The 45,750-nt window shown below is 66.5% G+C and carries 41 protein-coding genes; 28 read left to right on the top strand and 13 right to left on the bottom strand.

Annotation, left to right across the window (positions count from 1 at the left end; genetic code table 11):
• Positions 1-107: 107 nt before the first annotated feature.
• Positions 108-836 carry a FadR/GntR family transcriptional regulator gene (locus ACFWAY_RS39490; protein WP_378514383.1) on the bottom strand — a complete coding sequence of 243 codons (729 nt, stop codon included), beginning with the start codon at positions 834-836 and terminating at the stop codon, positions 108-110.
• 228 nt (positions 837-1,064) lie between these two features.
• On the opposite strand from ACFWAY_RS39490, the gene ACFWAY_RS39485 reads away from it, so the two are divergent.
• The 7 genes from ACFWAY_RS39485 (at position 1,065) to ACFWAY_RS39455 (ending at position 8,156) form a co-directional block, all read left to right on the top strand.
• Positions 1,065-2,519 (top strand): class I adenylate-forming enzyme family protein, encoded by a 1,455-nt coding sequence (locus tag ACFWAY_RS39485; RefSeq protein ID WP_378514382.1) that lies wholly within the window; start codon positions 1,065-1,067, stop codon positions 2,517-2,519.
• Positions 2,520-2,557: 38 nt separating this feature from the next.
• Positions 2,558-3,613: an isocitrate/isopropylmalate family dehydrogenase gene (locus tag ACFWAY_RS39480; protein ID WP_378514381.1), complete on the top strand. Its 1,056-nt coding sequence runs from the start codon at positions 2,558-2,560 to the stop codon at positions 3,611-3,613.
• 103 nt (positions 3,614-3,716) lie between these two features.
• Entirely contained in the window at positions 3,717-4,853 is a 1,137-nt protein-coding gene (locus ACFWAY_RS39475; RefSeq protein ID WP_378514380.1) for an acyl-CoA dehydrogenase family protein, read from the top strand.
• Positions 4,854-4,882: 29 nt separating this feature from the next.
• The gene (locus tag ACFWAY_RS39470; RefSeq protein WP_378514379.1) at positions 4,883-5,809 is read left to right on the top strand and encodes an amidohydrolase family protein; all 927 of its coding nucleotides are present in this window, start codon (positions 4,883-4,885) and stop codon (positions 5,807-5,809) included.
• Between the two features lie 97 nt (positions 5,810-5,906).
• Complete coding sequence (locus tag ACFWAY_RS39465) at positions 5,907-6,710, top strand: NAD(P)H-dependent oxidoreductase (RefSeq protein WP_378514378.1); 804 nt, start codon at positions 5,907-5,909, stop codon at positions 6,708-6,710.
• An 8-nt stretch (positions 6,711-6,718) separates the two neighbouring features.
• Positions 6,719-7,165 (top strand): VOC family protein, encoded by a 447-nt coding sequence (locus ACFWAY_RS39460; protein ID WP_378514377.1) that lies wholly within the window; start codon positions 6,719-6,721, stop codon positions 7,163-7,165.
• A complete protein-coding gene (locus ACFWAY_RS39455; protein WP_378514376.1) occupies positions 7,152-8,156 on the top strand; it encodes a DMT family transporter in 1,005 nt (334 codons plus the stop codon). Before ACFWAY_RS39460 ends, ACFWAY_RS39455 begins: the two co-directional genes overlap by 14 nt.
• 16 nt (positions 8,157-8,172) lie before the next feature.
• Here ACFWAY_RS39455 and proC read toward each other — a convergent pair whose 3' ends face one another.
• The 3 genes from proC to ACFWAY_RS39440 all read right to left on the bottom strand — a co-directional run bounded on the left by proC (position 8,173) and on the right by ACFWAY_RS39440 (position 10,702).
• On the bottom strand, positions 8,173-9,012 hold the full coding sequence (gene proC / locus ACFWAY_RS39450) for a pyrroline-5-carboxylate reductase (RefSeq protein ID WP_378514375.1): 840 nt from the start codon (positions 9,010-9,012) through the stop codon (positions 8,173-8,175).
• A 68-nt stretch (positions 9,013-9,080) separates the two neighbouring features.
• Entirely contained in the window at positions 9,081-9,983 is a 903-nt protein-coding gene (locus tag ACFWAY_RS39445) for an NAD(P)-binding domain-containing protein (RefSeq protein WP_378514374.1), read from the bottom strand.
• 266 nt (positions 9,984-10,249) lie between these two features.
• Positions 10,250-10,702 carry an Lrp/AsnC family transcriptional regulator gene (locus ACFWAY_RS39440; protein WP_378514373.1) on the bottom strand — a complete coding sequence of 151 codons (453 nt, stop codon included), beginning with the start codon at positions 10,700-10,702 and terminating at the stop codon, positions 10,250-10,252.
• 135 nt (positions 10,703-10,837) lie between these two features.
• Between ACFWAY_RS39440 and ACFWAY_RS39435 the strand changes: the two genes are divergently transcribed.
• The gene (locus ACFWAY_RS39435; protein WP_378514372.1) at positions 10,838-11,458 is read left to right on the top strand and encodes a LysE family translocator; all 621 of its coding nucleotides are present in this window, start codon (positions 10,838-10,840) and stop codon (positions 11,456-11,458) included.
• 21 nt (positions 11,459-11,479) lie between these two features.
• On the opposite strand, the gene ACFWAY_RS39430 is transcribed toward ACFWAY_RS39435, so the two are convergent.
• The 3 genes from ACFWAY_RS39430 to ACFWAY_RS39420 are packed head-to-tail and all read right to left on the bottom strand — an operon-like array spanning position 11,480 to position 14,932.
• The gene (locus ACFWAY_RS39430; protein ID WP_378514371.1) at positions 11,480-12,472 is read right to left on the bottom strand and encodes an MBL fold metallo-hydrolase; all 993 of its coding nucleotides are present in this window, start codon (positions 12,470-12,472) and stop codon (positions 11,480-11,482) included.
• 5 nt (positions 12,473-12,477) lie between these two features.
• The gene (locus tag ACFWAY_RS39425; protein ID WP_378514370.1) at positions 12,478-13,260 is read right to left on the bottom strand and encodes an enoyl-CoA hydratase/isomerase family protein; all 783 of its coding nucleotides are present in this window, start codon (positions 13,258-13,260) and stop codon (positions 12,478-12,480) included.
• Between the two features lie 55 nt (positions 13,261-13,315).
• The gene (locus tag ACFWAY_RS39420; RefSeq protein ID WP_378514369.1) at positions 13,316-14,932 is read right to left on the bottom strand and encodes an AMP-binding protein; all 1,617 of its coding nucleotides are present in this window, start codon (positions 14,930-14,932) and stop codon (positions 13,316-13,318) included.
• 169 nt (positions 14,933-15,101) lie between these two features.
• On the opposite strand from ACFWAY_RS39420, the gene ACFWAY_RS39415 reads away from it, so the two are divergent.
• The 11 genes from ACFWAY_RS39415 to ACFWAY_RS39365 all read left to right on the top strand — a co-directional run bounded on the left by ACFWAY_RS39415 (position 15,102) and on the right by ACFWAY_RS39365 (position 28,424).
• The gene (locus tag ACFWAY_RS39415) at positions 15,102-15,956 is read left to right on the top strand and encodes a response regulator transcription factor (protein ID WP_378514385.1); all 855 of its coding nucleotides are present in this window, start codon (positions 15,102-15,104) and stop codon (positions 15,954-15,956) included.
• 247 nt (positions 15,957-16,203) lie between these two features.
• Positions 16,204-17,562: an MFS transporter gene (locus tag ACFWAY_RS39410; RefSeq protein ID WP_378514384.1), complete on the top strand. Its 1,359-nt coding sequence runs from the start codon at positions 16,204-16,206 to the stop codon at positions 17,560-17,562.
• 101 nt (positions 17,563-17,663) lie between these two features.
• Entirely contained in the window at positions 17,664-18,485 is an 822-nt protein-coding gene (locus ACFWAY_RS39405) for an amidohydrolase family protein (protein WP_378514368.1), read from the top strand.
• 22 nt (positions 18,486-18,507) lie between these two features.
• The gene (locus ACFWAY_RS39400; protein WP_378514367.1) at positions 18,508-19,488 is read left to right on the top strand and encodes an NAD(P)H-dependent flavin oxidoreductase; all 981 of its coding nucleotides are present in this window, start codon (positions 18,508-18,510) and stop codon (positions 19,486-19,488) included.
• Between the two features lie 194 nt (positions 19,489-19,682).
• Complete coding sequence (locus ACFWAY_RS39395) at positions 19,683-20,537, top strand: LuxR C-terminal-related transcriptional regulator (protein ID WP_378456039.1); 855 nt, start codon at positions 19,683-19,685, stop codon at positions 20,535-20,537.
• Positions 20,538-20,869: 332 nt separating this feature from the next.
• A complete protein-coding gene (locus ACFWAY_RS39390) occupies positions 20,870-22,495 on the top strand; it encodes an AMP-binding protein (RefSeq protein WP_378456040.1) in 1,626 nt (541 codons plus the stop codon).
• A 76-nt stretch (positions 22,496-22,571) separates the two neighbouring features.
• Positions 22,572-23,348, top strand: a complete 777-nt coding sequence (locus tag ACFWAY_RS39385; protein ID WP_378456041.1) for an enoyl-CoA hydratase/isomerase family protein — start codon at positions 22,572-22,574, stop codon at positions 23,346-23,348.
• A 33-nt stretch (positions 23,349-23,381) separates the two neighbouring features.
• Positions 23,382-24,152 carry an enoyl-CoA hydratase-related protein gene (locus tag ACFWAY_RS39380; protein ID WP_378514366.1) on the top strand — a complete coding sequence of 257 codons (771 nt, stop codon included), beginning with the start codon at positions 23,382-23,384 and terminating at the stop codon, positions 24,150-24,152.
• 97 nt (positions 24,153-24,249) lie between these two features.
• On the top strand, positions 24,250-25,665 hold the full coding sequence (locus ACFWAY_RS39375; RefSeq protein WP_378514365.1) for an aldehyde dehydrogenase family protein: 1,416 nt from the start codon (positions 24,250-24,252) through the stop codon (positions 25,663-25,665).
• A 54-nt stretch (positions 25,666-25,719) separates the two neighbouring features.
• Positions 25,720-26,778, top strand: coding sequence for an enoyl-CoA hydratase/isomerase family protein (locus ACFWAY_RS39370; protein WP_378514364.1), 1,059 nt, complete (start codon positions 25,720-25,722; stop codon positions 26,776-26,778).
• 287 nt (positions 26,779-27,065) lie between these two features.
• A complete protein-coding gene (locus tag ACFWAY_RS39365) occupies positions 27,066-28,424 on the top strand; it encodes an MFS transporter (protein WP_378456114.1) in 1,359 nt (452 codons plus the stop codon).
• A 19-nt stretch (positions 28,425-28,443) separates the two neighbouring features.
• On the opposite strand, the gene ACFWAY_RS39360 is transcribed toward ACFWAY_RS39365, so the two are convergent.
• The 4 genes from ACFWAY_RS39360 to ACFWAY_RS39345 form a co-directional block, all read right to left on the bottom strand.
• On the bottom strand, positions 28,444-29,148 hold the full coding sequence (locus ACFWAY_RS39360; RefSeq protein ID WP_378456045.1) for an RraA family protein: 705 nt from the start codon (positions 29,146-29,148) through the stop codon (positions 28,444-28,446).
• Positions 29,149-29,449: 301 nt separating this feature from the next.
• Positions 29,450-30,211, bottom strand: coding sequence for an SDR family NAD(P)-dependent oxidoreductase (locus ACFWAY_RS39355; protein WP_378456046.1), 762 nt, complete (start codon positions 30,209-30,211; stop codon positions 29,450-29,452).
• Between the two features lie 48 nt (positions 30,212-30,259).
• Positions 30,260-31,441 (bottom strand): acetyl-CoA C-acetyltransferase, encoded by a 1,182-nt coding sequence (locus tag ACFWAY_RS39350; protein ID WP_378456047.1) that lies wholly within the window; start codon positions 31,439-31,441, stop codon positions 30,260-30,262.
• Positions 31,442-31,472: 31 nt separating this feature from the next.
• A complete protein-coding gene (locus tag ACFWAY_RS39345) occupies positions 31,473-32,615 on the bottom strand; it encodes an acyl-CoA dehydrogenase family protein (protein ID WP_378456048.1) in 1,143 nt (380 codons plus the stop codon).
• Between the two features lie 101 nt (positions 32,616-32,716).
• On the opposite strand from ACFWAY_RS39345, the gene ACFWAY_RS39340 reads away from it, so the two are divergent.
• Positions 32,717-33,301, top strand: coding sequence for a TetR/AcrR family transcriptional regulator (locus ACFWAY_RS39340; protein ID WP_378514363.1), 585 nt, complete (start codon positions 32,717-32,719; stop codon positions 33,299-33,301).
• 5 nt (positions 33,302-33,306) lie between these two features.
• Here the strand turns inward: ACFWAY_RS39340 and ACFWAY_RS39335 are convergent, their stop codons facing one another.
• Complete coding sequence (locus ACFWAY_RS39335; RefSeq protein WP_378514362.1) at positions 33,307-35,178, bottom strand: helix-turn-helix domain-containing protein; 1,872 nt, start codon at positions 35,176-35,178, stop codon at positions 33,307-33,309.
• A 105-nt stretch (positions 35,179-35,283) separates the two neighbouring features.
• On the opposite strand from ACFWAY_RS39335, the gene ACFWAY_RS39330 reads away from it, so the two are divergent.
• Both ACFWAY_RS39330 and ACFWAY_RS39325 read left to right on the top strand, forming a co-directional pair.
• Positions 35,284-36,651: an FAD-binding oxidoreductase gene (locus ACFWAY_RS39330; protein WP_378514361.1), complete on the top strand. Its 1,368-nt coding sequence runs from the start codon at positions 35,284-35,286 to the stop codon at positions 36,649-36,651.
• A 221-nt stretch (positions 36,652-36,872) separates the two neighbouring features.
• Positions 36,873-38,228, top strand: coding sequence for an MFS transporter (locus tag ACFWAY_RS39325; RefSeq protein WP_378514360.1), 1,356 nt, complete (start codon positions 36,873-36,875; stop codon positions 38,226-38,228).
• A 43-nt stretch (positions 38,229-38,271) separates the two neighbouring features.
• Here ACFWAY_RS39325 and ACFWAY_RS39320 read toward each other — a convergent pair whose 3' ends face one another.
• Positions 38,272-38,745 (bottom strand): Lrp/AsnC family transcriptional regulator, encoded by a 474-nt coding sequence (locus tag ACFWAY_RS39320; RefSeq protein ID WP_037242955.1) that lies wholly within the window; start codon positions 38,743-38,745, stop codon positions 38,272-38,274.
• A 169-nt stretch (positions 38,746-38,914) separates the two neighbouring features.
• On the opposite strand from ACFWAY_RS39320, the gene pdhA reads away from it, so the two are divergent.
• The 6 genes from pdhA to ACFWAY_RS39290 form a co-directional block, all read left to right on the top strand.
• Positions 38,915-40,000, top strand: a complete 1,086-nt coding sequence (gene pdhA, locus ACFWAY_RS39315; RefSeq protein ID WP_378514359.1) for a pyruvate dehydrogenase (acetyl-transferring) E1 component subunit alpha — start codon at positions 38,915-38,917, stop codon at positions 39,998-40,000.
• Positions 39,997-40,998: an alpha-ketoacid dehydrogenase subunit beta gene (locus ACFWAY_RS39310; protein WP_378456053.1), complete on the top strand. Its 1,002-nt coding sequence runs from the start codon at positions 39,997-39,999 to the stop codon at positions 40,996-40,998. The genes pdhA and ACFWAY_RS39310 overlap by 4 nt, the downstream gene beginning before the upstream one ends.
• 15 nt (positions 40,999-41,013) lie before the next feature.
• Positions 41,014-42,291, top strand: a complete 1,278-nt coding sequence (locus tag ACFWAY_RS39305) for a dihydrolipoamide acetyltransferase family protein (RefSeq protein ID WP_378514358.1) — start codon at positions 41,014-41,016, stop codon at positions 42,289-42,291.
• Positions 42,292-42,354: 63 nt separating this feature from the next.
• Positions 42,355-43,731, top strand: a complete 1,377-nt coding sequence (lpdA, locus tag ACFWAY_RS39300; protein ID WP_378514357.1) for a dihydrolipoyl dehydrogenase — start codon at positions 42,355-42,357, stop codon at positions 43,729-43,731.
• 91 nt (positions 43,732-43,822) lie between these two features.
• Positions 43,823-44,788, top strand: a complete 966-nt coding sequence (locus ACFWAY_RS39295; RefSeq protein WP_378514356.1) for a sugar phosphate isomerase/epimerase family protein — start codon at positions 43,823-43,825, stop codon at positions 44,786-44,788.
• 580 nt (positions 44,789-45,368) lie between these two features.
• A partial coding sequence (locus ACFWAY_RS39290; RefSeq protein WP_378514355.1) for a protein kinase occupies positions 45,369-45,750 on the top strand: 382 nt, incomplete at its 3' end.

The following is a 45,750-nucleotide window of genomic DNA, read 5'->3' as shown; positions in this document are numbered from 1 at the left end:
GCCACGAGTTCCACGGCGAGTGGAACTACACACTCCATCCCGCACCGGACGACACGCCCGAACCGAGCTAGATTAATTCATCACAAGCCCTAAGTTTGTTAACGGCGTTACGAGCGCCAGCGCCGCAGATGCCCTGCCATGGCCGCGCGGGCACCGTCACCGTCACGCGCAATGACTTTGGTGAGCAGCTCGATCACTTCGTCCCGCAGCAGCTCCGGACTCGACGCGCTCGGCTCGACCTGAGCGAAGCTACGGGCGAGGGCGTCGTGGATACCCGCCGAGATCGCCACGCGGACGGCATTGTGTGAAAGCCTCGGCAGCAGTTCGTGGACGGTGAGGTCGAGGGCGCGCACCCGGTCCCAGTCGGTTGAGCCGGGGGAGCCCAGTTCGCGCACCTCGTCGAGGATCTTCTGCAGGCCCGCCATCTCGTCGTCCGTGGCCCGCCGGGCCGCCAGCTCGGCGTTCTCCTGCTCGAAGTCGATGCGGTAGTCCGTGAGGTCCTCCTCGGACACGGACTCGAACGCGAGGAGCATCGCCAACGCCGAGCCCATCAGGCCCGGGTCCGGGGGGTTGAAGAAAGCGCCACCGCTGCCACCGAGTCGGATGGTGATCAGCCCATGCGCCTCGAGTGTGCGCAGAGACTCACGGACCGTGGTCCGGCTGACCTGTAGCAACCGGGCCAACTCTCGTTCGCTCGGAAGCTTCTCCCCCGGGGCCACCCCGCCGGTCAGCAGAATCTCGCGAAGCTTGGCGACCACGTCGTCCACTGACGTCGTGCGGACTGCGGGTGAGAGCAGCGACTCGAAGTCGGCGCCGAAAGGAGAGGCTGTGGACATGGCGTATGTGTATCACAGCGACGCCCGAGGTCATCAGCCCCGACGGGGCATGTCGACCGACGCGAGACATAAGTTTGACTTACCGCTGACGCTAGCTGAGGACCGTTCCCTTATCTGAATCCGTCGGCAACCATCGACTGTGCAACCAGCTCAAGGGAGCGACCTACCACCGCCCGCGGCCAGCCCGTTCGCGGACGACGCCCTGCCCTCCAGCCCGGAAGAGACGACATGAGCACCACGAACCTCGCCCAACTCCTTCTGCAGCGGTCATCGGATCGACCCGATCTCCGGGTGGGCACCGTCGACGACCAGATCCTTCTGCCCGACGCGGTCCGCATCGCCGCCGCAGGTGCGCAGGAGCTGCAGGAACTGGGCATTCGGCGTGATCAGCGACTGGCCATCGTCGCGAACAACTCCACCGAGTACATGCTGGTGTGGATGGCGTGTCTGCTCTCGGGCACCCCGGTGGCCCTGGTGAATCCCACGTATCCGCCGGAACTGCTCGCGCAGATGCTCGAGCGCCTGGATCCGGCCGCCGTGTTCACCGACCTCGACACTCTCCCCGCGACGTTGCGCACCTTCCCACTGTCGACGGTTCGGGAGTGGGCACCGGTCGACCCGCAGTCCAGCCCCGGTCTCGACGCTGCACCGTCAGACCTCGCCTCCTTCATGCACACCTCCGGAACCACCGGGCTGCCGAAGTTCTGCGCCCAGACCCACGAGTACTTCCTGCGGTTGGGTTCGGCGATGGCCGCCGCTCTCGACCTTCAGGCAGGCGATCGGATGCTCGCTCCGCTGCCACTGTTCCACATCAATCCGATGGGGTACGGCATCATCGGTGCCCTGTGCGCCGGTGCCGATGCCCTGACGGTCCGGAAGTTCTCGGCCAGCGGCTTCTGGCCGGCTGTCCGCGAGCACGGGGTGACCGCGCTGGCGCTGCACGCACCGCCCGTCGAGATCCTCAAGCGCGCCACGACGACCGCCGACTCCGGTGATCACAGCGTCCGCACCATGTTCTACGCCGACCGGGAATTCATGTCCCGCTTCGGCATTCCCGTCGCCGTATCAGGTTACGGCTCCACCGAGGCAGCCGGAGTGAGCCACCTGCACCGCTGGGCACTCGCCGACGAATCCGAGATCCCCTCCAACGCCAGTCGATTCGGCGGACAGACCCGCGCCGACGTCGAGGACCGCCTCGACGACGAGGGTCAGATCTACGTACGCGAGAGCGCGTCGAACACCCTGTTCGCCGGGTACTTCCGGGACGGCGCCGTCGACCCGAGCCGCGACGAGGACGGCTGGTTCGCCACCGGCGACCTCGGTCGACGCGACGACCGGGGTGGCCTCGTGTTCCTCGAGCGGGCGGCCGAAAGCATCCGTGTCAAAGGCGAGTTCGTGCCCATCCCGTACGTCGAAGAACGACTCGGCGCGATCGACGCTCTCACCGACCTCGCGTTGTGGAAGAAGCCCGGTGAGCTGGTCGACGACGACGTCGTCCTCTACGTGGTCGCCGACAGCGTGCCGCTCGAGTCCATCCGCGACGCCGTCGCCGATCTACCGGTGTTCATGCGTCCCGCGCACATTGCGCGTGTGGCGACGATTCCCCGCGATGCGGCCGCCGGCAAGGTTCAGCGCCGGCTTCTGCACGAGCAGCAGGTCCTGTCCTGGACCGCGATGTCCTGACGGCCCGCGATCCTCCCCTCGACGAAAGGACGCGTCCCATGACTGTCATCGCAGTACTACCCGGCGACGGGATCGGCAGCGAGATCCTCGACGGACCACTCGAGTTCCTCCGCCGACTCGCCGCCGCCGGAGCTCCGCTCACGCTGACCTACGGCACCGCCGGTTGGCAGGCGACCGGTTCGATCCTGCCGGAGGAGACCATCGAGGCGTGCCGCACCGCCGACGTCGTGCTCAGCGGGGCGGTCGGAACGCATCCCGGGGTCACCGCCGAGGAGTGCCCCAATCCGGAGGCGGCGCTGATTTCCCTCCGCAACCTGTTCGACCTGGGGGTCAGTGTCCGCACCGTGTGGGTTCCGCAGCTGAGCGAGGACGTCACCATCGTCCGCAACATCACCGGCGGCGCATACGCCGATCCCAGCCAGCGCGAGGAGAGCGACGGTGTCAGCGCCGCAGTCGACCAGCTCCGGCTCCTGCCCGCTCGTGTGAGCGAGGTATTGGAGATGGCGGCCGGGTTCACCGTAGATGCTCCCGGACGCCGGTACATCAGTGTCGACAAGGCCAGCGTCTTCGCGACCTCGCGGCTGTGGCGTGCCACTGCCAAACAGGTCGCCGACCGGACCGGGGTTGCGTTGGATCACGTCAACGTCGATCGCGCAGCCTACGAACTGGTCAGTTATCCGCAGCTGCCCGCTGTGATCGCCACGGAGGGCATTTTCGGCGATATTCTCTCCGATATCGTCTGCGCCCGGGCCGGCTCCCCCGCTCTGTGTGGATCGGCCACGATCAACCCCGACCGGAACTTCGGGTCGGGCATCACCGCAATGTTCGAGCCGGCACACGGATCCTCACCACACCGGACCGGCACCCGCCGCTCCAACCCGACGGGCGCCTGGCTCGCGCTGGCAGCACTGCTCGACTGGTGCCCCGACCTGCGGCTCCTGGGCCAGGCAACCAGGATCCGTTCCGCGCTCGAGGTGGTCCACCGGTCGGGTGTGCGCACCTACGACCTCGCCACACCCGAGCAGGAACTCGTCGACATGGATGGCTACAACGCCCGGATTCTCGACGAACTACAAGCCCTCCAGCCTGCCTGAGGCATCGGGGTGCGGGGGCCACCCCGATGAACCGTCCCGGCCGTCCATCCGACAACAACCCTGACTCATTACCCATACCGAGATCACGAGCAAAGGCCGAACCATGAGCTTCTGGAGATACCTGGTCGACGAGAAGATCGCCGCCCCCGCACGCCAATTCAGCGACGACGTGGTCAAACCTGTCGCCGACGAAATCGACCACCAGGATGTCTATCCGGTGGACCTGGTCGAGCAGACCGCGAAGCTGGGGTGGAACGCCATGACCCTGCCGACCGGGTACGGCGGCCAGGGCGAGTCGATGGAGAACGTCCTCGGGGTCTTCGAGGAACTCGGAGCCGGGTCGGCGAGCCTGGGAGTCTCGCTGATCACCATCCTGCAGAGCAGCAAGATCATCGAACTCTACGGCCGCGACAGCCTCAAGGAACGCGTCCTGCCGCGGTACGCGCAAGGCCTGCGCGCCTCCTACGCGCTGACCGAGCGCGGGCACGGCAGCGACATCCGCACCCTCGACACCAAAGCCTGCGGCAACGAACGCGACGGGTGGGTTCTGACCGGGGAGAAGGCATTCATCACGTCCGGATCGCGGGCCGAGTTCTTCGTCGTGCTCGCCGAGACCCCGTTCGGGGTCTCCACATTCGCGGTCGATCGCGACGCCCCCGGTGTCAGCACCCGGCAGACCCGGGAAGCGCAGACCTTCGGGCTGCGCAACGGCCCGCACGTCAATCTCGTCCTCGACGACGTCGAGATCCCCGGGGACGCCCTGATCGGCGAGGAAGGCAACGGGCTGCGGCAGGCACTGGTCACCCTATCGAACAGTCGCACCCTCGCGGCGGGCATTTCCCTGGGCATCGCCCGCGCCGCGTTCGACGACGCGTTCGCGTACGTGCGCACCCGGCCCGCGTTCGACGGCAACGTGATCGACTTTCAAGGCATCCAATGGTATTTCGCCCAGGCCGCCGCGGAGATCGATGCCGCTCGACTCGTCACCTACCAGGCGGCCCGCGACCTCGACTCCGGCGGGGACTACCAGCGGTCCTCGTCCGCCGCGAAACTCCTCGCCGCCGAACTGGCCACGAAGGTGGCGAGCATGGCCGTGCAGGTCTGCGGGGCGACCGGCACCCAGGAAACCTCACCGTTCGGACGCTACTTCCGCGACGCCAAGGCCTACGAGGTGGCCGGAGGATCGTCCGAGGTCCTGAAGAACACCATCGCCAAGACCCTGATCAAGTCGGCCCGCTGACCGAACGCCGAGAGCGAGGATAGACACCCATGGATTTCGGATCGGACAAAGTCGACCAGGTGTGCCCGGCGCCAGACCCGGCCCCGCACGCGCCGCGACGGTTCGCCCTGCCCGCAGGCGCGGTGGATACCCACGCGCACGTCGTGGGGCACTCCTTCGTCCCCGAGCGCAGCTACACCCCGCCACCGGCGTCGGCCGGACAGTACCTGTCGATGCTCGACGCCGTGGGAACCACCTACGGGGTGCTGGTGCAGATCAGCGTGCACGGCACGGACAACACGGTCATGCTCGAAGCCGTCGAAGGGGCCCGTGACCGGCTGCGTGCGGTCGCCGTGGTCGCGCCCGACGTCGACGATCGCACGCTCGCCCATTTGCAGGACTCGGGCGTCGTGGGGTTGCGGCTCAACACCCTGTCGGGCGGCGGCATCGGCCTCGACCAGCTCGCCCGGTACGACGCCATCTGCGCGGAGATGGGCTGGCACCTGCAGTTCCTCACCAACACCCGGCATCTCGCCGCCGCAGCTGCGGACCTGCGCACGCTGACCGTGCCCTACGTGGTCGATCACATGGGCGACTTCGACGTCGCAGCCGGTGTCGACGCACCCGAATGGACACAGTTTCTGAAACTGATGGCAGACGGCGCGTGGACCAAGCTGTCCGGGGCGTTCCGGATGGCGCGAACGGCCGACTATTCCGACACGATTCCGTTCGCGCAGAGCCTGATCGAGGCCGCACCCGACCGCTGCGTGTGGGGTTCGGACTGGCCGCACGTCGGGTTCTGGGGACAGATGCCCAACGTCGGAGACCTCCTGGATCTGCTGCCCGCTTGGGCACCGGACCCCGCGACCCGCGAAGCGATCCTCACCACCAACGCCCAGCGGCTGTACGGATTCACCTATCTGCAGACACCGGTGGCGGGCGTGACCCCCGAGATCCGGCAGAGCCCGAACGAGTAACCGGGCGGGGGCAAGCGGTCCTCGCTTGACCTCCCTCCACCACCATGAGATCGTTGGTCCGACCATCGACCACCGCTATCCCGTCGAGAGGCAACCGATGAACGTCCTAGTAGTCTTCGCGCACCCCGAGCCCCGCTCGTTCTGCGGTGCGCTCGGGGACACCGCGATGCGGACGCTGACCGACCTCGGTCATGAGGTGACGGTGTCCGACCTCTACGCCATGAAGTGGAACGCCGAGTTGGACAGCCAGGACTTCACCGGCGACCGGGCCGACGACGACTACCTGGATCTTTCCCGCGAGCAGGAGCATGCCTTCGCCACGCAGACGCAGGCGTTCGACATCGAGCAGGAACAGTTGAAGGTGGCCGAGGCCGATCTGATCCTCTTCCACTTCCCGGTGTGGTGGTTCTCGATGCCGGCGATACTCAAGGGATGGGTGGACCGGGTGTTCGCTCGCGGTTTCGCCTACTCGGCCGGCCGCAAGTACGGGACGGGCCACTTCCGCGGCAAGAAGGCGATGGTGTGCCTGACCACCGGCACCGCCTCGACGCTGTACGAGCCGAACGGCATCGACGGCGACCTGCTCCACGTGCTGTGGCCCATCCACAACGGGATCCTCGCCTACACCGGATTCACGGTGCTGCCGCCGTTCGCGGCCTGGATGCCCGGCAAAGTAAGCGCCGGCGAACGGCAGGGCTACCTGGACGGGTACGCCCGCCACCTGACGACCATCGAGGACACGGAACCGTTGTTCTTCCACCCCTGGGGGGACTACGACGAGACTCAGCGGCTCAAGCCCGGCGTCGAGGCCCGCTCCGGCATCCAGTGGAACCCTCACGCCGACCAGACATTCGAGCAGGCCGCACACGAATACGACCAGCGTGCCGCGGCAGAGAGGTGACCGACACCATGACCAATGATTTCCACACCCTCCACCACGTGTGCGTGGTCGTGACGGACATGGACCGGGCCGTGGCCTACTACGAGTCCCTCGGAATCGGCCCCTGGCAACCCTTTCCGTCGCTCGAGGCGTTCCGCCCGAATCTGCAGGCCCCCGACGTCGACGACTTCATGAAGCTCGAGTACCGGTACGCCGACCTCGGCAACGTGCAACTACAGCTGTGCTGCCCGCCCGAGGGCAACACGTTGCAGCGCCGGTTCCTCGATGAACACGGCGAAGGTGTTTTCCACCTGGGGTTCTCGGTGCCCGATCTCGACGCCGCCGAGGCCCGGGTCACCGCCGCCGGACCGTCCCCGAAGTTGCGGGGCCGGCTGCCCAGTGGCGCCGGATTCACCTACTTCGATACCGACACCGCGGGCGCGGGCGTCACCTTGCAAGTCCGTGCTGCTCGCTAACCGCCGAGACCAACAACCCCGGCATCTCCCTCCCACCCTCCAACTCGGCCTCGGGGCGGCCGCTCTCGCCGGCTCGGGGATCTTCATCGCCCTCGCCTCCGTGTCGACCGCCACGACGATTCTGGTTCGCTACCTCATCGCGGTCCCGATTCTCGCGGCCCTCGCCTGGCATGAATACCGCAAGCACGGCCCGCTGTCACGACGGGTGCTGACCGTGCAAGTGGTCGCCGGTGTCCTGTTGGGTGTGGACATGGCGATGTGGGCGCAATCGGTCGCCCTCGTCGGGGCCGGTGTCTCCAGCGTCCTGGTCAACATCCAGGTGGTCGTCGCTCCCCTGCTGGGACTGTGCATCACGGGCAAACGGCCGTCGAAGGCCTATGTTGTCGCGGTCCCGTTCCTGCTGTCCGGGGTGGCGCTCACCAGTGGTATCGCACAGCCCACGGCCGACCTGCACACGATCGTGTACGGATCCGTGCTGGCCCTGGTCGCTGGGATCTGTTACGGGGCCTACGTCTTCGCGATCGGCGCCTGGTGCCCACCGAATCGCGCTTCCTCGCAGGTATTTTGCTCGTCCGTCGTCGCGTGGGCCACCGGCACAGTGCTCGCCCTCGTATGGGACCCGGTCGATCTGTCTCCCGGATGGGCCGCAGTGGGCTGGCTCGCCGCACTCGCGATCGTCGGACAGGTCGCCGGCTGGATCCTCGTCGGCGTCTCCCTGCCGCGCCTCACCCCGGGGGTGGGAGCAAGCATCCTGATGCTCCAACCGGTTCTCGCCGTCGTCTTGGGCGTCGTGGTCCTCGGCGAGCGCCTCTCCCCGACCCAGATCATCGGTGTCGTTATGGTCACCCTCGCCATTCGGGTGGTTGCGATGCCGCCACGGAGAGTGAAACGTCCGGTCCGCGGCGACGACCCCGAAGTGATCCCACACGGCGACTCGGCCCGCAGCGCGCCGGACCCCGAGTTCCGCACTGTGGACCGGATGCGCTCGTAGCGGACTGCACGCCAGCTCAGTGCTGGTCGGCGGACGCCGGAGCCAGGGGTGGGCGCACGATGCCGGACAATTCCAGGGAACGGTCGCGTGCCGCGGTCAATGCTCCTCGGAACGTTTGCCGAATGTCGGATTGTTCGAAGACCTCCAACGCCGCTGCCGTTGTCCCCGCCGGCGATGTCACAGCCGCCCGCAGTTGGACCGGGTCGGCGTCACCGAGCATCGCCGACGAGCCGGCCAGGGTTCCGGTCACCAACCTGTCCGCCGTTGCCCGGTCCAGTCCCAGCTTCATCGCCGCGTCGATCATCATCTCCGCGACGAGGAACACGTACGCAGGGCCCGAACCGGAAACTGCAGTGACGGCGTCGAGTTGGTCCTCGGGAACACGCAATACCTCACCGACAGATTCCAACACGGACTCGACCAGCCGCAGATCGTGCTCGGTTGCCGCGCCGCCAGGCGCGATCGCAGTGACCGCCGCGCCCACCGTCATCGGGGTGTTCGGCATCGCGCGTACCACCGGCACCATAGAGGGAAGAAATTGCTCGATTCTCTTGGTGGCCACCCCTGCCACCACCGACAGCACGACCGGACGGAGAGTCGGTTCGTGCAGCGCCACTCCGAGGTCGGGCAACACGTCCTCGATCTGCTGCGGCTTCACCGCCACGACCAGGACGTCACATTCCTTGGGAAGATTTCGCAGGTCGGCCACTCGTACCCCGTGCCGGTGCGCGACATCGAATGTCCGTTCCATACTGCGGCCGACGACGGTGATCGATTCAGCGGACGTCCCCGCTCGACACAGGCCTGCTACGAGTGCCTCGCCGATCCGGCCGACACCAATGACGGTAACTTTCACGCACGAAGTTTCCCACGACATATTCTGTCCCACTATGCGTCTCGGGTACCGCCTGCGGAGAAGTCCGCTTAACGGTGCGGTGAACACCCTAGCGGTTCAGTCTCGGATGCCCGAGCTGAGTTCAACAGCCATGCGATGGTCGAAGCCACGTCACCGTCGGCGAGTTCTCCAGGGCCCTTGTCCTTCAATGCCGCTGAGGTAAGAGCGAATCGCGCCTCGGTACCGGTCAGAACCACCGACGGGCAACCCATCTCCGCAAGTTGGGCACGGGCCCGCTCCACCTCGTGCATCCGACGCTCGGCGTGCTGAACATGGCTGGTGATCAGCATCTCCAAGAAGGGAACGAACCCAATGGTGTCGACATCGGTCAGCACGTCGTAGAGATTGCTGCGAAGACCCTGCTGCTCGGCGGCCATGAAACACTCGACCACAAGTGATTCGAGGCCCTTGGTCAGGATCGTACGCAGAAGCTTGATTGCGGCGGCGTCACCCGCCCGGCCGCCGGCCATCGTCTGCACTGGCGCCCCGAACACTGCGAACTCGGCGAGTACTTCGCCAGCCTTCGGGCCCGCAGCCAGCAACGCGGTGCGCGACCCGGTCAGTGTCACCGATCCCATGATCACGGCATCGACATACTCGATACCGTGCGCTGCGAGCGCGGCCGAGCACTCGCGCTTGTCGTCCGGCGAAGCAGTCGTCAGATCGACCACCACGGCGTGACCGGGCAGCTTTCCGATCAGAGACGCGGTGATGGACTTCACCAGGTCGCCGGACACACAGATCCACACCCGGTCCACGTCGCTGACGGCCTCGTCCAGCGAGAGATGGAGCACCGCCCGGGTCTGATCGGCGACTGCGGTCGTCGCTGCCGACGGACGAGGGTCCACGAGCACGAGTTCGTAGCCGGCGGCCGCACAGGCCAGGGCATACGCACGCCCAACTTCCCCACACCCGACAATTGCAACCTTCACGACGCTTCCTACTTTCGTTAGCCTTGAGTTGCTTCGAGGATGGCACGATCAGTGCCCGATTCGGCAGACGATTTATCTTTCGTCGGCGCACGACAATGCTTATCGGTTGGCCGATTCCAAGTTCTCGAACAAGGCCGCGCGGGGTTTGAGAGTCGCCTCGGCGGGACATCATCGACCAGCAACAGGCATGCGGATTACGTACTGCTACCGACGGCCCCTCGAAGCGCGATGTAAATCAGCCCGCGCCCACTGAGCGCTCCGAGCCCTCACAGGGGCAGGGGCCGGTTGTCGGCCACGCTCTTCATGACGAGGGTGGAGCTGAGGCGCTGGACGCCGGGGAGGGTGGCGAGGCTTTCGTCGTAGAGCGTCTGGAAGCCGGGGAGGTCGCGGGTGATGACCCGCAGGAGGTAGTCGGGGTCGCCGAAGAGTCGTTGTGCCTGCAGGACATGGGGAATGGCATCTACGGCCTGTTCGAATGCCTCGATGGTGTCGCGGTCGGCGGCGCGCATGGTGACGAAGACGAGCGCCTCGAATGTGAGTCCCAGCGCGCGGGCGTCGAGCTGGGCGCGGTAACCGGTGATCGCGCCGGAGCTCTCCAGTGCGCGTAGCCGGCGGTGGCAGGGCGAGATGCTGAGCCGGACCCGATCGGCGAGTTCGGTGAGGGTGAGGCGACCATCCTGCTGGAGTTCGGCAAGAATTTTCCGATCTACTGTGTCCATGTGGAAGATTTTCCCCCAAACGTGCGGTGTTCAGGGAATCTTTGGCAACACTTTCTGCCCCATTCTTTCTAATCTTTCTTATCGGAACCGCCGGGCGTTCTGGTGTTCCGAGAGTGTGAAGGATGAGTGAGAGTCATGGCGATCGGTACCGTTGCTGCGTTCTGGGCGGTGTCTTTTCTGTTCGTGCTGACGCCGGGCGCGGATTGGGCGTACGCGATCGCGGCGGGGTTGCGGCATCGCAGCGTGGTGCCGGCGGTGGGTGGTCTGTTGTCGGGGCACCTGGTGATGACCGCGGTGGTGGCTGCCGGCGTCGCCGCGCTGGTTTCCCGCTCGCCGTTGATGCTGACCGTGTTGACGGCGAGCGGGGCGGCGTACCTGGTGTGGCTGGGGATCACGATGCTCGCAAAACCTTCGGGGCCGCCGCAGGCCGGTCCGGAGCAGGCACCGGAATCGTGGGTGCGGCAGGCCGTCAAGGGCCTGGGGATCAGCGGGCTGAACCCGAAGGTGTTTCTGCTGTTTCTGGCGCTGCTGCCGCAGTTCACCGACTCGGGTGCGCGGTGGTCGCTCGCCCTGCAGATTGTGCTGTTGGGTCTGGTACACACGGCCAGCTGCGCCGTGGTGTACACGGGTGTGGGGACGGGGGCGCGGGTGGTGCTGCGGGCACGACCCGCCGCGGCACGGATGGTGACCTGGGTGTCGGGTGCGGCGATGATCGTGATCGGTGTGGTGCTGCTGTTCGAGCGGGTGGCCGGATAGGACTCGGCGACAGCGGTATGTTCACAAGCGTTGTGGGCCTGCCGATGCCGGCCACGCCCGGGGGAACGGAGCCCGCAGCGCTTCCGGCAAGACCGGGGTGAATTTGGCGGCCGCTTGTAGTCGGTTGTCCCGAAGCACGGCGGCGCCGCTGCGGACCATCGTTTCGACCAGTTCGGCGGCGAGCGCCTCGGGGGTGAGGCGCAGCAACCGAGCGGCGTCGGTCAACCACGCGCGCGCGTGCAGATAGGGCTCCACTTCGTCCACGAGGACTCCACCTCGAATCATCAACGCGAAAGCGAAGATTCGCCGGATGCCGTACCACACCGCGCCGTCCGGGTCGTCGACGAGACGCCGGCCGCGACGCAGTGCGCTGGCGAACGCGGCTGTGGGATCGGCGGGAATCGGCCCGTGGGCGGGCAGCAGCACCCGCGGCTCGAGGTCTGCCAGTCGTTGCAACGAGGCGACGTTGGTAGCCGCAGCGCCGGGTCCGTCGAGGGCACTGTTGACCCAGCCGACGTCGTAGTCCGACAACGCATCTCCGACCAACAGGAGTCGCTCCTCGGGCTGCCACAGCGCCAGGTGGCCAGGGGTGTGGCCCGGGGTGTGGACCACCTCCCAGTCGGCGTCGCCGAGCCGGAGCACCTGCCCGTCGTCGAGCGACTCGTCGACGGTATAGGGAGCGACCGGCTGGTCGAGGTACTCCGCGAGACAGCAGCCCGGGTCCCGTCGGGCGATGGCGTCGGCGTCCGGGGCGCTGGCCGCGATGCCGGCGCCCCTCGCCTGCAGGAGTGCGTTGCCGCCGACGTGGTCGGCGTGCCAGTGGGTGTTCACGACCCGGGCGAGGTGATCGCTGTGCGCGCATACCCAGTCGGCTGTCTGCTGCGCATGACCGACGAAGCCGCTGTCGACGAGCGCCGCTTCCCGCCCGTCGATCAGCAACAGGTTGGCATCGGGAAACGGTCTGCGCTGCCAGATCACCCAGTCCGGCAACCGCTCTGCGCCATTGGTGTCCACTCCGGTCACCAGTCGGCGGGGCGGCCCTTGAGTTGTTCCCAGTACCGGCGGTGGGCGCGCCGGGACGGCTCGCTCGTCATGCCGGCGGCCAGTTCCTTCCGGTCCAATGGGTCGGACAGGTCCGCGATGTCGCGCAGGGCGGGGGCCTGCAGAGCCTGCTTGGTGTAGGCGTAGTTGCCAATGCAGTCTTCGGGAGTCAGCTCGGCGAGGGCGACGGCCCGGTCGAGCAGCTCCTCCGCCGGCACCACCTCATGCAGAATCCCCATTTCATGTGCTTCCTGGACGGAGAGGATCTCCCCTTGCAGGCACGTTCGCGACGCCACCGGCTGCCCCCATGCGTAGGCGAGCATCCGCAGATACACCGCGGGCATCGGGATCCCGATGTTGACCTCGTTGATTCCGAACCGGGCGTCGCCGGCGGCGGCGACCGTGCGATCGCACACGGCGGCGGTGATGAGACCTCCGGCGAAGGCGTGCCCGTTCACCGCGGCCACCGTCGGTCGTGGGTAGGTGAACAACCGGATATTTGTTGCCCGGTAGTCCTGGAACCACGATGCGACCTGCGCCTCGTCGCCAGCGAAGAGCCGAAAATGCTCGGCCAGGTCTAGTCCGGCGGAGAATCGGGTTCCGGTGCCGGTCAGCACCACCGGCGACTGCGGATGGTCGCGCTCGAGTCGATCGAACGCATCATGCAGGTCGGCGAAGAATGCGCGGTTCTGCGCGTTGACCGGGTTGGTGTTCATCGTGACGACCGCAACGCGACCGCGTCGTTCGATTGTCCAGCTCATCATGTCCTCCGTTTAGCTTGTCGTGAATGTTGTTCGAGTATGGGCGTGTTCGGGCCTACAGCCCGAGGATCTGGAGAGCCTGTTCGCGCATGTCGACCTTGCGGACCTTCCCGCTGACGGTCATCGGGAACTCGTCGATGCAGTGCACGTAGCGCGGGATCTTGTAGTGCGTGAGTCGGCCCGTGCAGAACTCCCGGAGGTTGTCGGCGTCGATCTGCTCGGCGCCCTCGCGTAGTCGCAGCCACACCATCAGCTCTTCGCCGTACTTGTCGTCGGGTACGCCGATCACCTGGGCGTCCAGGATGTCGGGATGGGTGTAGAGGAACTCCTCGATCTCCCGCGGGTAGATGTTCTCCCCGCCGCGGATCACCATGTCCTTGATCCGCCCGGTGATCGCGACGAACCCGTCCTCGTCCATGACCGCGAGGTCGCCGCTGTGGATCCAGCCATCCGCGTCGACGGTCTTGGCGGTCTTCTCGGGTTCGTTCCAGTAGCCGAGCATCACCGAGTAACCGCGGACACACAGCTCACCGGACTGTCCGGCGGGCATGGTCTCGCCGGTCGTCGGGTCGACGACCTTGACCTCCACGTGCGGGTGGGCCCGCCCGACAGTGGACACCCGCCGGTCCAGGGAGTCGTCCACCCAAGTCTGGGTGGAGGCCGGGGACGTCTCGGTCATCCCGTACGCGATTGCCACTTCCGGTGCCCACGCCGTGACCTGCTTCATGATCTCCACCGGGCACGGTGAGCCTGCCATGGCTCCGGTGCGGACCGACGACAGGTCGTATGTGCTGAAGTCGGGGACGTTGAGCATGCTGATGAACATCGTCGGAACCCCGTATACCGAGGTGCACTGCTCCTGCGCGCACGCAGTCAGCACGGCGACCGGGTCGAAGGCCGGCGACGGAATGACGACACAGGCGCCGTGCGTGCTGGCCCCGAGGTTGCCCATCACCATGCCGAAGCAGTGGTAGAACGGCACCGGCACGCAGATCCGGTCGAGTTCGGTGTACCCGAGCAACTCGCCGACGAAGAACCCGTTGTTGAGGATGTTGCGATGCGAGAGGGTGACGCCCTTCGGCGACCCGGTGGTTCCGGAGGTGTACTGGATGTTGATCGGATCGTCCGGGGAGAGGCGGCGCTGCACCGCGGCCAGCCGATCCGGCGCCAACCGGCTACCCCGGTCCAGCAGACCCGCCCACTCGTCACTGCCGAAGAACACCACTCGCTCCAAACCCGAAGCTCGGGGCGACACTTCGGCGACCATCGCCGCATAGTCCGAGGCCTTGAACGACGGCAGCGTGAAGACCACCCGGATTCCGGATTGGCCCAGCACGTATTCGAGTTCATGGGTGCGGTATGCGGGGTTGAGGTTGACCAGGATGGCGCCCACCTTCGCCGCGGCGTGCTGCACGATCACCCATTCCGCGCAGTTCGGTGCCCAGATCCCGATCCGATCACCGGGAGCGATTCCGTCGTCGAGCAGGGCCGAGGCCAGCGCATCCACGTCCGCGCGCAGTGTGGTGTACGTCCATCGGCGTCCGCTGGGAACGTCGACCACCGCCTCGCGCTCGGGAAACCTCGAGACGGTCCGGTCGAAGTTGTCGCCGATCGTCATCTCGAGCAACGGCCGCTCGGTCGGACCGACGGTATGACTCAGCCTGGTGTTCATGTGTGCTCCTCCATTCTCTGAGAGAAATGTGACCCGGGAAACGAACGAGCGGGACCCCCGAAGGTAGGTCCGGGGGCCTTGTACCCCCCTTGTGGGGTACGACGTTGCCACGGTGTGACGGCACTCACTAGCCTCGTCATCAGATGCTTATTTGGAGGCGGACGTGACCATGTCTTTCGACACCGATACGCCGATCGAACGGCGCATCCTCGCGCGCTCGCTGGAGACTCTCCGCAAGCACGCCGGTTTGGACATGGTGTTCGGTGGGCCGGTGCATCACGGGGCAGCGGCGATGGAGATCACCGACCTGACCGGGGTCCGCACTCGCTCGGCGGTGAACCTGGTGGTCCGCAACGGTGAAGGGCTCGGCGGCAAAGCATTGATGCTCGCCCGCCCGGTCTCGGTGGCCGACTATTTCTCGGCGCAAGGCATCACGCACGTCTATGACCATGCCGTGCGACCGGAGGCCATCGAGACCCTGGCTGCGCTTCCGATCATCGTCGACCGCGTACCCCGGATCCTGATCTACCTGGCGGCCCGCACCCATGTTCGCCTGGGTGACCGCTGGTTCGACAGTTTCACCCCGTTGGTCCGTCGGCTCGAACGCGACATCGCGGTCGAGGACGAAGTGCGGCGGCGGCTGAGCCTGATGCGTACCGCTACCGAGGCCGACCGGGCAGTGCTCAGCCGTGCCGACCTGTACGACATCGCTCAGGAACTGACGGACCTGGCCGGCCAGATCGAGGACGAGACCCTGCGCGCCCGGGTCGAGGCGGTTGGGAACCGGTTTGCGCCCGTGCTGGGGTCGGCCGGATCGCAGGAACCGCCCACCCTGCTCCGGCCCCGCGAGATCGACGTGCTCGAACACGTCGCACGAGGTCTGAGCAACCGTGAGGTCGCGGAGGCCCTCGGTCTGCTACCCAATACGGTCAAGTCCTACCTCAAGAGCGCCATGCGCAAACTGCACGCGACCAACCGCGTGCAGGCGATCCTCGCCGCCCGCGAGCGCGGACTCATCCGCTGATTCCTCCCGCCTGCAACGTCGCACGCACCGAGGACCCTCCCCCAGGCCTGTCTGCGCACACCGCCGCCGGTCGAATCGTTGACCGCGGCAGACCCTGGTATGCCCGACGCCTACCCACGAAAGGGGCTACCCGGCAACACAACCCACTTTGGGGGGTGTGGCACCCGATGTAACGGCGCTCACACTGCTCGTCGTACCTCAGCTCCTCCGCCAGCGGGCGGACGGGCCCACCGAGCAGGAGATCACGATGTCCCGAACCGTCGACCCGGTGAAAAACCCACCGACCACCCCGATGCGTCGCGTCGCCATAGCCAGCTGCACCGGCACCACCATCGAGTTCTACGACTTCTTCATCTACGGCACCGCGGCAGCATTGGTCTTCCCGAAGGTCTTCTTCCCCGCCCTCGGTACGGCAGCCGGCACCGTCGCATCCTTCGCCACCTTCGCCGTCGCGTTCGTCGCCCGGCCCCTCGGCGCCGCGATCTTCGGTCATTTCGGTGATCGGATCGGCCGCAAGAAGACACTGGTCAGCACACTGCTGCTCATGGGGATCAGTACCGTGCTCATCGGACTGCTCCCCGGTGCCGCCACCATCGGCGTGGCCGCACCGCTCGCGCTGATCGCACTGCGGATCGCGCAAGGCCTCGCCGTCGGCGGTGAATGGGCAGGGGCAACCCTGCTGGCCACCGAATACGCCCCCACCGGCAAACGAGGCCTGTACGCGGTGTTCCCACAACTGGGGCCCTCGCTGGCCTTCGCTCTGTCCAACGGCACCTTCCTGGCGGTCAACCTCTTCGTCGGCGAAACCTCGCAGGCGTTCCTCGACTACGGCTGGCGGATCCCGTTCATCGCCAGCGCCCTGCTCGTGCTCATCGGCCTCTATGTCCGGCTGAAGGTGGAGGAGACCCCGATGTTCGCCCGGCAAGCCACCCAGACCCGACGTGCAAGCGCAGGCCCGCTCCTCGGAGTCTTCAAGAACCAGCCCCGTGAGCTGCTCCTCGCCGCCGGATCTCTGGCGATGATGTTCGCGTTCTTCTACATCGGCACCGCCTACCTCACCTCGTACGGCACCGCCACCCTCGGCCTGAGCCGCACCACCGTGCTCTCCCTCGGCCTGATCGCCGCCGTCGTCTTCTGTGCGGCGATCATCCTGTCCGCCATCTACTCCGACCGAATCGGCCGCCGCAAGATGGTGCTCGCCTCCTGCATCGTGGCCATCCCCGGAGGGCTGGTGCTCTTCCCCCTCCTCGACACCGGCTCCCCAGCGGCGTTCCTCGCCGGCCTGGCCCTCGCCCTGGTCATCATGGGCGTCTCCTACGGGCCCGCGGGGGCACTGCTTCCGGAGATGTTCGACACCGAATACCGCTACACCGGCGCCGGCATGGCCTACGCCATCGCCGGAGTCATCGGCGGCGGCACGGCACCCATGCTTGCCGCGGAACTGACCTCTCGATACGGCAGCACCGCGGTCGGGTGGATGCTCGCCGGCTTCGGCCTTCTCAGCTTCGCGTGTGCCCTCGCACTGCCCGAAACCCGGCACCGCGTCATGGAAGAGACCGGGACCGACGACAGCCGGGCGTCCCACCCCGTTTCCGAGACCGCCTGACCCGACGGGCCCTGCGCCCGTCGTCGGGACCGCGGCACAGCCGCGCACAGCCGGCGGCGGGCGCGTTGGACCGTTGCCTTCGCAATCTGAGAGACGTAGTAATGACGAACACGATCGACGCCTGGATGCAGCACCCGACCCAGCGGTGGCTCGACATGCCCTTCCTGGACTCCCTGCGACGCTGGTCGAAGGGAATCATTCCCGAGGCCGAACCGCCGGTGTCGTGGACGCTCGAGCGCATGGACGAAGCCGGCGTCGAATTGGGCATGCTCAGTGCCTGGCACGCCCCAATGGGACCGCTGATCAGCAACGACGAGGTCGGGGACATCGTCAAACGCCACCCGGACCGCTTCGTCATGGTCGCCTCCGTCAGCCTCCGACAGCCGATGGATGCCGTCCGAGAACTTCGTCGAACTGTCGAGGAATACGGCGCCTGCGCACTGCGGATCCTGCCGTGGCTGTGGAATCTGCCGCCGGACGACCGCCGCTACTATCCGCTGTACGCGGCGTGCTGCGACCTCGACATCGCCTTCTGCACCCAGATCGGTCACACCGGCCCGCTGTGTCCCTCCGAACCCGGTCGCCCGATCCCGTACCTCGATCATGTGGCACTCGAGTTCCCCGAACTGCGAATCATCGCAGGTCATATCGGTGTGCCCTGGACCAATGAAGCCATTTCACTGGCCACGAAGTACCCGAACGTCTACATCGACACCTCCGCGTACAAGACCTCCCGCTATCCGGCGGAGATCGTCGACTACCTCCGCGGGCACGGCCGGCACAAGGTGCTGTTCGGTTCCAACCACCCCGCGTGGCCGGCACCCGACTGTCTGTCCGGGCTCGACGAACTCGGGCTCGATGACAACACCCGCACGGCGTTCTTGCGCGACAACGCAATCCGCGCATTCAATCTCCCGTACTGACCAACAACTGCCGAGGATGCACATGTTCACCAACGACTTCACCCAGACCTTCGGAATCGAGCACCCCATCGTGTGCGGCGGCATGACCGCCGTCGGCACCGCAGACTTGATCAGCGCCGTGGCCAACGCCGGGGCACTCGGATTCCTCACCGCCCTCACCCAACCCACCCCAGAAGCGCTGGTCAAGGAGATCGCCCGCTGCCGCGACCTCACTGACAAACCGTTCGGCGTCAACCTCACCATCCTGCCGACCATCCAGCCGGTCCCCTACGACGAATACCGCGACGCCATCATCGACAGCGGCATCACCATCGTCGAAACCGCCGGCGGCAACCCACAACCGCACCTGCCCGCATTCAAAGCGGCCGGCGTGAAGGTCATCCACAAGGCGGTCTCGGTCCGGCACGCCGTCAAGGCCGAACAACTCGGCGTCGACGCAATCAGCATCGACGGCTTCGAGTGCGCCGGGCACCCCGGTGAGGACGACGTCCCCGGGCTCGTGCTCATCCCCGCGGCGGCCCGGGCACTGACCATCCCGATCATCGCCAGCGGCGGAATCGCCACCGGCGCCGGACTTGTCGCCGCCCTCGCGCTCGGCGCATCCGCCGTCAACATGGGCACCCGATTCATGGCAACCACCGAGGCACCCATCCACGACAACGTCAAACAACAGATCGTCGACAACACCGAACGCGACACCGTCATCGTCTTCCGCGAGTTCCACAACTCCGCCCGCGTCGCCCGAAACTCGATCTCCGAAGAAATCGCCACCCTCTCCCGCCGACCGGATGCCACTTTCGACGACATCGCCCATCTCGCCAGCGGCGCCCGCGGCCGCGAGCAGGTGTACGGCAACGGCGACGTCGAAGGCGGGCTCTGGTGGGCCAGCCAAGCTCAAGGCCTGATCCACGAAATCGGCAGCTGCGAGGAAGTACTCGACTCGATACTCACCGAAGCCCAGCACATCATCACCCGTAAACTTCGCGACCAATTCACCGGCTGAACGAGCCTTCTCACGCGAGACTCAACCAGACAACGCGGCGGTGGTGCGGCCCGGTCGACATTTGTGCCGACCGCGTTGTCTGGTTTTCGCGGATGAAACCGCAGCGCGCCGGCCACATATGTGGCGCGTGTAACATGCTTGCTACGTAAAGCTCGCGAAAGGCAGGTGCCGCACCGGCGGCGCAGTGGGTTGACATGGGTAAAGCCGAATCATTGGATCGCCGAGTCGAGCGTCATTTGCAGGCTCGACTCGAACAACTCCGCCGTGCCAGCGGCCTGCCGGTTGTGCTCGCCGGTACCGCGACACCAAAGGCCGAGGGCAGGCGTCTGCGGATAACCACGCTCTCCGGCACCATCGGCCGGGCACTCCTCGGCCTGGAAGTCGCTGCGGGTCAGGGGATCGGCGGTATCGTCGTCTCCCGTGCAGCCCCCTGCCGGGTGGACAACTACGCCACCGCCAGGTCGATCACCCACGACTTCGACCACATCATCCTCGGCGAAGAGCACATCCACTCGATGTTCGCGATGCCGGTAGTCGTCGACGGTGCAGTGCGCTGCGTCTTCTATGGGGCAACCCGTGAGAGCCGACCGATCGGTGACATCGCCTTGAGCGCTGCCGGGCGCATCGCCGCATCGACGGCCCAAGACCTCGCGCGACTCACGGCGCTCGAAGAACTCCCCGGCGCCGAGCGACCCCGAAACCCGATACTGACGTCCGCCCGAATCGACCGCGCCGTCGACGAGCTCCTGGCAATCACCAGCACCGTGGCCGATCATGCCCTTCGTGAACGGCTCACCCGGATCATCGACGATCTCGGCGGAAACACCCGGGGCCCTGTCCAGCCCCGCCCCGATCAGGTGGCGATCACCCCTCGCGAACTCGACACCCTCCGGCTGGTCGAGCTCGGTGCGAGCAACGCCGTCATCGCCGAGGACCTGGGCCTGAGCCTGCAGACAGTCAAGGCCTACCTCAGCTCCGCGATGCGCAAGCTCAATGCATCCAATCGCACCTCCGCCGTCCACACGGCACGCGCATACGGCCTGCTCTGACCACCTTTCTGCGCCTGATTTGCCCTCATCCGGCCCGATCCGCATCACGGACACATGCCGTCCGTGAAGTACGTCACGAATACCTACTTTTGCGCGTAGTGGGCGCCCCTGACCTCGCCGTAGCGTTCCGGTAGCCCGTTCAGATCGGGGTACGACGCAACGAGGAGGGGGCCATGAGCAACACCGACGGCTGCCTCGCGACGCGTCGCCGCGGAACGGCTCCCGTGCCACACCGGGCGTCGCTACCGGCGCGCTGGTGACGGGACCGATCTCGTTTCGTGTTCAGAGCGCGGCGGTGTTGCGCCCCGTCGGAAGGAATCACCTTGCCCCACATGAGTTATGCCAGTGGATTCGCGGAAACGCCGCTGATCGGCTGGACCATCGGAGACCAGCTCGAACGCACCACCGAACGCTTCCCCGACCACGATGCGCTCGTCGATATGCCGACCGGGCGGCGGTGGACCTACCACGAGTTCGACGACGCGGTCACCGCTCTGGCGACAGGGCTTCTCGCACTAGGCATCGATAAGGGGGACCGGGTCGGAATCCTCGCCGTCAATGTCCCGGAGTGGGTGCTGGCCCAGTACGCGACCGCGAAGATCGGCGCGATTCTGGTGAACATCAACCCCGCGTATCGCACCCACGAACTCGCCTACGTGCTGCGCCACGCCGGCATCTCCATGCTGATCTCCGCGTCCGGATTCAAGAGTTCCGACTATGTCGCGATGATCGAACAGATCCGACCCGAGATTCCTGCCCTTCGCGAGGTGGTCATCCTCGGCTCGTCGGATTGGGACACGCTCGCCGAGACGATCCCTGACCGCGCAGCGGTTTCCGCGCGATCAGCCGAACTCGATCGCGACGACCCGATCAACATCCAGTACACCTCGGGAACCACCGGTTCACCGAAGGGCGCCACCCTCACCCATCACAACATCCTCAACAATGGCTTCTTTGTGACGGAGGTCCAGCAGTTCACCGAAGCCGATCGCATTTGTGTGCAGGTGCCCTTCTATCACTGCTTCGGCATGGTTCTGGCGAACATCGGTGCCATGACTCACGGTAGCTGCGTTGTCATTCCGTCTCCGTCGTTCGACCCCGCGGCATCGCTGGCCGCAATCGAGGCCGAACGCTGCACGGCCCTGTACGGCGTACCGACGATGTTCATCGGAATTCTCGAACACCCCGACTTCGCCAAGGCCGACCTGTCGAGTCTGCGCACCGGAGTCGTGTCAGGCTCCCCGTGTCCGCTCGAGTACATGAAGCGTCTGGTCGACGACATGCACCTGAAGGACATCACCATCGCGTACGGGATGACCGAGACCTCACCGATCTCCACCCACACTCGGATCGACGCCTCGATGGAACGACGAACCTCCACGGTGGGCACTCCGCTGCCGCACGTCGAGGTCAAGATCATCGATCCGGGGACCGGTCGGACGGTACCGCGCGGTACGACCGGCGAGCTCTGCACCCGCGGCTACCTGGTTATGAACGGCTATTGGAATGAACCGGAGAAGACCGCGGACGCGATGGATGCCCACGGCTGGATGCACAGCGGCGATCTCGCGACGATGGACGACGAGGACTACGTCAACATCGTCGGACGGTGCAAGGACATGGTCATCCGGGGCGGCGAGAACATCTATCCCCGAGAGATCGAGGAGTTCCTGTACATCCACCCCGACGTCGCCGACGTTCAGGTCATCGGCGTGCCGGACCCGAAATACGGTGAGGAACTCTGTGCCTGGATCCGGATGCGGCCGGGCACCACCGCGCTGACCGCGCAGACTCTTCGTGAGTTCTGCGCCGGCAAGATCGCCCACTACAAGATCCCTCGTTACGTCCGGGTCGCGGACGAGTTCCCGATGACGGCCAGCGGCAAGATCCGGAAGGTCGCCCTGCGCGAGCAGAGCGTGCGTGAACTCGACCTCGACGATACCGCTGCTACCGCGTGACCCGCCCGCCGGATCCCCCATCGCCGACCGTATTCATTTGGAGCTCAACAGATCCTCTGCACTGAAGGGAGTTCTCATGACCATCGATATCGACCGCAAGGGCCATGTCGCCGTCATCACCATCAACCGACCCGAGGCGCGTAACGCGCTCGACCCCGAGCACAACGACGCGCTCGGCGCCGCGGTGGCTGATTTCGAAGCCGACGACGACCTGTACGTCGCGGTGCTCACCGGAGCCGGAGACGTGTCCTTCTCGGCGGGCGCCGATCTGAAAACCCTGTTGCCCGCGTATCGATCCCGGGTACTCGCGGGCGAGAAGGCACCGTGGAACTTCGGCGGCTTCACGACCGTCGACCGGAGCAAACCCATCATCGCGGCGCTCAACGGACATGCCCTAGCAGGCGGCTGCGAGATGGCTCTGGCCTGCGACATCCGACTTGCCGCTCCCAACGCGTCGATCGGGCTCGCGGAAACACGGTGGGCAATCATCCCCGGATCCGGCGGAACCGTACGCCTTCCGCGCACGATCCCCGTCGGTGCAGCGATGGAGATGATCCTCACCGGGGACCCCGTCGACGCTGCCGAAGCCCACCGACTGGGCCTGGTGAACCGGGTCGTTCCTCTCGAGCGGTTGGTGCCCGAAGCGGTGCAACTGGCGCAGCGCATCGCCGCCCGCGGGCCCCTCGCGGTCCGTGCCGCCCGCGCATCCGTCCTGGAAAGTTTCGGGGTACCCGAGCAGGAAGCGTTACGGAACGAGTTCGAGCACTTCCTTCGCGTCATGGATACCGACGACGCCGGAGAGGGGTATGCCGCCTTCACCGCGAAGCGGGAACCGACGTACCACGGCCGGTAACGGCACCTCGACAACCAACCAAGGAGTAATGCAATGACAGTCACGGAAGATAACGACGGCGCCGTCACCGTCCTGACCATCAACAGGCCGGAGGCGCACAACGCGGTGAACATGGCGACGGCCGCCGCGTTGGCGGCCGCCATCGAGCGATTCAAGCACAACGACCAGTCCAGCGTGCTGGTCCTCACCGGCGGTGGGTCGAAATCTTTCTGCGCCGGAGCAGATTTGAAGGACATCCCCGGACTGCTCACCAACGAGGAGTTCTGCGACGCGGTGGGGCCGATGGGCTTCGCGAAGCTCGACCCGGGCAAGGTCACCATCGCCGCGATCAACGGATACTGCTTCGCCGGTGGCCTCGAACTCGCGGCCTGGTGCGATTTCAGGATCGCGGACGAGCATTCGGAGTTCGGGGCCCTGAACCGCCGGTGGGGTGTTCCCTTCTTCGACGGCGGAACCCTGCGTCTGCCGCGGATCGTGGGTCTGAGCAACGCTTTGTGGATGATGGAATCCGGTGTTCGGTTCGACGCGCAGCGGGCACGTGAGATCGGATTCGTTCAGGACGTCGTACCGGCCGGTGAGGCCTTGCCTCGGACGATCGCGCTCGCACAGCACATCGCCGGCTATCCGCAGGAAAGCCTGCGGGCGGATCGCCAGTCCATCCTCGCTTCCGGCGGATATCGGACCGAGGAAGGGCTCGCCCTCGAAGACGACTACCGGCGGGCATCGCTCGACAACCCGGAAGTGCTGCAGCGACTCGAAGCCTTTGCCAGAGGCGAACGCCCGGAGTCACCGCGGCCGGCGTGAGCCCCAACTCGATTCGCAACCGAACGCTGCGGGTTGCCCCGGCAACCGCAGACCAGAGAACACCGCACTCGGTGAGTGCCGGTCAGGAGAATTTCTGATGATTGATCGCAATGCAATGTACATCGACGGAGCGTGGACGTCGGGTACGACGGAGACGATCTCGGTGGAAAACCCCGCCACCGAAGAGGTGATCGGTGTCGTCCCGAACGGCACCGCCGCCGACGTCGATCGAGCGGTCCAGGCCGCTCGTGCTGCCTTTCCCGGGTGGGCCGCGACCTCCCGGGCCGAACGGGCGGCGTTTCTGGGTCGGCTGCACGCCGGACTCGACAAGCGCGCCGCGGAGATGGCCGAGACCATCGCAACCGACGTCGGCACACCGATTCGGATCGCCAGCCGTATCCAGGCGGCGCTTCCCCTCACCGACATCGCCGGCTACATCGACCTGCTCGAGCAGGACGAAACCGAGGAGCGGATCGGGAACTCGCTCATCGTCCGGGAGCCGGCCGGTGTGGTCGCGGCGATCACCCCGTGGAACTATCCGCTGCATCAGATCACCTGCAAGATCGCACCCGCACTCGCGGCCGGCTGCACGGTGGTCGTCAAGCCGAGCGAGGTGGCCCCGCTCGCGGTGTACCAGCTCTTCGATGCCATCGCCGAGGCCGGCTTTCCCCCCGGTGTGGTGAACCTGATCAGCGGCTACGGCGCGGGCGTCGGTGAAGCGTTGGTGACCCATCCCGAGGTGGACGTCGTCTCGTTCACCGGCTCCGTCCGCGGCGGTGCGCGAGTGGCCGAACTCGCGTCCCGGTCCATCAAACGCGTCACCCTCGAACTGGGCGGAAAGTCCGCCAACGTGATCCTCGACGACGCCGACCTATCCACCGCGGTGAAGGTGGGCGTGGCGAACGCCTTCCTCAACGGAGGCCAGACCTGCACCGCATGGACCCGCATGCTGGTCCCCGCCGATCGTCACGACGACGCGGTCGAGCTGGCGAAGATCGCCGCGGAAGGATTCTCCCCCGGCGATCCCCTGGACCCGAAGACGAAGCTCGGACCGATGGTGTCCCGCGCCCAGCGCGACCGTGTCCGCGAATTCATCAGGACGGGGATCGACGAGGGCGCCCGCCTCGTTGCCGGCGGCCTCGAAGCACCCGATGGCGTCGAACGCGGATACTTCGTGCGACCGACCGTCTTCGCCGGTGTCGACCCGGATTCGGTGATCGCGCAGGAGGAAATCTTCGGTCCGGTGCTCTCGATCATCCCGTTCGAGAACGACGACGACGCCCTCGCTATCGCGAACAATTCGTCCTTCGGCCTGCACGGTGCAGTCTGGTCCTCCGACCCGGATCGGGCACTGGCCTTCGCCCGGCAGGTGCGCACCGGGCAGATCGACATCAACGGTGGCGCATTCAACCCGCTGGCGCCGTTCGGCGGCTACAAGCAGTCCGGCGTGGGCCGCGAAATGGGAAGGCTGGGCCTCGACGAGTTCCTCGAGACCAAATCCATCCAATTCTGAAAGGAATATCTATGACGAAGCGAGACTCGAAGACGACCGAAACGGGGTCACCTGGTGACCGCCGCTGAGCCCTCGGCCCTGACCCGCGTCGAGGACCGGGTGGGCCGGATCACCCTCAACCGACCCCGCGCCATCAACGCTCTCGACCACGGCATGGTCCGCGCAATCAGCGAGGCACTCACCGCCTGGGCAACCGACGACCGTGTCGACACCGTGGTGCTCGACGGCAGTGGCGAACGTGGCCTGTGCGCCGGGGGCGACATCCGCTCGATCTACGATGACGCCCGCACCGGCGGCAGTGCATCACTGGCCTTCTGGCGCGACGAGTATCGGCTCAACGCCTACATCGCTCGCTACCCGAAACCCTATGTGGCGGTGATGGATGGGCTGGTGATGGGCGGCGGTATCGGCGTCTCCGCACACGGTTCCCATCGACTCGTCACCGAACGCACTCGGATCGGGATGCCGGAGGTCGGCATCGGATTCACCCCCGACGTCGGCGGCACCTACCTGCTCTCACGCGCACCGGGTGAACTCGGCACCTACGCTGCACTGACAGCGGGGCAACTGTCCGGCGCGGACGCCATTCACGTCGGGTTGGCCGACCACTACGTGCCGAGCAACAAGCTTCCCGCACTGGTTGCCGCACTCGCGACGATGCCTCCCGATGCGGCGGTGACATCGGTCGCCGAAGCGCCACCGACCAGCCCCCTCGCCGACCGGCGGGAGTGGATCGACGCCTGCTTCAGCGCCGACACGGTCGAAGAGATCGTGGCCCGGCTCCGGGCGGCCGGGCCGGGCACAGAAGCGAACGAGGCGGCGGACAATGTGCTGGCAAACTCGCCGACAGCGCTCAAAGTCACACTGCGCGCCCTGCGATCCGCCGCCACTCTCCCGACGCTCGAGGCCGCCATCGACCAGGAGTACCGCATGGCGGTCGCCGGTCTACGGTCCCCGGACTTCGCCGAGGGCATCCGCGCGCAGATCGTCGACAAGGACCGCAGCCCGCGGTGGTCTCCCCGCACGCTCGAGCAGGTCGACGATGCGTTGGTCGATCGGTTCTTCGCCGCCCCGGACAGCGGTGACCTCGGGCTCGTACCCGCACCGGTATAGCGCAGCCTCGGATGCAGCGCACACGGAAGTGCCTTGACCGACGATGCCGCACGGTGGTGCCCGCGAACTTCACGTCCTTCATGCCGGATACGCCTCCGGCGGCACTGGAACCGCGCTACAGCTACCGACTTTCGGGTGTACCGCGAATGTGACTCACATCATACGGTTTTCGTAATCGACCATCCGGCACCATTCTTTCAGGAGCAACCGTGAGCGCACCACCACCCATCACCGTCGACGACGGAGGCATCCCCATCACCCGGCAGCCTCGGCTACGGAAGGTTGCGATGGCCAGCTCGATCGGCACGACCATCGAGTTCTACGACTTCTTCATCTACGGCACCGCCGCTGCGCTGGTGTTTCCCACCGTCTTCTTCTCGAGCATGCCGCCCGCGGTCGCCACGTTGGCGTCGTTCGCGACATTCGCGGTGGCGTTCTTCGCCCGGCCCGTGGGCGCAATCCTCTTCGGCCACTTCGGAGACCGGCTCGGGCGCAAGCGAACCCTCGTCTGGACACTGCTGATCATGGGCGCCGCCACCGTCGTGATCGGTCTGCTACCGGGCAGTCAGTCAGGTGCATTCGGCCTGTTCCCCCACGGAATCGGGGCAGCAGCGCCCGTGTTATTGGTACTCATGCGATTCCTGCAAGGGTTCGCCGTCGGCGGCGAATGGGCCGGCGCCGTGCTGCTCACCGCCGAGTACGCGCCGAAGAACAAACGCGGCCTGTACGCGATGTTCCCGCAACTGGGACCCGCGTTCGCGTTCTTCCTCTCCAGCGGAACATTTCTCGTCTTCACCCTCGCAGCGGGCACCGACGCCGGCGCCGACAGCGCCTTCATGTCGTACGGCTGGCGCATTCCGTTCCTGCTGTCAGCTCTGCTCGTGGCGGTCGGGCTCTGGATTAGGCTCTCCGTGGACGAAACTCCGGTCTTCAAGGCGGTGCAGCGCCGCGCAATTACCACTGGCAGCAACAAGCTGCCATTTCTCGACGCGATCCGATTCCAATGGAGGGAGATCCTGATCGCCGGTGGCGCCCTGGCCAGCCTGTTCTCGCTCTTCTACATGGGCACTGCGTTCCTGACCAATTACGCCACCAAGAATCTCGGCTTCTCCCGCACGACCGTCCTCGCGATGGGCATGTTCGCCGCCGTATTCTTCGGGCTGGCCATTGCCGTGTCAGCGATGTGGTCCGACCGGATCGGGCGACGCAAGGTCATCATGGTCTCGTGCGGTCTCGCAGTTCCCTGGGCACTGGTGATGTTTTCCATTCTCGACACCGGCAATCTGGTTCTCTACGGTGTCGGCCTGATCGGCACGCTGATCATTTTCGGCATCGCCTACGGCCCCGCAGGCGCCGCGCTTCCCGAGTTGTTCCACGAGCGGTACCGGTATACCGGCGCCGGGCTGGGCTACAACCTGGCCGGCATCCTCGGCGGCGGCATCCCGCCGCTGCTCGCTGCGGTGTTCGTGGCCAACGGAGACGTCCTGTACGTGGGGATCATGCTCGCTGGTCTGTCGGCTGTCAGTGTGTTGTGCACCTACCTGATGGTCGAGACCAAGGACCACCGGATCGTTGAGCTGGACGCCGACACCGACAATTCCGATCGCGCCACAGAGGACACCGGCCGCCGGAGCGTCACCACCTGACGAACGCACCGGCCGCCGGTCATTCCTCGATGGCTCCGCCTATCGAGCGGAGGTACTGACGGAACGTCGTGCCATCCCGGTCTCGGGCCGCGAGGTACTCGGTGAATCGGGCTTGATCTCTGAAGCTTGTGCCGACGTTCATCTTCGCTGCCTGGTGTCGTTCGGTGTCGCGGATCGTGCTCGCCGACTCGGCGATGTCGGCGGCGCGATCGAGCGGTAGGAACAGGACACCGTCGTCGTCGGCGAGGACGAAGTCGTCGACGGTGACGGTGTACCGGCCGCACCAGGCGGTGCGCAACGCATCCCGTTCCTGGGTGTCGAGGCGCTGCGGTCCTGCGGGCAGCGCTCCCTGACTGAACACCGGCAGTCGAATGCTCCGCAGCTCACGACTGTCACGGTGCAGACCCCAGATCACGACACCGGATAGGCCGGCGTGGCGAGCTTCGAGAGTAATGAGGTCGCCGACGCAGGCTTCGTCGTCGCGGCCGGCGTTGTCGACTACCAGGACGTCGCCCGGGTCCGCGTGTTCGATGGCTTCGAGAAAGACGTCGACGCTGCCGTAATGGCGTGCGGGCCGGGCACGTCCGACGATGTGGGTGTCGTCCCACAGAGGCCGAACATTCGCGGGCGCCTGTCGAACCGGGATGTCGAGGTGCATGATCGCATCGGCAACGTGCGGGGTTGTCAGGTCCAGGTAGGTTCGTTGCAGGTCAAGCGGATTCATCGGGGTTGTCCTCTACGGCGAGCTCGGAGACCTTCAGTTCGCGCAGCAAATACGAACTCGAATTCGGCAGGTCGATCATGCTGTGATTCTATTCGCGAGGGCCGGTCAGATCTTTCCATCTTTCCGCGGGACGTCGGCGGTTTGCGCAAGGTTTCTGCGTAGTTGCGGCCGTCAGTGCGAGAATCTTCCAGCGGCGGGTGTCAGCAACGACAATCGCGGTTATCGCAGGGGTCGGCAAGGCCGCCGAATACGCCGCCGGGCACCCGCTGACTGGGTGCCGCCGGCAGCAACTGTCGGTTATCTACCTGGGACCCATGCGGATGGCGCCGTCGAGGCGGATGGTTTCGCCGTTGAGCATGGCGTTGTCGATGATGTGCGCGGCGAGGGCGGCGTATTCGGTGGCCTTGCCGAGCCGGGAGGGGTGCGGCACCTGCTGTCCGAGGGACTTCTGCGCCTCCTCGGGAAGACCGGCCAACATGGGCGTTTCGAAGATTCCGGGTGCGATGGTGACGACGCGGATGAGGTGGCGGGCCAGTTCGCGGGCGATCGGCAGTGTCATCGCGGCGACGCCGCCCTTGGATGCCGCGTAGGCGGGCTGGCCGATCTGGCCGTCGAACGCGGCGACGGAGGCGGTGTCGATGATGACGCCGCGTTCGCCGTCGACGGGTTCGGTCTGGGCGATCTTCTCCGCGGCGAGGCGGAGGACGTTGAAGGTGCCGACGAGGTTGATGCGGACGACGCGCTCGAAGTCTGCGAGGGGAAGGGCACCCGCCTTGCCGAGAACCTTTCCGGGCGTCGCAATTCCGGCGCAGTTGACCACCACGCGGAGGTCGCCGAGCGACGCGGCGAAGTCGATCGCGGACGTGACGTCACCGGCGGAGGTGACGTCGGCGGCCGTGAAGTAGGCCCCCTTCCCGATCTCCTTGGCGGCCACTTCCCCGTCGGATGACGGGAGGTCGAGCAGCACGACCTGGGCGCCGCGCTCGTGCAGGGCCCGGGCGGTGGCGTTGCCGAGTCCGGATGCTCCGCCGGTGACGACAGCGACGGCTCCATCGATCTTCACAAAGTTCTCCTCGAATAGGGTTGCGGCAGTGGTGGGAAAGGGGGGTCGTCAGGGGACGCGCAGGATCAGGGCGTCGCCCTGTCCGCCGCCGCCGCACAGGGCGACGGCACCGGTGCCGCCGCCGCGGCGCTGCAACTCGAGCGCGAGGTGCAGGGTGATGCGGGCGCCGGACATGCCGATCGGGTGGCCGAGGGCGATGGCACCGCCGTTGACGTTGACCCGGTCGGGGTCGACGCCGAGTTCGCGGGTCGAGGCGATCCCGACCGCCGCGAACGCCTCGTTGATCTCGATCAGATCCAGCTCGGCGGGCGCGATGCCCGCTGCATCACAGGCTTTCGCGATGGCGCCGGACGGCTGGAACTGCAGACCCGAATCCGGGCCGGCGACCATGCCGTGCTCGCCGATCTCGGCCAGCCAGGTCAGCCCCTCGGCCTCGGCGCGCTCCTTGCTCATCACCACCACGGCGGCGGCGCCGTCGTTGATCGTCGACGCGTTTCCCGCGGTGACCGTGCCGCCGTCCCGGAACGCGCCACGCAACCGCGCCAGGGTTTGGGCGGTGGTGTCGGGGCGGATGCCCTCGTCGCGGCGCAGCCAGGTGCTCTCGCCCCTGCGGGCGGGGATCTCCACGGCGACGACCTCGTCGTCGAAGATCCCGTTGTCCCAGGCCTTGGCCGCCAACTGGTGCGAGCGGGCCGCGAACGCGTCCTGGTCCTCGCGGGCGATGACGTCCTTGTCGTTGCCGGCCTCGGTGAGCAGACCCATCGGCTGATCGGTGAACGCGTCGTGCAACCCGTCGAGGGCCATGTGGTCGACGAGGGTGACGTCGCCGTACTTGAAACCGCCGCGCGAACCGGGCAGCAGATGCGGTGCCTGGCTCATCGACTCCATGCCACCGGCGACGATCACGTCGAACGCGCCGGACCGGATGAATTGGTCGGCGAGGATGATCGATTCGACCCCGGACAGGCACACCTTGTTGATGTTCAGCGACGGCGTGCTCATCGGGATGCCGGCCTTCGCGGCGGCCTGGCGGGCGGGCATCTGGCCGGCGCCGGCGGTGAGGACCTGTCCCATGATGACGTATTGCACCTGGTCCGGGGCGACACCGGCCTTGCCGAGCGCCGCGTCGATGGCGATTGCGCCGAGGTCGGCGCCGGAGAACCCGGCGAGGGAACCCTGCAGGCGGCCGATCGGGGTGCGGGCGCCGGCGACGATCACAGAGGTGGGCATGTGAGGAGGAGCCTTTCTCGGGGGGGGTGCGTCAGTTCGCGGCGAGGGTGCGGCTGATGACCAGGCGCTGAATCTGGTTGGTGCCCTCGAAGATCTGCGTGATCTTCGCTTCCCGCATGTACCGCTCGACGCGGAAGTCGCGGGTGTAGCCGTAGCCGCCGAGAACCTGGACGGCGTCGGTGGTGACCTTCATCGCGGCGTCGGTGGCGACGAGCTTGGCGACGGACGCGTTGCGGGAGTACGGCAGGCCGGCGTCGCGGCGGCGGGCCGCGTCGATGTAGGTGGCGCGCGCGGAGTCGACGGCGGCGGCCATGTCGGCGAGCAGGAAGCCGAGCCCCTGATGGTCGATGATCTTCTTCCCGAACGCGGACCGTTCCTGGGCGTAGGCGACGGCCTCGTCGAGGGCGGCCTGCGCGAGTCCGACAGCGACCGCGGCGATGCCCAGGCGTCCGGAATCAAGTGCGCTGAATGCGATCTGCAGACCCTGACCCTCCGCGCCGATGCGTCGTTCCACGGGCACGAAGGCGTCGTCGTAGTGCGCGGACGTCGTCGGCACGGCGTGCAGGCCCATCTTCTCCTCGGGCTTGCCGAACGTCAGGCCCTCGGTGTCCTTCGGGACCAGGAAGCAGGAGATTCCCTTCGATCCCTCACCTGTGCGGGCGAAGAGGTTGTAGAAATCGGCGATGCCGCCGTGGGTGATCCACGCCTTCGCGCCGTTGACGACGTACCCGCCATCGGTCGCGGAGGCCTTGCAGGTCAGTGCGGCGGCGTCGGATCCGGCCTGCGGCTCGGACAGGCTGTAGGCGCCGATGGTGTTGCCGCCGAGCATCTCCGGAAGCCACCGCTGCTTCTGCTCGTCGGTGCCGAACGCCATCAGCGGGTGGCAGGCGAGGCTGTGGACGCTGACCGCCACCGCGACCGCGGCCCAGCGGGCGGCGATCTCCTCGAGCACCTGCAGGTACACCTCGTAGGGCTGTGCGCCGCCGCCCCACTCCTCCGGGTACGGCAGGCTCAGCAGTCCGGCCTCGCCGAGGGTGGCGAACACCCCTTCGGGGTAGGTCTCCGCCTTCTCGTGCTCGTCGACGATCGGCGTCAGGACCTTGTCGGCGACGTCACGCGTGAGCTGGATCAGGTCACGGGCTTCGTCAGTAGGCAGCAAGCGATCGACGGCCACGGTTTCTCCTCGAGAAGGCTACGGAAAACAGTACTGGATTACGCCCCAGGGTACTGATTGCGAAATAGTACTGCAAGGCATCGCCCAGTACTATTTCTGTCATGGAGCAGCCCACCCGACCCGGTTTCGCCACCCGACGGCGCACCCAGCTCTTCGACGCCCTCGTCGACCTCATCCTGGTCGAGGGGTTCGCCCACCTGACGCTCGACGAGATCGCGAACCGGCTGCGCTGTTCGAAGTCGACGCTGTACACCCTCGCCGGCAGCAAAGAGCAGCTGGTCCGGGCCGCCACGGTGCACTTCTTCCGCCGCGCGACCGAGGACGTCGAGTCGCACATCGAGCCGATCGCCGGGGCCCGCGCGCGGATCACCGCCTACCTGTCGGCCGTGGGCACCGCCCTCTCGGCCGCATCCGACCAGTTCATGGCCGACCTCGACGCCTTCCCGCCGGCGCGGGAGGTGTACGAACGGAACACGCAGTTCGCGGCCGGTCGAGTCCAGGAGCTGATCACCGAAGGCGTCGCCGGCGGGGACTTCCGCGACGTGCACGCCGCGTTCGCCGCCGACCTCGCCGCCACCATGATGGTCCGCATCCAGCAGCGCGGGGTCCGCGACAGCACCGGACTCGACGACGCGCACGCCTACGCCGAACTCGCCGCCATCCTCACGGGCGGCATCAGCGCCTGACCCGTTCACCTTGCTCGGGTGCCGAGTAGTTCCGCGGTTCTGCGCAACCGCATCAGCACCTGCAGATCGAGAGCCTTGTCGGGGTCTCGCCAGTCCGGGCCGAGGAGGCGATCGAGCGCGTCGAGACGCTGATAGAGGGTGTTGACGTGCACGCCGAGACTCGACGCGGTCGCCGAATGGTGGCGGCCGTGAGCCAGATACTCCGACAGCGTCTCCAGTAGTGGCACTCCCCGTTTGGCCTGCTCCGCCATCAGCGGCCCCAATTGCGCCTCGGTCAGTTCGTCGAGGTGCTCGCGCGCCAGGTGGCTCAGCAGGATCCGGTAGATGCCCAGCCCGCGCGCGGACGAGACCTCCCCCGCGCGTCCCAGTGTGTCGAGCACGTCGACGGTCTGCTGGGCTTCGACGTAGGCGTGCGCGAGTGCTTTCGCACCACGCGCGGGTTCCGCGATACCGATCGTCGCGTCGAGCCGTCCGGCGGTGAACACCGCCTGGACGGAGGCGGAATCCTTGGCGGGCACGACCGCCAGCGCTCGGGAACCATGTTCCGCTGCAACGGTTCCCGATGGGAAGGGCAATGTCCCGAGAGCGGTACGGACCGACGTGTCCTGGCCCGTGGCGATCGCCACGGCGACGCAGTACGTCGTGTCGGGGTTCAGCCCGGCCAACCGCAGTTGGCGGCGCTCGTCCTGTGCGGTGGCGGCGGGATGGGTCAGCAGGTCGACGAGAAAAGCATCCCGTGCGCGACGTGTCGCCTCCCCCGCGGCACGTTCCTCGGCGAGCGACAGCGCGATCGCGGGCGCCGCGCGTTCGAGCAGGAGACGAGTGGTCGGCTGCCCGGCTCCCACGGACAGCAGCGCGCCGAGCATTTCGCCGGCCGCCGCGACGCGCTGTGCGATCACCTCGCCGCGTTCGGTGTGGTCCTTCTTCCCGGTTCGCAGCTCGCGGACCGCCGCCGACACTTCGTCGGCGTGCGGAATCAGGTCCACGGGCAACGCGGATTCGTCCTGCACGAAATAGGCCGGTTGCCGGGAGAGCTGAGCGACCTCCTGCACCAGACGTTGCACTCCCGCCCCGAGCAGCACCACCTGAGTCAGGGTTCGATCCCATTGCAGTATCTGTTCGAGCTCGATTGTGCGCTGAGACAATTCGGCGTTCACCGATTCGAGCCGTGCAACGGTGTCTCGCTCACGGTCCAACGAGCGAACGTTCTCGATCGCAATCGCCGCATGGGCCGCCAGCGCCGACAGCAGCGCGATCTCGGATTCGGTGAAGGCCCGCTCCTGACGCTTGCACGCGAACAGTGCACCGATGACGCGATCGGCGACGCGCAGGGGCACCCCGAGCAATCCGCGCATGTTCTCCGACCGCGCTGCGCTGTCGGCTCCGGTGATGTGCCGGAACGCCGGTTCGCTCTGGTAGTCGGGCGTCCACTCCGGCGCGGACCTGCGGACGATCAGGCCCACGAGCCCTTCGTCCAGGGACAACCGGATGCCGACGAGATTCGGGGTCAAGGCCCCGCTGGTCACCTCGATGACGAATTCCTCGTCGTAGACCGATCCCATGTAGGCGAGATCCACACCGAGTAGTTGCCGGGCCTGATCGACCACTTCCTGCAGCAACGCCCGGCCGTAGCGGACCGTCGTCAGCCGGACGGCGATGTCGTTGAGCGCCGCCAACTCCCTACTGCGCTGTTGGCGTTGGTCGAGCTGCGCCCGGAGCCGGAGCGCGGCGTTGGCTTCGCGTTCGACCGCGGCCCTGTCGGACGCGTCGGATTCCTCGATCAACGTGCGACGGAGGGCATCGAGTTCGTCGATGGGTGCCTCGTCGAGCAGCAGTTCCATCCAGCCGCGATCGGCAGTACTCACTGGTGCCTCCATCCATGGATCCCTGGATTTGATAGATGAAATCTACATTGGCCGAGATCCAGATCACAGCTATGTTCGAGGCATCACCTTCTCGCCCGCAAAGGACTGGTTTTCGCCATGTTGATCGATGCACTGTTGGCATCCCTTCCCGCGGATCGCGTCGTGCGCGACCCCGACGTCGTCGCGAAGTACCAGCACGATGAGGCAGAGTGGGCGCCGTACGCCGCCCCGATCGCTGTCGTCAGGCCCCGAACGGCCCTCGAAGTCCAGGCTGTCGTGCGCGCCTGCCTCGACCACGACACCGCCGTCGTCACGCGGGGCGCCGGGACCGGCCTGTCCGGCGGAGCGAACGCGACCGACGGCTGCGTCGTCCTCGCGCTCGAGGGCATGAACGCGATCAAGGAAATCGATCCGCTCGAGCGGTACGCCGTCGTCGAGCCCGGTGTGGTGAACGATCATCTCCGCGCCGCGTGCGCCGAACACGGACTCTGGTATCCGCCGGATCCGGCCAGTTCGCCGTGGTCGACGATCGGAGGGAACGTTGCCACCAACGCCGGCGGCCTGTGCTGCGTCAAGTACGGCGTCACCCGCGACTACGTGCTCGGCATGCAGATCGTCACCGGCACCGGTGACCTCGTGCGCCTCGGACGCAAGACCGCCAAGGGTGTGGCCGGTTACGATCTGGCGGGCCTCATGGTCGGCTCCGAGGGAACGCTCGGCGTCATCACCGAAATCACCGTCAAGTTACGACCACTCCAGGACCCGCAGCGCACGGTGGCCGGCTACTTCGACTCCATAGTCGACGCGGGACGCGCCGTCAGCGCGGTGGCCGCGGCCGGGCTCACCCCGTCGGCGCTCGAACTGGTGGACAAGCAGTGCCTCATCGCCGTCGACGCGTGGAAGAAGATGGGACTGTCGGTGGAGGCGAACGTCGTGCTCCTGGGCCGCATCGACACCGCGGGAGTCGTCGGCAACCAGGAAGCGGAAAAGATGCTGTCGTGCTTCGACGAAGCCGGAGCCACGTGGTCTGCCGTCTCCACCGACCAGGAGGAGGCGGACGCGTTGTTCGCTGCGCGTCGTCTGGCCTACCCCGCGATGGAGCGACTCGGACCCGTCCTCACCGAAGACGTGTGCGTCCCGAAACGGGCTGTCCCCGAGATGCTTGCGCGCATCGAACAGATCGGCATCGCCCACGAGACCACCATCGCCAACATCGCACACGCCGGCGACGGAAACCTGCACCCGCTGCTCATCACACCCCGCGACGACGAGGCGGCCCGCGCCCGCGCGCAGGCCGCCTTTGCGGACATCATCGACGCGGCATTGGAACTCGGCGGCACCGTCACAGGCGAACATGGCGTCGGTCTACTGAAGATGGACGGCCTTGCCCAGGAACTCGATCCGGTCGTGCTGTGCATGCATCGATCGGTGAAGAACGCCCTCGACCCACACGGCATCATGAACCCCGGGAAGATCTTCTCGTAACCCGCTTTTCGCGCGAACCCCCGACGCGCACGGCCTGCACTCGAGCCGTGACACGCGGCGATCCGGCCTGCTCACGGCGGCCGCGGCCGAGGCCGATTCTCTCCATTCATCCACTCGCCACATGGGTGATTTCTCCATAGTTTCGAAGCGATCCGGCTCATACAGTGGTCCACATCACGTCGCCCCGTCGGGCGACCAATCCTCAGGAAGTCGAGACATTCATGCCGTCTGTACTGCAGAAACCCGAGATCGAGGCGAGGGTGGTCCGGAAGGTCGCTCGGCGGCTCATTCCGTTCCTCGGCCTGGCCTACTTCGTCAACTATCTCGACCGCACCAATATCGGGTTGGCGAAACTGACCATGAGCGAGGAACTCGGACTCACCGAGACCATGTTCGGTCTGGCCTCCGGCCTCTTCTTCATCGGATACCTCCTGTTCGAGGTGCCGAGCAATCTCGCGCTGCACAAGTTCGGGGCACGCCGGTGGATCGCCCGGATCATGCTCACGTGGGGAATCATCGCGGCGGCCATGGCCTTCGTACCCAACGTCGGCTCGCTGTACACGCTGCGCATGCTGCTGGGTATCGCCGAGGCAGGATTCTTCCCGGGCGTTCTGCTCTACCTGACCCTGTGGTTTCCGCGCGCCTATCGGGTCCGGCTGATGGGCCTGTTCCTCCTCGCGCTCCCGGTGTCGTCGGCGCTCGGAGCCCCGTTGTCGAGCGCCATCATTCAATACTGGGACGGGCTGTTCGGACTGTCCGGGTGGCGTGTCATGTTCCTGCTCGAGGGGATTCCCGCCGTCGTGCTCGCGGTGGTCACCTGGTTCTACCTGACGGACCGGCCCTCGCAAGCCAAGTGGCTGGACGAGGACGAAAAGGTGTGGCTCACTCGTGAACTCGAGTCCGAGGCGTCCGAATCCGGTTCTCATATCAGCGGATCGGTACGCCGGGCACTGACAGATTCCCGCGTCTGGATGCTGGGGCTCGTCTACTTCGGGATCACCTACGGCTTGTACTCGCTCAGCTTCTTCCTGCCCAGCATCGTCGCCGGTTTCAAGAAGACGTTCGACACCGACTTCTCGCTGTTCACCACCGGGTTGATCGTCGCGGTCCCGTTCGCGGTCGGTGCTGTCGCAATGGTGTTGTGGAGCAGGCACTCCGACCGGACCGGTGAACGGATCTGGCACGTCGCCATCCCCACCCTGATCGGCGCCGTCTCCATTCCGGTCGCCCTGTACATGCAGTCGCCGCTCACGACGATGATCGCGGTAACCGTAAACGCGGTCGGTGTGTTCTGCGCGCTGCCGGTGTTCTGGTACCTGCCCAGCACATTCCTGACCGGCGCGGGCGCCGCCGCAGGCATCGCCGTCGTCAACTCGGTGGGCAATATGAGCGGTTTCGGGGCCCCGTACGTCACGGGTTGGCTGTTCGACGCCACCGGGAACTCACGCGCGGGCCTGTGGGTCGTCGGGGCGGTCATGCTGGTTGCCGTACTGCTGGTTCTCGTGCTCAGATCGCGGGTAAGTCCCACTCGCAGTTCCGAAGACGTCGGCGCGGAAGTCGTCACCGCATCTCACTGATCCGAGAACGGGCGCTGCCGGGCGGTCGACGGCAGCGCCTCGGTCATTGCTCCTCGGCGATCCGCTCCAGTAGCGGGCGGGTTCGGTAGGGGATGGCGTCGCGCATCGCCACGGACACCGTGGTGCGCTCGATCCCGGGCACGGCGAGGATGAGACCGGCGACGCGGTACAGATCGTCGGCATCGACGGCGACCACGCCGATATGCAGGTCCGCCGCCCCGGATATGCCGACGACCTCCACGACCTCGGCGATGTCCCGCAGGTGCTCGATGACGTTCTCGAGGCGATGCTGGTCGACCACCGCGGTGACGAACGCCTGCAAGGGGTACCCCAGATCGCGGGGTGACACGCAGCGGTCGACGGGTGCGAGCACTCGTTGCTCCTCCCAGCGAGACATCCTTGCTTGCACCGTATTACGTGCCATGCCCAGCAAGGAGGCCAATTGCACCCCAGTGGCACGAGGGGCGTCGCACAGGGCGAGTAGCAGCCGGGCGTCGGTCCGATCGAGTTTCGTCATGTAGCGCAGTATGCCAGAGTTCGATGCTTGACATTTGAGCATTCTGCTTATCTTGAGCGACAACACTTGCGCATGATGGATCCTGATGATTGTGTGAATGCAACATTCTGACCGAAACGGTTTCTCGCGGGCGGCGAGCTCTCCCGTTACATCACTTTCGGAGGTTTTCGTGTTCGACAATGACGATGTGGTGCAACTGGTCACCGAAACCGGTGCGCGAGTGGATCATCCGGACTATTCCCGGTACGTCGACGATGTCGACATCACGTCGGTGCGCGCGCTCTACGAAGACCTGGTCGTGGTGCGGCGCATCGACGCGGAGGCGACTGCGCTGCAGCGTCAGGGCGAACTGGGCCTGTGGGCTCCGCTGCTGGGGCAGGAAGCGGCGCAGGTGGGGTCGGCGCGCGCGCTCGGTCCGGACGACTTCGTCTTCGCCAGCTACCGCGAACACGGCGTGGCGTACTGCCGCGACGTCGATCCCACCCACATGCTCAGGTTCTGGCGAGGGTCGACGCACTCGGGCTGGAACCCGTTCGAATACAACATGACGACCCCCGCGATCATCGTCGGCGCGCAGGCGCTGCACGCCACCGGGTATGCGATGGGCATGCAGTTCGACGGCTCCGACGGCGCCGCGATCACCTACTTCGGTGACGGGGCCACCAGCCAGGGTGATATCTCCGAGGCCTTCGGATTCGCCGCGAGCTTCAACGCACCGGTGGTGTTCTTCTGCCAGAACAACCAGTGGGCGATCTCCGAACCGGTCAGCTTGCAATCGCGGGTGAGTATCGCCGCGCGGGGCCGGGGCTTCGGTGTTCCCAGCGTGCGCGTCGACGGCAACGACGTCCTCGCCGTGATCGCCGTGACCCGGGCCGCGCTCGAACGGGCTCGGGAGGGCAGCGGACCCACCCTGATCGAGGCGGTCACCTACCGGATGGGTCCGCACACCACGTCCGACGACCCGTCCCGGTACCGGCCGGCCGCGCTCGACGAGGAATGGAAGCGCAAGGACCCCCTCGACCGCATCCGCGCCCTCCTCGAGTCGGCGGGCGCGATCGACGACGACTACCTCGCCGCCGTGCAGCAGCGCGCCGACGACACCGCCGCGGCGTTGCGTCGCGGATGCCTCGAGACCGTCGAACCCGAGCCGATGTCCCTGTTCGACAACGTGTACGCCGAACCCCATCCCCTCGTCGACGAAGAGCGGCGCCAGTTCGCCGCTTACCTCGACAGTTTCGAAGGAACCGACGCATGAGCACAGCCATCTCCGCGACCGCCCCGACCACGCTTCCACTCGGCAAGGCGCTCAACGCCGGCCTGCGCCGCGCGCTCGAGAACGACCCGAAGGTCGTGCTCATGGGAGAGGACATCGGCAAACTCGGCGGCGTCTTCCGCATCACCGACGGACTGCAGAAGGACTTCGGTCCCAACCGCGTCATCGACACCCCGCTCGCCGAATCCGGGATCATCGGCACCGCAGTCGGTCTCGCGATGCGCGGATACCGGCCGGTGTGCGAGATCCAGTTCGACGGGTTCATCTACCCCGGCTTCGACCAGATCGTCTCGCAGGTCGCCAAACTGCACTACCGCACCAGCGGCAACGTGAAGATGCCGATCACCATCCGCGTCCCGTACGGCGGCGGTATCGGCGCGATCGAGCATCACTCCGAATCGCCGGAGGGCTACTTCGCCGCGACCGCGGGCCTTCGGGTGGTGACCTGCAGCACGGCCGCCGACGCACACACGATGATTCAGCAGGCCATCGCGTCGGACGATCCGGTGCTGTTCTTCGAACCCAAGCGCCGCTACTGGGAAAAGGGGCAGATCGACCGGGCGGCCGAGACGAGCCCGCTGCACAAGGCCCGGGTGGTCGCACCGGGCACCGACGCCACCGTCGTCGCCTACGGGCCGCTCGTGACGACTGCACTCCAAGCCGCGAAAGTCGCGGCAGGCGAGGGCAGGTCGATCGAAGTGATCGACCTGCGGTCCATCTCCCCGCTCGACGTCGACACTGTCGCCGCGTCCGTGCAGCGCACCGGACGCCTGGTGGTCACCCACGAGGCGCCCGTGTTCCTCGGGATCGGTGCCGAAATCGCTGCCCGCATCAGCGAGCGCTGCTTCTATCACCTCGAAGCACCGGTGGCCCGCGTCGGCGGCTTCACCGTCCCGTATCCGCCGGCGAAACTCGAAGAGCACTTCCTGCCGGACGTCGACCGCATCCTCGACGCAGTCGACCGCACCTTCACCGCGTAGGACCAGGAGTTCTCCATGCCCACTGTCAAGACATTCGTGCTGCCCGACCTCGGCGAGGGCCTCACCGACGCCGAACTGCTGACCTGGCTGGTCGAGGTCGGTGACACCGTGACGCTCAACCAGATCATCGCCGAGGTCGAGACAGCGAAGGCCTCCGTGGAGTTGCCCTCGCCCTACGCCGGAACGGTAGTCGGATTGCACGCCGAGGAGGGGACGACCGTCGACGTCGGAAGCCCGTTCATCGACGTCGCCCTCGCCGGCGAGGACCCGGCGGACGCGCCCGAGTCGACCGCTCCCGCAGCCCCGGCCGAGCGGACCCCGGTCCTGGTCGGCTACGGCGTGGCCGAGGACTCGTCCAGCCGGCGCCGGCAGCGGCGCCCGGGGGCGGGAACCCGGGTCGACGTCACCGCGGCGCCGCGCCCGTCGCGGCCGCTGGCGTCTCCCCCGGTGCGGTTCGCCGCGAAGCAACACGGAGTCGACCTCACCGAGGTGGACGCGACCGGGGCGCACGGTGAAGTCACCAGGGACGACCTCGAGCGCCACCGCACCGCCACCCCGGTGGCGACGTCGGCGGCGACGGTCCCGCCGGATGCCGACGAGGAACGCATCCCGATCAAAGGCGTCCGCAAGCACACTGCCGCAGCGATGGTCCGCAGCGCCTTCACCGCGCCGCACGTCACCGAGTTCGTCACGGTGGACGTCACCCCTACGATCGACCTCCTGGCTCAGCTGCGCGACACGAAGCACTTCACCGACGTGCGCCTGACACCACTGACGTTGGTGGCCAAGGCATTGCTCGTGGCGCTGCGCACCAACCCGACCCTGAATTCGTCCTGGGACGAGGACGCTCAGGAGATTGTTCTCAAACGCTCCGTGAACCTCGGCATCGCGGCCGCCACTCCGCGCGGGCTGATGGTGCCGAACATCAAGAACGCGCACACCCTCGGTCTGCGCGACCTCGCGATCGCCCTGTCGGATCTGACGACCACGGCGAAGGAGGGCAAGACCGGACCCGCCGATCTGGCCGACGGCACGATCACGATCACCAATGTCGGTGTCTTCGGTGTCGACGCGGGCACGCCCATCCTCAACCCCGGCGAGGCGGCGATCCTGTGCTTCGGGGCGATCCGCAGGCAGCCGTGGGAATACCAGGGAGAGATCGCGTTGCGGTCGGTCACCACACTGAGCCTGTCGTTCGACCATCGACTGGTCGACGGCGAGCAGGGATCGAAATTCCTTGCGGCCATCGGTCAGATCCTGGCCGACCCGATGACGTTGATCGCACTGAGCTGAAACCCTGTTCACTTCGACCTTTCCTGCGCGTCGCATGGCGTGCCCGACCGAGGGAGATTCCCCATGTCTGACCAACCGGACGTCCTGATTCTCGGCGGTGGATCCGGCGGGTACGCCTGCGCCTTCCGCGCCGCGCAACTGGGCAAGACCGTCACCCTGATCGAAGAGGACAAGGTCGGCGGCACCTGCCTGCACCGAGGGTGCATCCCCACCAAGGCGCTCGTGCACGCCGCGGAGGTCGCGGACACCGTCACGCACGCGTCGGCCCTCGGGATCGGTGCGACGCTGGACGGAATCGACCTCGGCGGTGTCCACGCGTACAAGAACGCGACAGTCGAACGCCTGTACAAGGGTCTGCAGGGGCTGGTTCGCAGCCACAAGATCGAGGTGGTGCACGGCACCGGCCGCTACGGCGGAGGCCGCACCGTCCGCGTCGGCGACCGCGCGATCACCGGTACGTCCCTGGTCCTGGCGACCGGCTCGCAGGTCCGGAGCCTGCCCGGACTCGAGATCGGCGGCCGAATCCTCACGAGCGACGAAGCCCTGACGTTTCCGGAGCTTCCGAAGCGGGTCGTCGTGCTCGGCGGCGGTGTCATCGGCGTCGAGTTCGCCAGTATCTGGGCATCGTTCGGCGCGGCCGTCACGATCGTCGAAGCGCTGCCCCGGCTCGTCGCGGCCGAGGACGAGTGGTCCTCGAAGCAACTCACCCGCGCCCTCCGCAAGCGCGGCATCACGATCATGACCGGCACCCGATTCGCGAAAGCGGTCCAGGACGAGAGCACTGTCAGTGTCACCGTGGAGTCGGGCGACACGATCGAGGCGGACCTGCTGCTCGTCGCGGTCGGCCGCGGACCCCGGACCGCCGACATCGCACTCGCCGAGAACGGCGTCGCACTCGACTCCCGCGGTTTCGTCACGGTCGACGACTCCCTGCGCACCTCGCAGCCGGACGTGTATGCGATCGGTGACATCGTCGCCGGACCGCAGCTCGCGCATCGCGGATTCCAGCAGGGCATCTTCGTCGCGGAAACGATCGCCGGCCTGAGCCCCACACCGATCGAGGACAGCAGCATCCCCCGGGTGACGTACGCCAACCCCGAGGTCGCGTCGGTCGGGCTCACCGAAGACCAGGCCCGCGAGCGGCACGGAGACGTCGCCACCGTCGTCTACGACCTCGCCGGCAACGGAAAGAGTCAGATCCTCGGAACCGGCGGCGGCGTCAAACTCGTGCGCACCGGAGCCACCGAGGGGCCGGTCGTCGGTATCCACATGGTCGGAGAACGCGTGGGCGAACTCATCGGCGAAGCGCAACTGATCGTCAACTGGGGCGCCTACCCCGACGAAGTCGCCACACTCGTGCACGCGCACCCCACCCAGGCCGAAGCGCTCGGCGAGGCGCACCTCGCTCTCGCGGGAACACCACTGCACGGTCACAGCTGATCGAACTGCGCACAGACGTAAGAATGTCTTGACAAAGGAGAGGGCTAGAACGTACTAGTTGTAGGGAGCGCCGATATGAGGGAGAACTGGCATGCAAATAGGACTGATCACCGACTCGGTCAGCCATCTACCCTTCGAGGCAGCCCTCGACCTCGCGCAGAAACACGGCTTGACCTCGGTCGAGGTCGCAACGGGGAACTGGTCGGAAGCGCCGCACGCCGACCTCGACACACTGGTCTCGTCCGCGGACGCGCGCGCCGAGTTCGCCGAGAAGATCTCCACCCGGGGTCTGACACTGAGCGCTCTGAATGCCAACGGCAACCAACTGCATCCCGTCACGGGAAAGGCGCATGACGCCGTCATCCGGAAGACCGTCGAACTCGCGAGCGCACTCGACGTCCCGACCGTCGTCCTCATGTCCGGACTGCCGGGCGCGAAAGGTGACACCAACCCGAACTGGATCACCACGGCGTGGCCGCCGGAAAACCTCGACGTCCTCGCCTATCAGTGGAACGAGGTCGCAATTCCTTACTGGAAGGAACTCGCGGCATTCGCCCGCGACCACGACGTCAAGCTCGCTGTCGAACCGTGCGGAGGCCAGCTCGTGCACAGCGCTTCGGCGATGCTCCGGCTGATCGACAGCGTGGGCGACGACGTGGTGGGGGCAAACCTGGACCCGTCCCACCTGATGTGGATGGGCGCCGACATCCCCACCGTCATTCGCGCTCTCGGAACGTCGATCTTCCACGTCCACGCGAAGGACATTCGCATCAACTCCTGGACCGCGCAGCGCGACGGACTCCTCGACACCGGGCCCCTGACCGATCCGCTGGGGCGGGCCTGGAACTACGTCACCCTCGGTCTCGGCCACCCGGACGGCGCCACGTTCTGGGCGGATTTCGTCTACAACCTTCGCGCGGTCGGATACGACGGCACTCTCAACATCGAGCACGAGGACGCACTCGTCAATTCCCTCGAAGGCGTCGGCCGGGCGGCGACCCTCCTGAAGCAGGTCGCCCTCGTCGAGGCACCCGACTGGACTCCGGCGAAAATCTGACAGCTCGGACCATATACGCCGGTAGTGCCGGAATGTTCCACTTCCGTTGTCGACGAAGTCGTTACACGTGCTACGGAAGGCGCTCGCCCCATTCGCAAGCACATCGTGGCCCCGTCCTGACCGCACCGCGCGCAATGCACGGGGAGCCGCCCGCGGCCGAGGAAGAGGGGGGCGTCCCCGGCCACGAGCGACGGACGGCCTCCCAGCCGAGGGGGACCGGTCAGGGGGCCTGGCTGCCACTCGGGGCCGTCGAGCCCGGGGCAGCGTGGATGCCGGGTACCCGCCGATGTGCGGGGCTACTCGGTTCGGGGAGGAAAAGTTTCGCCCGAGTGTCGACGCTGCCCGCGACAGTCTGACCTGCGAAGATCATCCGTCATCCGAGCGATGCAGTCGGTGCTCCCCGGTGTCGGAGGCTTCGTCGCCCCCTGACCGGGAATCCCGAGAAAAACTCCGCCCCAGATTGGGTCGTAAGCCGGCCATCTGATGGGGCGGTCGGCGATATCCTTGGGTATCTCCTCGAGAGGCCGGCAGTGGTGCATTTCTTCGACAGTGGCTCGGATCGGCAGAATCGATCCAGTCGATGACCGACATCGATCCGTTCGCGACGCAACGCGACGCGTCGGGTTCCGTCACGGCGGATCTGGCAGCCGCCGGATTCGAGGACGCACAAGAGATCGGCCGCGGCGGTTTCGGCGTCGTTTACCGCTGCACCCAGGCGGCGCTCGACCGCACCGTCGCGGTCAAGGTCCTCACCACAGACCTCGACGAGCAGAACCGGGAACGGTTCGTGCGTGAGCAGCGCGCGGCGGGCAGGCTGACCGGACACCCCAACGTCGTCAATGTCCTCCACGTCGGCGTCACCGACAACGGTCGGCCGTATATCGTCATGCCTTACCACGCCCAGGACTCCCTCGACGCGCGGATCCGGCGCCACGGGCCACTTCCGCTGGACGAAGCGCTGC

Origin of the sequence: Rhodococcus sp. NPDC059968, from assembly GCF_042738615.1 — a bacterium.
In the GTDB taxonomy this organism is placed as follows: domain Bacteria; phylum Actinomycetota; class Actinomycetes; order Mycobacteriales; family Mycobacteriaceae; genus Rhodococcus_F.
The sequence above is the reverse complement of the archived record's forward strand: the minus strand, read 5'-3'. Positions and strand labels throughout refer to the sequence as shown.

Bases quoted from the DNA above. Each gene is read 5' to 3' on its own strand.
- ACFWAY_RS39440 (WP_378514373.1), bottom strand. From the start codon at position 10,702: ATGGACACAGTAGATCGGAAAATTCTTGCCGAACTCCAGCAGGATGGT.
- ACFWAY_RS39335 (WP_378514362.1), bottom strand. From the start codon at position 35,178: ATGGAGGCACCAGTGAGTACTGCCGATCGCGGCTGGATGGAACTGCTG.
- ACFWAY_RS39385 (WP_378456041.1), top strand. From the start codon at position 22,572: ATGACCATCGATATCGACCGCAAGGGCCATGTCGCCGTCATCACCATC.
- ACFWAY_RS39425 (WP_378514370.1), bottom strand. From the start codon at position 13,260: ATGAGCTGGACAATCGAACGACGCGGTCGCGTTGCGGTCGTCACGATG.
- ACFWAY_RS39395 (WP_378456039.1), top strand. From the start codon at position 19,683: ATGGGTAAAGCCGAATCATTGGATCGCCGAGTCGAGCGTCATTTGCAG.
- ACFWAY_RS39390 (WP_378456040.1), top strand. From the start codon at position 20,870: ATGAGTTATGCCAGTGGATTCGCGGAAACGCCGCTGATCGGCTGGACC.
- ACFWAY_RS39415 (WP_378514385.1), top strand. From the start codon at position 15,102: ATGTCTTTCGACACCGATACGCCGATCGAACGGCGCATCCTCGCGCGC.
- ACFWAY_RS39320 (WP_037242955.1), bottom strand. From the start codon at position 38,745: ATGACGAAACTCGATCGGACCGACGCCCGGCTGCTACTCGCCCTGTGC.
- ACFWAY_RS39330 (WP_378514361.1), top strand. From the start codon at position 35,284: ATGTTGATCGATGCACTGTTGGCATCCCTTCCCGCGGATCGCGTCGTG.
- ACFWAY_RS39360 (WP_378456045.1), bottom strand. From the start codon at position 29,148: ATGAATCCGCTTGACCTGCAACGAACCTACCTGGACCTGACAACCCCG.
- ACFWAY_RS39400 (WP_378514367.1), top strand. From the start codon at position 18,508: ATGTTCACCAACGACTTCACCCAGACCTTCGGAATCGAGCACCCCATC.
- ACFWAY_RS39375 (WP_378514365.1), top strand. From the start codon at position 24,250: ATGATTGATCGCAATGCAATGTACATCGACGGAGCGTGGACGTCGGGT.
- ACFWAY_RS39340 (WP_378514363.1), top strand. From the start codon at position 32,717: ATGGAGCAGCCCACCCGACCCGGTTTCGCCACCCGACGGCGCACCCAG.
- ACFWAY_RS39350 (WP_378456047.1), bottom strand. From the start codon at position 31,441: ATGCCCACCTCTGTGATCGTCGCCGGCGCCCGCACCCCGATCGGCCGC.
- ACFWAY_RS39435 (WP_378514372.1), top strand. From the start codon at position 10,838: ATGGCGATCGGTACCGTTGCTGCGTTCTGGGCGGTGTCTTTTCTGTTC.
- lpdA (WP_378514357.1), top strand. From the start codon at position 42,355: ATGTCTGACCAACCGGACGTCCTGATTCTCGGCGGTGGATCCGGCGGG.
- ACFWAY_RS39490 (WP_378514383.1), bottom strand. From the start codon at position 836: ATGTCCACAGCCTCTCCTTTCGGCGCCGACTTCGAGTCGCTGCTCTCA.
- ACFWAY_RS39410 (WP_378514384.1), top strand. From the start codon at position 16,204: ATGTCCCGAACCGTCGACCCGGTGAAAAACCCACCGACCACCCCGATG.
- ACFWAY_RS39405 (WP_378514368.1), top strand. From the start codon at position 17,664: ATGACGAACACGATCGACGCCTGGATGCAGCACCCGACCCAGCGGTGG.
- ACFWAY_RS39305 (WP_378514358.1), top strand. From the start codon at position 41,014: ATGCCCACTGTCAAGACATTCGTGCTGCCCGACCTCGGCGAGGGCCTC.
- ACFWAY_RS39310 (WP_378456053.1), top strand. From the start codon at position 39,997: ATGAGCACAGCCATCTCCGCGACCGCCCCGACCACGCTTCCACTCGGC.
- ACFWAY_RS39365 (WP_378456114.1), top strand. From the start codon at position 27,066: ATGGCCAGCTCGATCGGCACGACCATCGAGTTCTACGACTTCTTCATC.
- ACFWAY_RS39470 (WP_378514379.1), top strand. From the start codon at position 4,883: ATGGATTTCGGATCGGACAAAGTCGACCAGGTGTGCCCGGCGCCAGAC.
- ACFWAY_RS39325 (WP_378514360.1), top strand. From the start codon at position 36,873: ATGCCGTCTGTACTGCAGAAACCCGAGATCGAGGCGAGGGTGGTCCGG.
- ACFWAY_RS39485 (WP_378514382.1), top strand. From the start codon at position 1,065: ATGAGCACCACGAACCTCGCCCAACTCCTTCTGCAGCGGTCATCGGAT.
- ACFWAY_RS39475 (WP_378514380.1), top strand. From the start codon at position 3,717: ATGAGCTTCTGGAGATACCTGGTCGACGAGAAGATCGCCGCCCCCGCA.
- ACFWAY_RS39295 (WP_378514356.1), top strand. From the start codon at position 43,823: ATGCAAATAGGACTGATCACCGACTCGGTCAGCCATCTACCCTTCGAG.
- ACFWAY_RS39460 (WP_378514377.1), top strand. From the start codon at position 6,719: ATGACCAATGATTTCCACACCCTCCACCACGTGTGCGTGGTCGTGACG.
- ACFWAY_RS39420 (WP_378514369.1), bottom strand. From the start codon at position 14,932: ATGAACACCAGGCTGAGTCATACCGTCGGTCCGACCGAGCGGCCGTTG.
- ACFWAY_RS39380 (WP_378514366.1), top strand. From the start codon at position 23,382: ATGACAGTCACGGAAGATAACGACGGCGCCGTCACCGTCCTGACCATC.
- ACFWAY_RS39465 (WP_378514378.1), top strand. From the start codon at position 5,907: ATGAACGTCCTAGTAGTCTTCGCGCACCCCGAGCCCCGCTCGTTCTGC.
- ACFWAY_RS39480 (WP_378514381.1), top strand. From the start codon at position 2,558: ATGACTGTCATCGCAGTACTACCCGGCGACGGGATCGGCAGCGAGATC.